This is a genomic window from Syntrophobotulus glycolicus DSM 8271 (assembly GCF_000190635.1).
In the GTDB taxonomy this organism is placed as follows: Bacteria; Bacillota; Desulfitobacteriia; order Desulfitobacteriales; family Syntrophobotulaceae; genus Syntrophobotulus; species Syntrophobotulus glycolicus.
On record NC_015172.1, the window covers coordinates 1,899,963 to 1,954,558 of the forward strand.

69 protein-coding genes (2 of these 69 cut by a window edge) are annotated in these 54,596 nt (G+C 44.2%); 4 read left to right on the forward strand and 65 right to left on the reverse strand.

Annotated features, from left to right (window positions below; all coding sequences use genetic code 11):
• The 6 genes from SGLY_RS09305 to spoIVB all read right to left on the reverse strand — a co-directional run.
• Nucleotides 1-975, reverse strand: partial view of a phosphopentomutase gene (locus tag SGLY_RS09305; RefSeq protein ID WP_013625035.1) — the 5' portion only. 213 nt of this gene lie to the left of the window's left edge; the window shows 975 of its 1,188 coding nt (coding positions 1-975); its start codon is at nt 973-975; its stop codon lies off the left edge, out of view.
• Complete coding sequence (gene xerD / locus SGLY_RS09310) at nt 965-1,912, reverse strand: site-specific tyrosine recombinase XerD (RefSeq protein ID WP_013625036.1); 948 nt, start codon at nt 1,910-1,912, stop codon at nt 965-967. Before xerD ends, SGLY_RS09305 begins: the two co-directional genes overlap by 11 nt.
• 119 nt (nt 1,913-2,031) lie before the next feature.
• Nucleotides 2,032-2,631 carry a stage II sporulation protein M gene (gene spoIIM / locus SGLY_RS09315; protein WP_013625037.1) on the reverse strand — a complete coding sequence of 200 codons (600 nt, stop codon included), beginning with the start codon at nt 2,629-2,631 and terminating at the stop codon, nt 2,032-2,034.
• A 66-nt stretch (nt 2,632-2,697) separates the two neighbouring features.
• On the reverse strand, nt 2,698-3,261 hold the full coding sequence (locus tag SGLY_RS09320; protein ID WP_013625038.1) for an NUDIX domain-containing protein: 564 nt from the start codon (nt 3,259-3,261) through the stop codon (nt 2,698-2,700).
• Nucleotides 3,262-3,521: 260 nt separating this feature from the next.
• Nucleotides 3,522-4,334, reverse strand: a complete 813-nt coding sequence (gene spo0A, locus SGLY_RS09325; protein ID WP_013625039.1) for a sporulation transcription factor Spo0A — start codon at nt 4,332-4,334, stop codon at nt 3,522-3,524.
• A gap of 215 nt (nt 4,335-4,549) precedes the next feature.
• Complete coding sequence (spoIVB, locus tag SGLY_RS09330; protein WP_013625040.1) at nt 4,550-5,791, reverse strand: SpoIVB peptidase; 1,242 nt, start codon at nt 5,789-5,791, stop codon at nt 4,550-4,552.
• A 227-nt stretch (nt 5,792-6,018) separates the two neighbouring features.
• Between spoIVB and SGLY_RS09335 the strand changes: the two genes are divergently transcribed.
• Complete coding sequence (locus SGLY_RS09335) at nt 6,019-6,711, forward strand: hypothetical protein (RefSeq protein ID WP_013625041.1); 693 nt, start codon at nt 6,019-6,021, stop codon at nt 6,709-6,711.
• 11 nt (nt 6,712-6,722) lie between these two features.
• Here the strand turns inward: SGLY_RS09335 and SGLY_RS09340 are convergent, their stop codons facing one another.
• From SGLY_RS09340 to SGLY_RS09415, 16 genes are all read right to left on the reverse strand, one after another.
• Entirely contained in the window at nt 6,723-7,070 is a 348-nt protein-coding gene (locus SGLY_RS09340; protein ID WP_013625042.1) for a membrane protein, read from the reverse strand.
• A 3-nt stretch (nt 7,071-7,073) separates the two neighbouring features.
• Nucleotides 7,074-8,366: a glycosyltransferase family 39 protein gene (locus tag SGLY_RS09345; RefSeq protein ID WP_013625043.1), complete on the reverse strand. Its 1,293-nt coding sequence runs from the start codon at nt 8,364-8,366 to the stop codon at nt 7,074-7,076.
• 35 nt (nt 8,367-8,401) lie between these two features.
• On the reverse strand, nt 8,402-8,770 hold the full coding sequence (locus SGLY_RS09350; RefSeq protein ID WP_013625044.1) for a DUF2304 domain-containing protein: 369 nt from the start codon (nt 8,768-8,770) through the stop codon (nt 8,402-8,404).
• 4 nt (nt 8,771-8,774) lie between these two features.
• The gene (locus tag SGLY_RS09355; protein ID WP_013625045.1) at nt 8,775-9,485 is read right to left on the reverse strand and encodes a glycosyltransferase family 2 protein; all 711 of its coding nucleotides are present in this window, start codon (nt 9,483-9,485) and stop codon (nt 8,775-8,777) included.
• 178 nt (nt 9,486-9,663) lie between these two features.
• The gene (recN, locus tag SGLY_RS09360; RefSeq protein ID WP_013625046.1) at nt 9,664-11,328 is read right to left on the reverse strand and encodes a DNA repair protein RecN; all 1,665 of its coding nucleotides are present in this window, start codon (nt 11,326-11,328) and stop codon (nt 9,664-9,666) included.
• Nucleotides 11,329-11,336: 8 nt separating this feature from the next.
• Nucleotides 11,337-11,789 (reverse strand): arginine repressor, encoded by a 453-nt coding sequence (gene argR, locus SGLY_RS09365; RefSeq protein ID WP_013625047.1) that lies wholly within the window; start codon nt 11,787-11,789, stop codon nt 11,337-11,339.
• The gene (mnmM, locus tag SGLY_RS09370) at nt 11,767-12,369 is read right to left on the reverse strand and encodes a tRNA 5-(aminomethyl)-2-thiouridylate-methyltransferase MnmM (RefSeq protein WP_013625048.1); all 603 of its coding nucleotides are present in this window, start codon (nt 12,367-12,369) and stop codon (nt 11,767-11,769) included. Before mnmM ends, argR begins: the two co-directional genes overlap by 23 nt.
• Nucleotides 12,362-13,177 (reverse strand): NAD(+)/NADH kinase, encoded by an 816-nt coding sequence (locus tag SGLY_RS09375; protein WP_013625049.1) that lies wholly within the window; start codon nt 13,175-13,177, stop codon nt 12,362-12,364. The genes mnmM and SGLY_RS09375 overlap by 8 nt, the downstream gene beginning before the upstream one ends.
• A 6-nt stretch (nt 13,178-13,183) precedes the next feature.
• Nucleotides 13,184-14,002 carry a TlyA family RNA methyltransferase gene (locus SGLY_RS09380; protein WP_013625050.1) on the reverse strand — a complete coding sequence of 273 codons (819 nt, stop codon included), beginning with the start codon at nt 14,000-14,002 and terminating at the stop codon, nt 13,184-13,186.
• 86 nt (nt 14,003-14,088) lie between these two features.
• Nucleotides 14,089-15,987, reverse strand: coding sequence for a 1-deoxy-D-xylulose-5-phosphate synthase (dxs, locus tag SGLY_RS09385; protein WP_013625051.1), 1,899 nt, complete (start codon nt 15,985-15,987; stop codon nt 14,089-14,091).
• Between the two features lie 27 nt (nt 15,988-16,014).
• The gene (locus tag SGLY_RS09390; protein WP_013625052.1) at nt 16,015-16,476 is read right to left on the reverse strand and encodes a divergent PAP2 family protein; all 462 of its coding nucleotides are present in this window, start codon (nt 16,474-16,476) and stop codon (nt 16,015-16,017) included.
• Nucleotides 16,477-16,554: 78 nt separating this feature from the next.
• Nucleotides 16,555-17,424, reverse strand: a complete 870-nt coding sequence (locus SGLY_RS09395; RefSeq protein ID WP_013625053.1) for a polyprenyl synthetase family protein — start codon at nt 17,422-17,424, stop codon at nt 16,555-16,557.
• Nucleotides 17,411-17,668, reverse strand: coding sequence for an exodeoxyribonuclease VII small subunit (xseB, locus tag SGLY_RS09400; protein WP_013625054.1), 258 nt, complete (start codon nt 17,666-17,668; stop codon nt 17,411-17,413). Before xseB ends, SGLY_RS09395 begins: the two co-directional genes overlap by 14 nt.
• Before the next feature lie 160 nt (nt 17,669-17,828).
• Nucleotides 17,829-19,034 (reverse strand): exodeoxyribonuclease VII large subunit, encoded by a 1,206-nt coding sequence (gene xseA, locus SGLY_RS09405; protein WP_013625055.1) that lies wholly within the window; start codon nt 19,032-19,034, stop codon nt 17,829-17,831.
• 261 nt (nt 19,035-19,295) lie between these two features.
• A complete protein-coding gene (locus tag SGLY_RS09410; protein WP_013625056.1) occupies nt 19,296-19,925 on the reverse strand; it encodes a cyclodeaminase/cyclohydrolase family protein in 630 nt (209 codons plus the stop codon).
• Nucleotides 19,922-20,779 carry a bifunctional 5,10-methylenetetrahydrofolate dehydrogenase/5,10-methenyltetrahydrofolate cyclohydrolase gene (locus SGLY_RS09415; protein ID WP_013625057.1) on the reverse strand — a complete coding sequence of 286 codons (858 nt, stop codon included), beginning with the start codon at nt 20,777-20,779 and terminating at the stop codon, nt 19,922-19,924. Before SGLY_RS09415 ends, SGLY_RS09410 begins: the two co-directional genes overlap by 4 nt.
• Nucleotides 20,780-21,136: 357 nt before the next feature.
• On the opposite strand from SGLY_RS09415, the gene SGLY_RS09420 reads away from it, so the two are divergent.
• Together SGLY_RS09420 and SGLY_RS09425 are read left to right on the forward strand one after the other, a co-directional pair.
• Nucleotides 21,137-21,571 carry a pyridoxamine 5'-phosphate oxidase family protein gene (locus tag SGLY_RS09420; RefSeq protein WP_013625058.1) on the forward strand — a complete coding sequence of 145 codons (435 nt, stop codon included), beginning with the start codon at nt 21,137-21,139 and terminating at the stop codon, nt 21,569-21,571.
• A gap of 33 nt (nt 21,572-21,604) precedes the next feature.
• Nucleotides 21,605-22,219, forward strand: a complete 615-nt coding sequence (locus SGLY_RS09425) for a DUF4825 domain-containing protein (RefSeq protein ID WP_013625059.1) — start codon at nt 21,605-21,607, stop codon at nt 22,217-22,219.
• Between the two features lie 25 nt (nt 22,220-22,244).
• Here SGLY_RS09425 and SGLY_RS18430 read toward each other — a convergent pair whose 3' ends face one another.
• The 26 genes from SGLY_RS18430 to SGLY_RS09550 all read right to left on the reverse strand — a co-directional run bounded on the left by SGLY_RS18430 (nt 22,245) and on the right by SGLY_RS09550 (nt 40,378).
• Complete coding sequence (locus SGLY_RS18430) at nt 22,245-22,364, reverse strand: iron-sulfur cluster-binding protein (RefSeq protein ID WP_345786546.1); 120 nt, start codon at nt 22,362-22,364, stop codon at nt 22,245-22,247.
• A gap of 89 nt (nt 22,365-22,453) precedes the next feature.
• The gene (locus SGLY_RS18435; protein ID WP_242823025.1) at nt 22,454-22,618 is read right to left on the reverse strand and encodes an FAD-binding oxidoreductase; all 165 of its coding nucleotides are present in this window, start codon (nt 22,616-22,618) and stop codon (nt 22,454-22,456) included.
• Between the two features lie 185 nt (nt 22,619-22,803).
• Nucleotides 22,804-23,649: an FAD/NAD(P)-binding protein gene (locus SGLY_RS09435; RefSeq protein ID WP_013625060.1), complete on the reverse strand. Its 846-nt coding sequence runs from the start codon at nt 23,647-23,649 to the stop codon at nt 22,804-22,806.
• Nucleotides 23,650-24,642 (reverse strand): 4Fe-4S dicluster domain-containing protein, encoded by a 993-nt coding sequence (locus SGLY_RS09440; RefSeq protein ID WP_013625061.1) that lies wholly within the window; start codon nt 24,640-24,642, stop codon nt 23,650-23,652.
• Nucleotides 24,643-24,654: 12 nt separating this feature from the next.
• Nucleotides 24,655-25,542, reverse strand: coding sequence for a 4Fe-4S binding protein (locus tag SGLY_RS09445; RefSeq protein WP_013625062.1), 888 nt, complete (start codon nt 25,540-25,542; stop codon nt 24,655-24,657).
• Entirely contained in the window at nt 25,530-25,976 is a 447-nt protein-coding gene (locus SGLY_RS09450) for a hydrogenase iron-sulfur subunit (protein ID WP_013625063.1), read from the reverse strand. Before SGLY_RS09450 ends, SGLY_RS09445 begins: the two co-directional genes overlap by 13 nt.
• Nucleotides 25,967-27,949 (reverse strand): CoB--CoM heterodisulfide reductase iron-sulfur subunit A family protein, encoded by a 1,983-nt coding sequence (locus SGLY_RS09455; RefSeq protein WP_013625064.1) that lies wholly within the window; start codon nt 27,947-27,949, stop codon nt 25,967-25,969. The genes SGLY_RS09450 and SGLY_RS09455 overlap by 10 nt, the downstream gene beginning before the upstream one ends.
• A complete protein-coding gene (locus tag SGLY_RS09460) occupies nt 27,946-28,833 on the reverse strand; it encodes a CoB--CoM heterodisulfide reductase iron-sulfur subunit B family protein (protein ID WP_013625065.1) in 888 nt (295 codons plus the stop codon). Before SGLY_RS09460 ends, SGLY_RS09455 begins: the two co-directional genes overlap by 4 nt.
• Entirely contained in the window at nt 28,830-29,399 is a 570-nt protein-coding gene (locus SGLY_RS09465; RefSeq protein WP_013625066.1) for a 4Fe-4S dicluster domain-containing protein, read from the reverse strand. The genes SGLY_RS09460 and SGLY_RS09465 overlap by 4 nt, the downstream gene beginning before the upstream one ends.
• Before the next feature lie 364 nt (nt 29,400-29,763).
• Nucleotides 29,764-30,414, reverse strand: coding sequence for a redox-sensing transcriptional repressor Rex (locus SGLY_RS09470; protein WP_013625067.1), 651 nt, complete (start codon nt 30,412-30,414; stop codon nt 29,764-29,766).
• The gene (locus SGLY_RS09475; RefSeq protein WP_013625068.1) at nt 30,401-31,369 is read right to left on the reverse strand and encodes a Kae1-like domain-containing protein; all 969 of its coding nucleotides are present in this window, start codon (nt 31,367-31,369) and stop codon (nt 30,401-30,403) included. The genes SGLY_RS09470 and SGLY_RS09475 overlap by 14 nt, the downstream gene beginning before the upstream one ends.
• A 10-nt stretch (nt 31,370-31,379) precedes the next feature.
• On the reverse strand, nt 31,380-31,820 hold the full coding sequence (nusB, locus tag SGLY_RS09480; protein WP_013625069.1) for a transcription antitermination factor NusB: 441 nt from the start codon (nt 31,818-31,820) through the stop codon (nt 31,380-31,382).
• A gap of 43 nt (nt 31,821-31,863) precedes the next feature.
• Nucleotides 31,864-32,139 carry a DUF2273 domain-containing protein gene (locus tag SGLY_RS09485; RefSeq protein WP_013625070.1) on the reverse strand — a complete coding sequence of 92 codons (276 nt, stop codon included), beginning with the start codon at nt 32,137-32,139 and terminating at the stop codon, nt 31,864-31,866.
• Nucleotides 32,140-32,164: 25 nt separating this feature from the next.
• Entirely contained in the window at nt 32,165-32,485 is a 321-nt protein-coding gene (locus SGLY_RS09490; RefSeq protein ID WP_013625071.1) for an Asp23/Gls24 family envelope stress response protein, read from the reverse strand.
• A 49-nt stretch (nt 32,486-32,534) separates the two neighbouring features.
• Nucleotides 32,535-32,927 carry an Asp23/Gls24 family envelope stress response protein gene (locus SGLY_RS09495; RefSeq protein ID WP_013625072.1) on the reverse strand — a complete coding sequence of 131 codons (393 nt, stop codon included), beginning with the start codon at nt 32,925-32,927 and terminating at the stop codon, nt 32,535-32,537.
• A 111-nt stretch (nt 32,928-33,038) separates the two neighbouring features.
• The gene (locus SGLY_RS09500; RefSeq protein ID WP_013625074.1) at nt 33,039-33,563 is read right to left on the reverse strand and encodes a SpoIIIAH-like family protein; all 525 of its coding nucleotides are present in this window, start codon (nt 33,561-33,563) and stop codon (nt 33,039-33,041) included.
• The gene (locus tag SGLY_RS09505) at nt 33,553-34,125 is read right to left on the reverse strand and encodes a stage III sporulation protein AG (RefSeq protein WP_013625075.1); all 573 of its coding nucleotides are present in this window, start codon (nt 34,123-34,125) and stop codon (nt 33,553-33,555) included. Before SGLY_RS09505 ends, SGLY_RS09500 begins: the two co-directional genes overlap by 11 nt.
• A 51-nt stretch (nt 34,126-34,176) precedes the next feature.
• On the reverse strand, nt 34,177-34,704 hold the full coding sequence (locus SGLY_RS09510; RefSeq protein WP_013625076.1) for a stage III sporulation protein AF: 528 nt from the start codon (nt 34,702-34,704) through the stop codon (nt 34,177-34,179).
• A 60-nt stretch (nt 34,705-34,764) separates the two neighbouring features.
• The gene (gene spoIIIAE, locus SGLY_RS09515; protein WP_013625077.1) at nt 34,765-35,922 is read right to left on the reverse strand and encodes a stage III sporulation protein AE; all 1,158 of its coding nucleotides are present in this window, start codon (nt 35,920-35,922) and stop codon (nt 34,765-34,767) included.
• A gap of 11 nt (nt 35,923-35,933) precedes the next feature.
• Entirely contained in the window at nt 35,934-36,320 is a 387-nt protein-coding gene (gene spoIIIAD / locus SGLY_RS09520; protein WP_013625078.1) for a stage III sporulation protein AD, read from the reverse strand.
• 11 nt (nt 36,321-36,331) lie between these two features.
• Nucleotides 36,332-36,529: a stage III sporulation protein AC gene (gene spoIIIAC, locus SGLY_RS09525; protein WP_013625079.1), complete on the reverse strand. Its 198-nt coding sequence runs from the start codon at nt 36,527-36,529 to the stop codon at nt 36,332-36,334.
• A gap of 15 nt (nt 36,530-36,544) precedes the next feature.
• Nucleotides 36,545-37,054, reverse strand: a complete 510-nt coding sequence (locus SGLY_RS09530) for a stage III sporulation protein AB (protein ID WP_013625080.1) — start codon at nt 37,052-37,054, stop codon at nt 36,545-36,547.
• Nucleotides 37,045-38,079, reverse strand: coding sequence for a stage III sporulation protein AA (gene spoIIIAA / locus SGLY_RS09535; protein ID WP_013625081.1), 1,035 nt, complete (start codon nt 38,077-38,079; stop codon nt 37,045-37,047). The genes SGLY_RS09530 and spoIIIAA overlap by 10 nt, the downstream gene beginning before the upstream one ends.
• Nucleotides 38,080-38,259: 180 nt before the next feature.
• Nucleotides 38,260-38,817, reverse strand: coding sequence for an elongation factor P (gene efp / locus SGLY_RS09540; protein WP_013625082.1), 558 nt, complete (start codon nt 38,815-38,817; stop codon nt 38,260-38,262).
• A 45-nt stretch (nt 38,818-38,862) separates the two neighbouring features.
• The gene (locus SGLY_RS09545) at nt 38,863-39,924 is read right to left on the reverse strand and encodes a M24 family metallopeptidase (RefSeq protein WP_013625083.1); all 1,062 of its coding nucleotides are present in this window, start codon (nt 39,922-39,924) and stop codon (nt 38,863-38,865) included.
• Nucleotides 39,908-40,378 (reverse strand): type II 3-dehydroquinate dehydratase, encoded by a 471-nt coding sequence (locus SGLY_RS09550; RefSeq protein WP_013625084.1) that lies wholly within the window; start codon nt 40,376-40,378, stop codon nt 39,908-39,910. Before SGLY_RS09550 ends, SGLY_RS09545 begins: the two co-directional genes overlap by 17 nt.
• A 187-nt stretch (nt 40,379-40,565) precedes the next feature.
• Here SGLY_RS09550 and SGLY_RS09555 point away from each other — a divergent pair, with 187 nt between their 5' ends.
• Complete coding sequence (locus SGLY_RS09555; RefSeq protein ID WP_013625085.1) at nt 40,566-42,284, forward strand: flavin monoamine oxidase family protein; 1,719 nt, start codon at nt 40,566-40,568, stop codon at nt 42,282-42,284.
• A gap of 21 nt (nt 42,285-42,305) precedes the next feature.
• Here the strand turns inward: SGLY_RS09555 and SGLY_RS09560 are convergent, their stop codons facing one another.
• The 17 genes from SGLY_RS09560 to SGLY_RS09640 form a co-directional block, all read right to left on the reverse strand.
• A complete protein-coding gene (locus SGLY_RS09560) occupies nt 42,306-42,707 on the reverse strand; it encodes a LysM peptidoglycan-binding domain-containing protein (protein ID WP_013625086.1) in 402 nt (133 codons plus the stop codon).
• Nucleotides 42,708-42,742: 35 nt separating this feature from the next.
• On the reverse strand, nt 42,743-43,252 hold the full coding sequence (locus SGLY_RS09565; protein ID WP_013625087.1) for a hypothetical protein: 510 nt from the start codon (nt 43,250-43,252) through the stop codon (nt 42,743-42,745).
• A complete protein-coding gene (pilM, locus tag SGLY_RS09570; RefSeq protein WP_013625088.1) occupies nt 43,230-44,561 on the reverse strand; it encodes a pilus assembly protein PilM in 1,332 nt (443 codons plus the stop codon). Before pilM ends, SGLY_RS09565 begins: the two co-directional genes overlap by 23 nt.
• Before the next feature lie 89 nt (nt 44,562-44,650).
• Complete coding sequence (locus SGLY_RS09575) at nt 44,651-45,436, reverse strand: prepilin peptidase (RefSeq protein ID WP_013625089.1); 786 nt, start codon at nt 45,434-45,436, stop codon at nt 44,651-44,653.
• The gene (locus SGLY_RS09580) at nt 45,418-45,909 is read right to left on the reverse strand and encodes a type II secretion system protein (RefSeq protein ID WP_013625090.1); all 492 of its coding nucleotides are present in this window, start codon (nt 45,907-45,909) and stop codon (nt 45,418-45,420) included. The genes SGLY_RS09575 and SGLY_RS09580 overlap by 19 nt, the downstream gene beginning before the upstream one ends.
• 24 nt (nt 45,910-45,933) lie before the next feature.
• Complete coding sequence (locus SGLY_RS09585) at nt 45,934-47,097, reverse strand: type II secretion system F family protein (RefSeq protein ID WP_013625091.1); 1,164 nt, start codon at nt 47,095-47,097, stop codon at nt 45,934-45,936.
• A 22-nt stretch (nt 47,098-47,119) separates the two neighbouring features.
• Nucleotides 47,120-48,619, reverse strand: coding sequence for a GspE/PulE family protein (locus SGLY_RS09590; RefSeq protein ID WP_013625092.1), 1,500 nt, complete (start codon nt 48,617-48,619; stop codon nt 47,120-47,122).
• A complete protein-coding gene (locus SGLY_RS09595) occupies nt 48,616-49,080 on the reverse strand; it encodes a hypothetical protein (RefSeq protein ID WP_169312023.1) in 465 nt (154 codons plus the stop codon). Before SGLY_RS09595 ends, SGLY_RS09590 begins: the two co-directional genes overlap by 4 nt.
• A complete protein-coding gene (locus SGLY_RS09600) occupies nt 48,996-49,505 on the reverse strand; it encodes a prepilin-type N-terminal cleavage/methylation domain-containing protein (protein WP_013625094.1) in 510 nt (169 codons plus the stop codon). Before SGLY_RS09600 ends, SGLY_RS09595 begins: the two co-directional genes overlap by 85 nt.
• Before the next feature lie 22 nt (nt 49,506-49,527).
• On the reverse strand, nt 49,528-49,929 hold the full coding sequence (locus SGLY_RS09605) for a hypothetical protein (RefSeq protein ID WP_013625095.1): 402 nt from the start codon (nt 49,927-49,929) through the stop codon (nt 49,528-49,530).
• A 125-nt stretch (nt 49,930-50,054) separates the two neighbouring features.
• Nucleotides 50,055-50,567: a shikimate kinase gene (locus SGLY_RS09610; protein ID WP_013625096.1), complete on the reverse strand. Its 513-nt coding sequence runs from the start codon at nt 50,565-50,567 to the stop codon at nt 50,055-50,057.
• A 77-nt stretch (nt 50,568-50,644) separates the two neighbouring features.
• Nucleotides 50,645-51,112, reverse strand: a complete 468-nt coding sequence (locus SGLY_RS09615; RefSeq protein ID WP_013625097.1) for a pilus assembly FimT family protein — start codon at nt 51,110-51,112, stop codon at nt 50,645-50,647.
• Nucleotides 51,063-51,887, reverse strand: coding sequence for a shikimate dehydrogenase (gene aroE, locus SGLY_RS09620; protein ID WP_052298630.1), 825 nt, complete (start codon nt 51,885-51,887; stop codon nt 51,063-51,065). The genes SGLY_RS09615 and aroE overlap by 50 nt, the downstream gene beginning before the upstream one ends.
• A gap of 31 nt (nt 51,888-51,918) precedes the next feature.
• Nucleotides 51,919-52,443, reverse strand: coding sequence for a YqeG family HAD IIIA-type phosphatase (locus SGLY_RS09625; protein ID WP_013625099.1), 525 nt, complete (start codon nt 52,441-52,443; stop codon nt 51,919-51,921).
• A 111-nt stretch (nt 52,444-52,554) separates the two neighbouring features.
• On the reverse strand, nt 52,555-53,301 hold the full coding sequence (gene sigK / locus SGLY_RS09630; RefSeq protein ID WP_013625100.1) for an RNA polymerase sporulation sigma factor SigK: 747 nt from the start codon (nt 53,299-53,301) through the stop codon (nt 52,555-52,557).
• Nucleotides 53,302-53,516: 215 nt separating this feature from the next.
• A complete protein-coding gene (locus SGLY_RS09635) occupies nt 53,517-54,065 on the reverse strand; it encodes a hypothetical protein (protein ID WP_013625101.1) in 549 nt (182 codons plus the stop codon).
• A 19-nt stretch (nt 54,066-54,084) separates the two neighbouring features.
• A protein-coding gene (locus SGLY_RS09640) for a hypothetical protein (protein WP_013625102.1) crosses the window boundary here: on the reverse strand, nt 54,085-54,596 show its 3' portion. The gene runs 31 nt beyond the window's last position; 512 of the gene's 543 nt are visible here — the last part of the coding sequence; its start codon lies off the right edge, out of view — the gene reads right to left on this strand; it ends in the stop codon at nt 54,085-54,087.

Below are 54,596 nucleotides of genomic sequence, written 5' to 3' on the forward strand. Positions count from 1 at the left end.
ATGATCCGCGGTGATCAAGAGCAGGTCCTCTTCTTTCATTGTTTCCAGAATTTCCGGTATTCTTTGATCAAAGTTCGCTAAGGCATCCGCATAACTTTGCACATTGTTGCGGTGACCGTAAAGCATGTCAAAATCAACAAGATTGGTCATGATTAAACCCTTGAAGTCTTTTTTCATATAGGCCAGGGTTTTTTCAACGCCATCCATATTCCCAATTGTGGAGACATGCTCCGTAATCCCGCATCCCGCAAAAATATCATTGATTTTGCCAACGGCTAAAACGGACATGCCGTTCTCTTTAATCTGATCTAAAAGGGTCTTTCCAGTCGGTTTTATGGAAAAGTCATGGCGATTACTCGTCCGGTAATAATCGTCCTCTGTTCCTAAAAAGGGCCTGGCAATTACCCTGGAAACCTGCATTTCCCCAACCAGCATTTCCCGGGCCGTTTGGCAGATGTGCATCAGTTCAGCCAAGGAAATCACTTCCTCATGGGCGGCAATTTGAAAGACAGAATCTGCCGAGGTATAGACAATCGGTCTTCCGGTCCTGACGTGTTCCTTGCCCAGCCTTTGTATGATCTCCGTACCCGAGGCAACTTCATTGCCCAGAACCTTGCGGCCAATTTTCTTTTCAAATTCTTGGATAAAAGGTTCGGGGAATCCCTGAGGGAAAACCGGGAAAGCCCTTTCTGATATGATTCCCGTCATTTCCCAATGACCGGTCGTTGTATCTTTACCTTTGGATTTTTCCGCCATCTTGCCATAGCAACCTAAAGGGTTTTCGGCAGCTTGAGTAAACGGAAGCTCTGCGATATTACCCAAACCAAGTCTCAGCAGGTTGGGGATGTTTAACCCGCCCATTGCCCTGGCGATATTGCCCAGGGTATTGCTGCCCTCATCACCATAATCCCCGGCATCAGGCATGGCACCTATTCCCACACTGTCCAGCACAATGAGAATTGCTCTACGCGTCATTTTTTTGTCCTCCTCGCTTTGCTCTGGGATGGGCTTTTTCGAAGACATCCCGCAGTCTGTTCTTTGTAAGATGGGTATAGATCTGGGTTGTCGATATATCGGCATGGCCCAGCATCTCTTGCACCGAGCGCAGATCTGCGCCGTGATCCAAAAGGTGGGTGGCAAAACAGTGCCTCATCAAGTGCGGATAGATCTTTGCTCCGGCCTTATTCTTTACCGCCCTGTTCTTCAGTATTGTCCAAATTCCCTGCCGGGTAAGCCTGCCTCCTCTTGCATTGAGGAACAGAGAATTGCTTTCAGCTGTTGTTGGTTTGCGGTTTTTTCTCAACAGGTGATTTCTGGCTTCCAGCAGGTACTTCTGGAGGGCAAGCAGGCACGGTTCACTTAAAGGTACGATTCTTTCCTTGTTTCCTTTGCCCCGGCACCTGACATATCCGACTTCCAGGGAAATTTGATTCAGGCTTAGCGTAATCAGTTCCGATACGCGCAGACCGCTTCCATATAATACTTCCAGAATTGCGGTATCTCTGATTTCTAAGAGCATACCGGCCTGGCTTTCTTTATCATCCCTATGATTGATAAGGCTATTGACGGCACTTTCCGAAAGAACATGCGGAAGAGGCTGTTCCAGTTTAGGAACGACGATCAGCTCTGTCGGATCATCCGTTCTTTTTCCTTCATCTGAAAGATAAGAAAAAAAACCCTTAAGAGCCGCTGTATACCGGGCTATACTTCTCGCTGAAATCCCCTGCTCATTAACGGAATAAAGGAAGGAAAAAAGATCAACAGGCTGACATTGAAAAAGATTATTTTGGTTTTCTTCAAGATAAATCAACAGTTTTTTCAGGTCCCGCCGGTAGCTCTGGCAAGTATTTCCCGATAAGCCCCTTTCTATTTTTAGATAGTTAATATAGTCATCCAACACCTGCTCATCCACAAAAAAAGCCCCCTCCTTACATGAGAATCATTTCTACATTCGGGGGGGTTTTTCCTTTATTCTTTATTCTCAGACGTCTCCAGCTGTGTCTCAATATCCAAAAGTTTGATGACCGGGAGTCAGTAACCCAATAGCCTGACGCCGAGAACCGAGAAATATCCTTGCATAACTCCGGCGATTACTGCTCCCAGGGAAACAAGCAAGGATGTCATACAGTAATAAAGGAATTCCCTGCCCATAGAATCCCCTCTGTTTTTCCCTTTGAGCAAGAGAAAGGAAAATATCGTTGCCAGGCCTGCTCCAAGCAGCAGACAGGGAATAGCCAAAACGGAAGGCAAAAAGATGGAAACCAGCGCAAGGCATATTCCGGCAAATTTTTGAGCCTTAATGACGAAAGCAATGGTAAATCCGATAATAAACCCCCGCGTAAAAACAATCAAATAGACTAAAGGTGTCCCGACAATCGTCAGTCCCAATAACCAGATACCGGCCATAATCAGAAAATTGTCTCTGGCCAATTGCTGCAAAAAGGATGTTTCAATCGTTTTAGGCTGTTCTGTCAGAAGCTGATTAAGGAATTCCGTAAGAACAGACACTTTCTCATTGCCCAAAGCCTTTACACCAACTGCACCAAAGATTATTCCTGCTAAAAGCACACTGGTTAATGTAAGATAAATCATCCAATACTGCTTAAGATGACTCAACACTGCTTTTACCATAAAAACACAGCCTTCCCGAAGAACTTGTCCTCAGGAATATATATTAAACAGTGGTTTCTTTAAGACCTATTTTTCCAAATATTCCGCCCCCGCCGGGATAGCAAATAACCGGTTTGCCCAAAGGATGGCCAGTACGGTTTTGGCATCTTTCAGTTCATTGTTCATCACCATGTCTACGGCTTCAGCTAAGGGAACCTTGATGACACCCAAAAATTCATCCTCATCGGAGGAAAGCGGCGACCATTGAAGCTCATCAGCCTGATAAAGATGAATGATCTCATCGGCAAAGCCAGGTGAGGTATGAAAAGTTCCCATATATTTCATCTTCCCCGTATAGCCGATTTCTTCTCTTAACTCTCTGATCGCACAGATTTCCGGATCTTCCCCTCTGTCAATTTTTCCTGCCGGTATTTCCAAGGTTTCCTGCTGCAAAGCATATCTGTATTGTCTGACCAGAAAAATCTGACCATCCTGAACGGCCAGCATCCCGACAGCACCGGGATGCTGGACAACTTCCCTTGTTGTTTCTTTGCCATTGGGAAGCTCCACTAAATCTTCTTTTACCCGTATGATTTTGCCTTCGTAAATCGTCTTCGTTACCAAGCGTTTTTCATCCAGTTTTTCGTTCATCTTTTTTCCTCACTTTAATCCCTTCTTAAAAATTGAAAATAACGGCTGTTCAATGCCTTTGATCTTTTTGCTTAATGATCGCATCTGATAGAATGAAAATGATAAAAGAGCACCTTAAATAAGATGCTGCGATTAATAATATTTATATTTAGTTTATCTCCAAGCATAGAAACGCAGAGGTATTTTGATTTCAATGATAAAATCAAAAAGACTTATCACTCTTTGAAAACTTGTGGATAAATCTTTAAACCAACGCTAATTTAGACCTTTTCTGCAATCCTTAGTTTATCTGCCACCATGGCGATAAATTCGGAATTCGTTGGTTTACCCCTGTCTAGATTAATGGTATAACCAAAAAATTTATTCATGAACTCAATATTCCCTCGATCCCAAGCCAGTTCAATGGCATGCCGTATCGCTCTTTCCACTCTGCTTGGAGTCGTATTGTATTTTCCGGCAATCATCGGGTATAATTCCTTAGTGACGGCACCAAGAAGGGCAACTTCCTTAATCACCGCTACAATGGAATCCCTTAAATATTGGTAACCTTTGACATGGGCCGGGACACCCATTTGTTGAATCATTTTCGTCACTTCAACATCAATATTAACGGCCTTCAGCGGAGTTTGCAAACTTGAATCCGAAGAAAAAACGCTTCTGGTCATTGCAGGAATCGGAGAAGAGAGCGGTACTGTATCATAATAACCAACCAGTTGTCTTATTCTTTTCCCTAAAGTGTCAATATCGAAGGGTTTCAAAATATAATAATCGGCTCCCAGTTGAACTGCGCGATGGGTCATGTTTTCCTGACCAAAAGATGTAAGAATAATTACTCGGGGACGTTTGGGAACAAGATCAAATTTTTCCATGACGCCAAGTCCGTCCAAATGAGGCATAATAATATCTAAAACGACAACATCAGGCTCTTCCGTTCTGATCATTTCCAAAGCATCATTACCGTTATATGCCACACCGGAAAGAATCATATCTTCCTGATTATTTACGTACTCTCTAAGAATTTCAATAAAGTCCCTGTTATCATCAGCCAGTAATACTCGAATAGGTTGCTGCATCAATTAAGTAACCCTCCCTTGTTTCCAGCTAATTCCTTAAAACTTACCATAGTTACCAAACATTAGCATATATTTACAAGTAATATAACTTCGACAATAAAGATTCAATTCCTGCATATATTTTTGGAAAATAAATAAAATTTTATAATGTTAAGTGATAATTAAAAGAGGATTGCCTTCTTCTTTATTGTTTAATCAGGATATGTTTATTTCAATTAACAAAAGTTTATCATATAGGAAGCAAAAAACTTGTCGTATTTTAAATTTTTTGATGATAATTTTTTTGAACAATAAGATAATAAATAATAAAAAGAGCTGCCCGTTTGGGCAGCCGCTGAAGAATTCAAACCAGAATCTTTGATCATATTTTCTATAAAAATTCCATATCCTCTTGTTGAATCATTGACAAAAACGTGAGTGACCGCTCCGATCAGCTTTTGATTCTGAACAATAGGACTTCCGCTCATTCCCTGAACAATTCCGCCGCTTTGATCGAGAAGTTTGGGATCGGTTATTTTAATGATCAAATTTTTATTGTCATTTCTGTTGAGCATGATTTTTTCAATTTCAATATCAAATTCTTCTATTGTATTATTTTTTAAAACCGTATAAATTTTAGCAGGACCCGGGATAATTTCCGATTTCAATCCCAGCAGGATTCCATCCTTATAGAATTTATTCGTAAATTTCCCTTCTAATGTGCCGTAAATTCCGCTTTCTGTATTTTTATTAATTTTACCGGAAAAATTTGAATTGATCATAAAAGTACCGATTTTTTCTCCTGGATCACCATTTTTACCCTTTTCAATGGAACTAATTGATGATTCAATCACCTTACCGTCTTTTAATTCGATTTTTTCATTGGTATCCATGTCAGTAATCACATGACCTAAGGCTCCGAATATTTGTTGTTTTGGCTCAATAAAAGTTAATGTTCCTACCCCTGCTGCCTCATCTCTAATAAATAATCCAATACGGTTTCGATTTGTTTCGGAACAGAAAACCGGAGAAATTTGTTTCTTCAGAATTTGATTTCCTCTTTTAATCGTAAAATTGATTGTCTTATTTTTTTGACATTGCTGATCAATTTCTTCAGAAACCTGTAAATCATTCTGGGCCTTTACCTCATTAATGCTTAAGATCATGTCTCCGATTTTTATCCCTGCGTTTTTTGCCGGAAATTTTTCTTTCCCACTGGAATCAATAATAGGAGCATACCCAACAATTAAAACTCCATTGGTTCTTAAACTGATGCCAATGGATTGTCCTCCTGGTATTACTCGTAAATCAGATTGGATCGGCTGTTGGTTTTCATGGTTAAAAAAATCAAATAAAGAAAAAGAGATGGCAGATTGTGTAGATATTGAAGTCGGAAAACTCATTGAGATTCTGGGAGGCAGTGCTAAACTGGCACATAACAATACAAACAAAATGATTCTTCTTTTATATTTTTTCATTTTGTTTAATCCTCCAGCTTTTTCCCTCCTCATCATAAATATGGTATAATTCTGTAGAAATAAAATTTAGCCTAGATATAAATTCTCCTGAATTCAGTTGTTTCATTCTGTGAAATCATTTCTAACCTTTCTTGATATTAACGGTTCCTTTATTTTACATAAAAATTTTGTTCTTTTTTTCATCAGTCTTTTGGGTTTTAATGCTTTATATTGTGAGGAATAAAAAGTTGAGAAATAAATCTTTAATCATCATTCTTATCGTATTCAATTGCTTTTTATTGGGCTGCGGCAAGGCCGCTGAAAATCAAAAACAGAGCCTTACTCATTCTTTTGAAAAAGATACCGAGGGCTGGTCCGGATATTTTTCCGCGAACTTAACCCTTCCCGTTTCAGCCGAAAATCATTCAAGTCTGGAATTTAAAAATGCGGCAATTCCCCTGCCTGATCAGAAGAAAAAAGCTCTCTTGCTGAGAGCGGACAGTTATCGCAATTCGATTTTTATGTATGTGCTGAAAAAAATTGATTCGTTTAAGCTCGAACCTGATAGTGTATATTCCGTCGCTTTAACTTTTGATCTCGCCACAAGTATGCCTGCAAATCTGCAAGAATACGGAGGGACTCCCGGGCAGACTATTTTTGTCAAAGCTGGTTTTCCCAACGCTAAGCCTGGCATTGTCACAAGTACGCAGCATCCCTTGATCGGTAATCTAAGCAATGAATATATTGAAAATCTGGAAAGCATCGGAAATATCGCCAAAAGTAGTTCTTCGGATATGAGCTTTGAATTAAAACCTTTTCATTACCAGTCAACGGTGAAAACGGACGGTGAAGGGTCCTTCTGGATCATCATTGGCGTTAATTCCCAGTTTGAAGTTCCTTTAGAGCTTTATATCAGCAATATCCGGATTAGTATTGATTAACAGCCGTCGGATTATTTTAAAGAGACTAAATATGCTCCGATCAAGATCACAAAAATACCAACCATTCTGGTCGCAGGCAGGTGTTCCTTAAAGATAAAAAATGCAACCAAAGCTCCGCCGACATAACACAGACTTTGGAGAGGGTAAAGCAAAGAGAATTCCATTTTTGATAATAAGTATAGCCAGATCCCTGTAGCAATGACGTAGAGTACCAGCCCGGAAATAATGTAAGGATTAAAAAAACACTTTACGATAGATTGCAGGCTGAACGTGATCTCTTCTGATCTTAGTCCCAATTTCCATAAGGTTTGACCGCTGACCAGCAATATGATATTCAGGAGAATGAGTAAAAACTTCATGATTTAACCTCTTGTGATATGATGATAATCAATTTTATTTTTAAACTTTGGTACGAATTGCCTGAAGAATAGATAAAATTCAAAAAGCTGAAAGGCAGCAAAAGCGATAACCAATCCCATAATCGGATACATATAGCGCGGGAAAGCAAAGTAAATTAAGTGAATGGTATTAAAGTATAAAATGATCAGGAACATCATCAGAGGATAAAAGTTCGTTTTGTTTTTCACAAGAGCACTAATCACGCCCAGCAGTCCCAAAAGAACAATGATTCGGTGGTATTGACTGACCGCTTTATGGGAAACATTCAGTATCGGCCTGTCATAATAAGGATAATTCCAATTGCGATAGGTTTTTCCTACAGTATACCAATAGAGATAGTCCTTTTTTTGGTCGGGGAAATACAGTTTTAGTCTCTCAATTCCTGTCGCGAACTCTGTCTCATTCATCTTTATTTCGTTGTTTTCAACCCGATAGCTCATGTAATCCTTTGATTGATCGTAATTGATATATGTCCCTTGTAAAAACGGATTGCCTGATGATTCGGTCAAAGGAATAAAGCGATCAAACTCCAGATAGTTTCTTATCCACCATGGCGCCATGACAGCTGTAATAACTGTTAAAGTGATCAATGTGTATTTGATCATCTCCTGTATACGGTACCGGTAAAGCACCCACATCAATAAAACCAGAACGGGAAAAAGGGCAATTGTCGGTCGAAACAGACACGCTAATCCTAAAATCACCCCTCCCCCCATATAATATTTTGCCTTCTTTTCTTTCACTGCCCATAAAGTGAAATATAAAAGCAAGTAAAGCAAAAACTTAAATATCTCTTCTGTCAGGATTAACCCTGTATTAGAAATATTCGGAATATAGGCTCCTTCTATGACACAAGCCAAAAGTGCGATTTTGCTGTTGTTAAAAACATCCCTGATGAGAAAGAAGAAAATAAACAGACCTAAAAAGTGTAAAACCGCCTGAAATATTCTAAACCCGATAATTCCATGAGAAAATCCCAGCAACTTCATAAAAAAGGCTAAGATATAAGTAATTCCGGGCATAATAAAAACTGTCGGCTGATCAACACGCCCGTAAACAAGCGTCCCTTTCTCCAGAAAGAGTAAAGCACTGCGCAGATATTTGACATCGTCATTATTATCCAATGTATTGATATCACCAAGTAAAAAATAATTGCCGTAACGAAAAATCATAGATAAGGATACAGCAAAAACGATCCCTGCCGTGAAAAGCAGACAAAGCTTTATCCACATTTTTTCATCTTTTAAATTGAACATGTTTACCTCTTGAACATCAATGGAAAAAATTCATGTTAGCGTTTGGAAAATAAACGCGACTGACCGATCTCTTGTTTGATCAAAGCAATCTCCTGAGATAATCTGGTTATTTTCTCCGCTTGTTTGGAAATTAATACGGTCAGATAAAGATTATAAACAATCACAGAAATCAAGCCAAAAAGAAATAAAAAAGATGGAGGGTTTTTAATCCCCAGCCATAATGAGATTTTATTTATGATATTGGGAGTACTTGATAAGATCAGGATCGTTGTGCTCGTGATGATCCATATTAAGGAGTATTTTTCCTGTAATTTTTTTTTATTGACCAGTCTGACGACCAAAACCAGGAAAATTATGCTGAATATGATTGAGATAGTGTAAACATTGATATTCTCAAGAAACATCGCACTAATTTACCTCGACCTTTTCATTCGTTCGGATCAATTCTAAAAATATCGATAGACTTACTTTCAGCATATAATAGATTGACCGGATAGGCGTGATGGAGGATTTGCCGTTTAATCTCTGATTCATTTCCACAGGTACTTCCATCATTCTGAACCTGTTTTTATATAGCTTGATCAAAACATCAACTTCCGGATAGTCGGTTGGATAAGATTCGGAAAAATAATGAATGACTTTTTTATTGACGGCTCTAAATCCTGAAGTCGTATCCGTAATCTTTTGTTTGATCAAGAAACTGACCAGACCTGAAAAAAAGGTGATTCCCATTTTTCGAAATAATGAGGACTTATACTGGGTGCGGTTAACAAATCTTGAACCGATAACCATGTCGGCCCGGCCGGCTGCTATCGGTCCGATAAGTTTCTCCACATATTCGGGATTATGCTGACCATCCCCGTCAATTTGAATAGCGATATCATAATCATGCTGTTTGGCATATAAAAAACCGGTTTGCATTGCTCCTCCAATACCGAGATTAAAAGGCAAATTAATCACTCTTGCTCCGGAAGCGGCCGCTCTTAAATCAGTATTATCCTTAGACCCGTCATTAATCACGATAATTTCACTTTCAGGCAGACATTGAAAAACCCGTTCTAGGACACCGGCTATTGATTTTTCCTCATTATAGGCAGGAATAATGATTAGCGTTCTCAAATTGACACCTCTCCATTTTGTCAGATAAGATCAACTCAGATTCATTTTGGAGGAAATCTGTTCTTTTTTTTCAATGTACAGGGGTTACACATCCAGTGATCATTCTGAAATTCCTGTCATTATTTCTATTTTACTACAAAATAGATAATAAGTGTTAGCATTAATTGAGAAACACCGGCTATAGCTTATTCTGTTTACGCAATTCATCGGCGAGATTTATTGCGATCTCTTCCCCGCCAAGCATTCTGGCAAACTCTTTTACTCTCTGCTCTTCATTGAGCAAGCTCACTTGCGTGACCGTACGTCCATCGAGGACCATTTTACTCAGGGCATATTGTTTTTGGGCCGCACTTGCCAGCAAGGCCGAATGCGTAATACAGATCACCTGTCTGGCTTGGGCGATTGCCGAAAGCTTTTCAGCTACCTTTTGAATTGTTCTGCCTCCTACACCGCTGTCAACTTCATCAAAGATAAACGTGTCAACCGTTTCTACCTTGGACATCAGACTTTTAAAGGCCAGCATCAAACGGGCCATCTCTCCGCCGGAAGCGACTTTAGCCAACTGTTTGGGCGGTTCTCCGTAATTTGCCGAAAAATAAAATTCGATTTCCTCCGCACCCTCTAAAGCAGGTTCGGTTACCGGGGTGAAAATGACTTCTATTCTGGCGTTTTCCATCCCTAGGTCGGCCAGTTCCCTGGCAAGCCCTTTTTCGATTTTATCGGCTTGCATACCCCTGTAAAGAGTTAAGGTTTCGGCCAGATCATTATAATCCTGAAGAGCATCCTTCTTTTCCCGCAGCATATTCTTTTTATCATCCTGGATTTTCATCAGCTCATCCAGTTCTGCTTGCATCTTATCTTTGCTGTCAAGTACGCTCTCAATATCCAAACCATATTTTCTCAGCTTGTGCAGCTCAAAAAGCCTGTCTTCAAGATATTCCAGCTTTCCTTGTTCAAAATCCAGCTGATCCTGATAATTCCTCAGCTGATTGATCAGATCCTCCAGATTATAATAGATGGAATCCAGCTGACCGGAGATTTCCTGACATTGTGGGTCAAGCAAGGACAATTCCTGAAGATTCTTATTCGCTGCCCCCAAAAGGTCAAAGGAGGAGCTGCCATTTTTGGAGCTGTACAGTTTCTCATAGGCTCCAACGGCAAGATTAATGATTTTTTCAGCATTTTGCAGGAATTTTTTTTCCTGTTCCAGTTCCTGATCTTCGCCTGGTTTAGGATCGACCTTGTCGATTTCCTCGATTTGGAAACGCAAAAGTTCCGCCCGCTTTTCCAGATCCCTTTCAGAACGCAGCAGTTCTCTCTCCTGACTAAGAATACTTTTATACTTTTGGGCTGCTTCTTTTACCTTTTTCACTGAAGAAAGATGTTCTTCCCCACCGAATTTGTCCAGCAGCTCCATATGAGAATCATTTCTCAACAAAGACTGATGCTCCATCTGCCCATGGATATCCACCAAGCCCTGACAAAAGGTTTTATAGAGAGTAAGCGGCACGATCCGGCCCTGTACTCTGCACAGATTTCTTCCCTGGTTGCTGATCTCCCGCGCTAAAAACAATAAACCGTCATCAAGCGGGTATCCTTCATCAATCAGCATTTCAGCTGTACTTTCAGGGATATTGCTGAAAATTCCCTCGACACTGGCCTTTTCCAATCCATGCCGTATATAATCCGTGGTTGCCCTTCCCCCTAACAAGACGCCCAGGGCATCCACCAGCATAGATTTTCCGGCTCCTGTTTCTCCCGTGAATGCGGTAAGGCCTGATTCCAGATTCAGGCTGATCTGATCCATCAGTCCAAAATTTTCAATTCTAAATTCAATCAGCATTTTTCCACCTACTTTTGGAGCTTAGTAAGACGGTCCATGATTTCTGTTATGTTCTCTATTGGTTTGACAACCAAAATAATCGTGTCATCCCCGGCTACAGAACCAATGATTTCTTTCCAGTTTACATTATCCAGCAGTAAGGCCAGAGCCTGTGCATTCCCGGGAATCGTCCTGACCACCACCAGGTTTTCACTGAAATCATATGCCGTGACGACTTCCTTGAACATCCTTTTCAAACGGTCATGATAGCTGGTGGGATGAACCTCTCCTGAAACTGAGTAGCGGTAATCTTCATTATTTATCGGTATTTTAACCAGGCCCATCTCCTTGATATCGCGGGAAATCGTTGCCTGTGTAACCTGAAAACCTTCCTGTGTCAGTCTTTCTGCAAGTTCTTCCTGAGTCCTGATCAACTCATTGGTGATTAATTCTTGTATTTTAGCCTGCCGTCTGGTTTTCATCTCTAATCCTCCTGTTTTTCTGAATCATGATCCAGTAAGGCGAATCTGCTTTTTGATTGGTGTGGGTCCCTTGCAAAACACTATAGACTTTCCCCGGAAGGGAAGCGGTAAAAACATTCAAAGCCGCAGCTTCCTCTTCTCCGCCCCTATGCCCCCGGTAGACTGTGATAGAGACTGCTCCTTTAACAGCCAGGAGCTCCAGACAACCTTTGATGGCCTCAATTGTTGATTCAGCATTGGTTACAGTCTGATGGTCGCTTCCGGGTAAGAATCCCAAATTAAATACGGCTGCTTTAATCTCTGTTTTAATCCATTCTCTCAAATCCGCGTGATCAGCCTGCAAAACTTCTACCCGTTTGAGCAGGCCTTCATCCTGAAGGAGTTTCTTGGTCGCCTCAACGGCTTTATCCTGGATATCAAAAGCATAGACTTTGCCCCGGGGACCCACTAACCGGGCCAGAAAAAGTGTATCTCTTCCCAGACCGGCAGTACAATCCAGGACGAGGTCCCCTTCGCTGATCATGCTGCTTAAAAAAATTTTGGGAAGATGCTGAATATTTTCCAGCCCTCGATTACTCATGCCAGCGGTCCCTGAGCTTTTCCCGGACAATCCTGGCAAAGGGACGGCCCCCTAATCTGATTAGCCTGGCTTTAAGAGGGGATGTTGTGATCCCTAACGTTTCTCCCGGGTACATCTGGATAGAATGTTTTCCGTCAAAAGTCAGATGACATTCGTGACCGCTTGTCAGGATAACATCTATTTTTTCATGATGGGAAACAACCATTGGCCTTGAAGACAAGGCGTGGGCAGCCAGTGGAGTGATCAGGATGGCCTCAACCTCCGGACTGACAACCGGCCCCCCCGCAGACAAAGAATAGGCTGTCGAACCTGTTGAGGTTGCGATAATCAGACCGTCAGAAGGAGGACTGGCTATAGGCTCATTGGACAGCTTGACTTGTAAGGTAACCAGCGCATCTCTGTTCTCACGTAAAAATACGACATCATTGAGAACAGTAAATTCCATCTTTTCATCTTTTCTTACCAAAAAGGATGAAAGCATAAGCCGTTCTTCCACAACATATTTTTTGGCCAATACCTTTTGCAAGGATGTGTACAAATCATTCTTTTCTACTTCGCAGAGAAAACCAAGCTTGCCGTAATTGACTCCTAGAACGGGGATTTGATATGGAGCCGCTTCCCGGGCCGATTCCAGAACCGTTCCGTCCCCCCCAAGGGAAACAATGAATTCTACATGCTCATCTTTCTGCTGGTTCCAATCAATTACACATTCCCAATCATGGGCATTAAACCAGTTGATTAACTGAGGAATCAGAATTTCGGCATCCAGTTTGCTCCGATTAATCCATAGCCCCGCTTTTTTGCCCATCCGTTTTCACTCCGTTTCTATCCAGGCCTGATTGACTAATCCTTCGATGGTTTCCAGCCAATTGCCCGGACTATTTTGTTCAAAGGTTCCCCTGGTCAACCAGGCCAAAAATTCAATATTCCCTTCCGGTCCTCTGATCGGGGAATACTCTATTCCCAGCAGATTAAATCCCCTTTGCTCTGCCTCACCAAGGACTTTTTCGATAACTTCCCGCTGAACAACCGGATCCTTTACCACTCCTTTTTTCCCTACCTTTTCCGGTCCGGCCTCAAACTGCGGTTTAATCAGAAGAAGTGCCTGTCCGTTTTCTTTTAAAATTGCCTCAATGGCGGGAAATAACTTTATGACAGAAATAAAAGCGACGTCACAGACCACCCAATCAACCTTTTCCGGAAAATGATCCTGATGGAGATAGCGGGCATTGGTCCTTTCCATACAGACAACCCGGGGGTCACTGCGGAGCTTCCAATCCAACTGGCCATAACCTACATCAATGGCATATACTCTGGCGGCTCCGTTTTGCAGAGCACAATCCGTAAAACCGCCTGTCGAAGCCCCAATATCGGCGACAACCTTATCATTAAAATCCAGTCCGAAAACCTCTACTGCTTTGGCCAGTTTCAAACCGCCGCGCGAAACAAAACCAAGCTTTTCCCCTCTGATCTCAATCAGGATTTCCTCAGGAACGATTGTTCCCGGTTTATCCATTCTCTGAGAACCGCAATATACCTTACCCTCCATAATCAGAGCTTTAGCTTTTTCCCGGCTTTCAACCAGGCCTTTTTTAAAAATCAGGGTATCCAGTCTGCTTTTTTCTTTTGACACAATTTTCCCTTCCAAACTCAGAAAAATATACGCTTTTGCTTCATTCGCCGTTTTCCAGGGATCTCGTTCCCCAGGCAGATAGATTTTCAGTGGATATGTTCCTTGACTATATGTGTTTGATTTTCCGCTTCCTGTTCATGAACCAATGCTGTGGCCCGAACAATGATGTTCTCCATGCTGATCCCATGTTCTTTATGCAATAGTGGGATAGGACCGTGTTCCACATATCCTCTGTAGCCGATCCGGCCTACCCGCACCTCTCCCAGGTTTTCGTCATGAAGCAGCTCCAGAACGGCACTTCCCATGCCACCATTTAAGATATGGTCTTCAACGGTCAAGATCTTACCGGTAAGCTTACCTTGTTCTATGATCAATTCTTTATCCAGAGGGTTAATAAATCTTAAATTGACTACTCCGGCATTAATCCCCATCATTCTCAGCTTATAAGCGGCCTCCAGACACATGTTCACAACATGGCCAAAACCTATGATGGTCAGGTCCTCACCTTTCAGGAGAAGCTCGGCTTTGCCCTTTTCAATAAGGGAAAACTCCTTTTTTATCGGTACCCCGACACCGGATGCTCTCGGATAGCGGATGGCAACAGGATTGTCAAAGGACAGGGCCGTATAGAACATATCCCTGAGTTCCTGCTCATCTTTAGGGGCCATGATGGTAAGATTGGGAATGGCTCTGAGAAAGGAAAGATCAAAAACACCATGATGAGTTGGGCCATCCTCCCCGACAATTCCCGCTCTGTCCACTGCAAAAATAACCTTGGCCTTTTGCAGGCAAACATCATGGATAACCTGGTCATATGCTCTCTGATAGAATGTGGAATACATCGAAACAATCGGTTTTAAGCCGCCGAAAGCTAGGGCTGCCGCAAATGTTACGGCATGCTGCTCAGCAATTCCGACATCAAAATAGCGTTTAGGGAACAACTTTCCGAAATGGCTCAGGCCCGTTCCGCTCCCCATCGCTGCTGTAACGGCAACAATTTTTTCATCTTTGTCTGCCAGTTCACAGACTGTTTTCCCAAAGACCTGGGTATATGTAGGAATATCAGATTTTTTCTTTAATTCCCCATTTTCTTTGTTAAAAGGACCTATGCCATGAAAAATATCCGGGTTTTGTCTGGCCGGCTCATATCCTTTGCCTTTACAGGTCAGGACGTGAACTAAAACCGGCCCCTTCTTTTTTTTCGCTTGTGTCAACACCTTTTCCAGAGAAGCGATATCATGGCCATCAACCGGTCCCAGGTAGGTCAATCCCAGCTCTTCAAAGAGCATACCGGGAACAAGCATATATTTAATCCCGTCTTTCGCCTTCTCCGCCGCTTTGGCTACGGCATTCCCGATCTTGGGAATGTTTTTCAGGAACTTCTGAATATCTTCCTTTTTTCGATCATAAGCAGGCGCTGTTCGGATTCTGTTCAGGTAAGAGGACATTGCCCCGACATTTTGGGAGATAAACATATCATTATCATTTAAGACGACGATCAGATTGGTTTTACAATTACCGGCATGGTTTAGCGCTTCAAAAGCCATACCGCCGCTCATTGCCCCGTCGCCGATAACCGCGACAACACGATATTTTTCATTTTGAATGTCCCTTGCTTTGGCATAGCCGACCGCCGCCGATATTGAGGTGCTGGAATGCCCTGTATCAAAACAGTCGCAGGAGCTTTCGCTTCTTTTGGGAAAACCGGACAGACCTTTATGCTGCCGCAGAGTTTTAAATTCTTCTCTTCTCGAAGTCAGCAGTTTATGAATGTAAGTCTGGTGTCCGACATCCCAGATGATTTTATCTTCAGGTATGGTTAAGACCCGATGCAGGGCAATGGTCAGCTCAACAACACCCAGATTTGAGGCCAGGTGGCCCCCATTTTCTGAAACAACATTGATCATTTCCTGTCTGATTTCTTCAGATAAAATCTTTAATTGTTCAAGACTGAGCTCTTTTATTTGATCAGGTGTATCAAGCATATCAAGAAACCTCACTGTACCTTCCCCCTAGCAAAATAAACTGACAAGAATTCCAACCAAAGCCCCGCCAAACACTTCAAATGGCGTATGCCCAATTAATTCTTTTAACCTCTCCTGTTGAACGTTTTGACCGAAACGATCGAATTTTTGATTCTGGCTGAGTTTTTCCACCAGGTTATTGATGGCCATGGCATGTTTGCCTGCCGCTCTTCGGACTCCGGTTGCATCATACATGACGATTACCGCCAAGACCACCGCAATAGCGAAAGAAGGTGTATCCCATCCATATATTTTCCCGATACTGATTGCCAGAGCACAGACGATAGCCGTATGAGAGCTCGGAAAACCACCTGAGCTGAATATGAGCCTGAAATCAATTTTCCGTTCAATCAAGAAATTCATCATAACTTTAGCCAGCTGAGCAATAAACCAAGCCAGAAGAGAAATCAACATTACTTTATTGGCAAGAAAAGATAAAAAAAACTCCATTTTTTGTCATTACTCCAAATCCTATACGATAACGATCCGTCTTGGAACGATTACAGTCCGCTATTTCGTTCTTCTTTATTAATGATTACGCGTCTCTATATAATCAGCAAAGCATAGAAGGAATTCTGCTTTTTCCTCAAATTTTTCAAGCGCAGTCTTCGCTTCAATGATTTTTTGTTTTAGCTGTATTTTTGCCCCGTCCATCCCCAAAATAGACGGATAAGTTGATTTCTGGAGTTTGAGATCGCTGCCTACCGGCTTGCCTAAAGCATCCTCCGTACCTTCAATATCCAGAATGTCGTCCTTAATTTGAAAGGCAAGGCCCAATGCAGCCGCATAGATGGAAAGCTGTCTGATTTCCTCTTCCAAACCGCCCCCCAGAATTGCGCCTAAACGTACGGAAGCAGTAAGGAGGGCCCCTGTTTTCAGGTGATGAATATTGGTAATTTGAGAGACGCTAAGCTCTCCTTTTTCCCCCAGAGTGTCTAAGACCTGTCCCCTGACCATACCCTGCCAGCCAACGGCTTCAGCGGTTTCCCGTATCACTTTTATCTGCCGTTCAAGCGGGACAGGGACATCTGATGCCAATAATTGAAAACCGTAAGTCAGCAAACCATCCCCGGCCAATAAGGCCGTGGCCTCTCCGAACACTTTGTGGTTTGTGGGCCTTCCCCTGCGGTAGTCGTCATTATCGAGAGCTGGCAGATCATCATGGATTAGGGAATAGGTATGAATCATTTCCAGCCCGCAAGCACAGGGAATGACAACTTCGGGAGCACCCCCGACAATCTCAGCCGCGGCAAGAGCCAAAACGGGCCGGACTCGTTTTCCTCCGGCCATCAGAGTATAAGCCATGCTCTCGGACAAAACATCATTGGCCTTCCATGGAAGCTTTTGCAGAAAATCTTCAATCAGCCCTGTAAAATAGCTGTATTTATTTTGAAACATTAATATCATCCTCAGTCTGATTAAAATCTTCAATGATCATTTGATCCGCACTCTGCAACAAAACCTTCATTTTCTGTTCTGCCTGGTCGAGAAGACCGTTGCAGTGATGAACAAGTCCTATCCCTTCCTGAAATAAGGCTAGAGCCTGGTCCAGAGGAATCTCATTTTTTTCCAGAGCGTTTATAATGATTTCGAGTTTTTCAAGACCGTCTTCATAGGAAATCCCGCGTTTTTGTTTCGCCATAATTCTTTACCTGCATTACCTGTTTTTATCAATTTTAATGAGAGTGATTGAGCTGTAAAAAGTTTATTCAGATCTTTTCAATCTCTTTTACCAATTGTTTTCTGAACTTGTTTTTCCTTTTTAAATTTTATTCTCATGGAATGCTTTGTCCCGCATAGGCTTAATGTCTTTGGATTTTTTTGACTTCACATTCCGCGATTCCGTCAATAAGCCTGACAAACAATTCTTTGGCGGCGGAAATTTGTTCGATTGATTTGACAAGCCCGCCCTGATCATCCTGCGCGATTGCATATCCTCTGGACAGGACAGCCAGAGGACTTAATAGATTTAAGCGTTGGCCGGTAAACTTAAGTATATCATTTTTTTCAGACAGAAATCCAGTAATCCCTTTTTGCAGCCTCTCCGTACGCATATCCAAGTCCTGACGCAGATTATTCATTCTCCAGAAGGGCTGGGCTAAAACCGCTTCGGACTTCAGTTCCCGCAATCGGGTCCGCTTTGTCTCAAGCTGTCTCCCGAATAGTTTTTCCAGCTTGTCTTGATTTAAAGCCAAAGATTTTTTCATTTCCTCATAAAGGGGTACGGCCAGCTCCGCAGCCGCCGAAGGAGTCGGGGCGCGCATATCCGCAACAAAATCAGCAATTGTAAAATCAACCTCATGTCCGACGGCTGAAATGACCGGAATTTTGGAATTGAAAATTGCCCTGGCCACAATTTCCGTATTAAATGCCCAGAGCTCCTCAAGAGAGCCTCCCCCGCGGCCGACGATGATCACATCTGAATCCCCGTGTTGATTGATCCTCCCAATCGCTTGGGCAATTTCCAGGGGAGCCGTTTCTCCCTGAACGGTTGCCGGGGCAAGAAGCAGAGCGATATAAGGGTTTCTTCTTTTTGTGACATTCATCATATCCCTGATCGCGGCACCGGTTGCGCTGGTCACAATAGCGATCCTGGCCGGATATTTTGGAATCGCCCTTTTCCTTGACGCGGCGAAAAAACCTTCAGCTTCCAGCTTTCTCTTTAACTGTTCAAAGGCCAGATACATCGCGCCCAAACCACTGGGCAAAATCTCTTCAACATAGATTTGAATGTTTCCGTCCTTCTCATAGAAACGGACATTCCCTCTCAGCATCACACTCAGGCCGTTTTCCGGGCTGAAGGTCAAAAGACTCGCCGCCGTCCGGAACATTACCGCTCTTAAACTGCATTTTTCATCCTTCACGGAAAAATAACAGTGACCGGAAGGAGAATGCCGCTTAAAATTGGATATTTCACCCTTTACCCAGCAATTCTGCAACAAGTAGTCCCTGCGCAGGACACTGCTGATCTCATTATTTAATTCCGTAACACTAAGTACTTGCGGCATTATCGTCTCCAACCCCAGATTTATTCCCATTATTGATTGTTTATGGTGGTCATTGGCATTTTACGTATTATTTTATCATAAAACAAGAGCTAAACCCACTACTGATACCGGGACATTCTGTTTCGGATAGCGGAGATCCTGTTTTCAAATCCCCTGGAGCCTAGAATACAGGGCTGCATAAAAAAATAAGCCCAGCACCTCGTTTTCTAAAAGTGAGGCTTATTCTTTTGTCCTGTCGGCGGGTGATCGGTTAACCTGTTTTCACAGTCTTTTCTCCACGACAGGAATGGTCTCTTTGCACAATGACCTGGCAGTGAAAAGAATTTGTCTTTTCTCGACATTGATCTGATCCGTATAGGCTTGGTCTTTGATTTGGGGCAGATTGATATCGACACTCAGCAAAGCGGATTGAATTGCGGAGTCCGCCAGATATACAGCAACCCCGATATCACTGATGGCCGTTTTATTGCCGAGAGGGGCCAATCTGGCCGCCAGGTGCATAATTTTCAGAGCCTCCCTGGCTGTCTTCATCGGCACCTCAGTGGCGCTGACCAACACCTCCTGGATTTTGCTGCTCCGGGCCAGCTTTTCCTCATCAGTGTCTTTGGGTAGTTTATAAACAGCCGTAAACTGCCCAAAGACATCCATATCCTCAGCCATGCAGTCTTTCAGAATGGAAAGGCTTTGTTCAGCTTCCTCCAGAATGAGCATTACTTCAGGCTCAAATTCCCTGTATTTTTCTTTGCCTATGGTCAGGTTGGCCACCATAGAGACCATAGAAGCCCCTAAGGCACCCACATAAGCACCGACACTTCCCCCGCCCGGTGTCGGTGCGGAACTTGCCGCTTGCTTCAAAAATTCTTCGATAGTCCAATTCAATGCTGTACTCATTTTCCCTGTTCCTCCTGTTGAATGGCAATTCCCTTCAGCACATTTCTCAACAATAATGCTGTCGTCAAAACGCCTACTCCCCCCGGAACAGGAGAAATCAGGGAAGCAACCTCTTGAACGCCTTCAAAATCCACATCTCCGCGCAGTTTGCCATCAACCTCATTAATTCCGGCATCGATCACCACCGCGCCTTTCTTGACCATATCCGCAGTGATCAGGCCCGCTCTGCCCGCGGCAACGATCAAAATATCCGCCTGTTTAGTATGACTGGCCATATCCTGGGTCTTGGAATGACAGATGGTGACTGTCGCATCATACTTCAGGATCATGAAGACCAATGGTCTTCCGACAGTATCCCCCCTGCCCACGATCACAACATGTTTGCCTCTGATTTCCACCCCGGAGCGCAGGAGCAATTCAAGGCAGCTTTGAGGAGTAGCCGGGAACAGCCCTTGGCCGCCGCTCATGATCAACCCCCGGTTAGTCGGATGCACTCCGTCCACATCTTTGACCGGAGCCACAGACTCCGTAATTTTTCTCGTATCCAGATGTTTGGGCAGAGGAAGCTCCACCATGACACCATGAATACTGCTGTCTTTGTTTAGTTTATTGATGATCTCAAGAATTGAGCTTTCCTTACTATTCTCAGGCAAATGAATCATTTCATGTTCAAAACCAAGGTTTTGACAGGCCTTGCATTTGCTGTTGGCATAATGGACAGAAGCCGGGTCGCTGCCAACCAATAAAATCGCTATTTTAGGAGTTATCCCTTTTTCCTGCCAATCCAGCACTTCTTTTTTAATCTCTTCTCTAATCTCTTCTGCAATTGGTTTCCCATACAGGATCTCAGCCAATTCAAGCACCTCTTTCACCTTATATACGAAAATTTGTTTAAACGTATTATAAAGGATTCTGGTTTGTTTGCCAAAAAATATTATTCTTTCTTGAAAAATCTACTCTCTTTGAATAAAATTCGTTCACTTCGGAGTAAACCGTTTCTTTATCGGGGGTGAATCAACAAAAAAGAGGTAGTTTGTGCTGTCCTGTAGAAATGTTATTTCAAGGTTTAAGTTCAATTCTTCTTTTTTCGATGGTGATATGATGCATGACAATTTAAAGACTGTTCAACAGAGACTAGAAAATCATATTTTGATATGATTAATCAATAACCTTCGTTAAGATAAACGATATATTGTTAAGGAGGAAGCGATATGACCAAGCAGGAAATTTTTAATTTGATGAACAATAACCCGGTTTTCTTTCTTGCAACAACAGATAATGGACAGCCTCGAGTCAGAGGGATGCTCCTGTATAAGGCTGACGAAGAAGGAATTATTTTTCATACTGGAACGATGAAGGACTTATATACCCAAATATCGGCCAGTCCAAAGGCAGAAATGTGCTTTAATGATTTTAAATCAGGCGTTCAGGTTAGAGTAAGAGGTACTCTTGAGGAGAGCAAGGACATCAAACTCAAAGATGAAATTCTTGAACATCCCAGCCGCAAATTTCTCAGAGATTGGAAAGAAAACGGTGATTTGCAGGATTTTTATCATACCTTAGCTGTTTTTCGCATGACAAACGGCGTTGCTGTTACCTGGACAATGACCGATAACTTTGAGCCAAAAACTGATGTTGAGCTTTAAAAAAACCATTGAAAGTTTTCAGGAGGATTTGGTATGAAGATTATTCCGCAGCCCTCTAAAAAACTGGTATTTTGGGTTGTGATCATCACAGCCCTTCTCTGTCTCGGCCTGTTCGTTTTCTGGACAAACCTCAAAGAGCATGGGAATGAAAATGCCACAGACGGTACGACAAACCTGGCCCGGGCATTATATAAAAACAAAACTCAATATGTGGAAAACAACGTCAAAGTAATCACTTTGATTGACCAATTACCCCTGCCTTCGGGAATTACACGGGGAGCTGTAGAATTGAGCACCGCAGAAAAGCCTTACGGTGTCCTTATCCATTACAATGTCGATAATCACTCAATTACGACAGAAGAAAATGATTTTTTTAAGAATTCCGTCCTATTATTTGCCACCATTGATAATGTTGACAAAATTACACATGCCGGACATTGGAAGATCTCCGAACTTTCTTCCTACAGCTTTTATTACACCTTCAGCCGCTCGGATATTGAAAATGCTATGGGGTTTGATGTCCGTGAATACAGTGGGAGTGAGGAAAAGCTGGCCGAGCTGATGGCCAAGATACCTTTAAGGGAAAGAACCACGAATTCCCCCGGATCTTACGATCAGGAATCTATTGGGAAATTATTTTCCTTGTAAAAAGAGCTTTATCCTTCATTCCACCTCACCACTCCGGGGGGAGCTTCTTAATCTGGGCGTAATGAAAAACCGGTCCGTCCACGCAGACGTATGTACTGCCGATATTGCACCTTCCGCATTTTCCTATACCACAGGACATTCTCATTTCTAAAGTTGTGACAATATCGTCATCACGATAACCTTTATTTTCTAAGGCCTTGAATAAGCCCTTGATGACAATTGGCGGCCCGCAGGTTACCCATACGGTCCGCGAATCAACAATTGCTCACCAACAGTTAAATCATGAAGCGCATTGGTTAATCTCCCGACCTTTCTCACGCAAAATTCTAAGAAACCTTTTTTCGTCGGCGAAGATGTGATGGAAATCATGGCTTCCCCTGTTTCCGGCAGGGAAAGCATAGCACATTGACCCGGTTTGTTCCCGAAGCCGTCCTTAAGTTTCTGATTTTCAAAAACCACTTCTGTGCAAAAAAGGGCGCAAACTTTTACTGCGAAAAATTTGCGCCTGGTCAACAATGTTATTCTTATCTCGTCAGGGCTCACCCTGCTGTTTCATTGAACTTCAACTCGTATATGACGACCGTTTAGTACTCAGGCGGCAGATCCTTCAGCTCTGCCAAGGTAAAGACCGGACCATCCAGACAGACATATTTGGACCCGATATTGCAGCGTCCGCATTTGCCGACACCGCATTTCATGCGCATTTCCAGAGTGGTAATAATGTCATGTTCCGGAAAACCGATTTTTTGCAGGGTCGGCAGCGTAAATTTGATCATGATCGGTGGGCCGCAGAGTACGGTAACCTGAGGTTTGAAGGCTAATTCTTCTACATAAGAAGGAACAAAACCAACATGGCCGTCCCAGCCTTCCTCGGCTCTGTCGATGGTCACAAATAAATCCATATTCTCAACTTTAGGCCAATTCTTAAATAAGTCCTCTTTAAAGGTCAAATCATCTTTGGATCTGGCCCCATAGACCACAGTCAGCTTACCGTAATCGGCCCGGTTGCGGATACAATGCATGATCAGGCTGCGCACGGGGGCCAGGCCGATCCCGCCGCCAATAAAGAGGAGGTCCTTGCCTTTACAATGCTCCAGCGGAAAACCGTTGCCGTAGGGCCCTCTGATCCCTACTTCCTGCCCAACCTCAATTTCATGCAGGGCATTGGTCAGTTCGCCAACCGCTTTAATGGCCATTTCAATATGGTTATCCCCTTTGTTGGTAATGGAAAACATTCCTTCCCCCACATTAGGCAAGGAAAGCATACCCAATTGGCCGGGCTGGGGATCGAATGGCTTTTGGTCATCCATGGTACTGATGAAAAAGGTTTTGGTATCAGGAGTTTCCTGAACGATATTGATCACTTTCGCCCTGATCGGGATCAAGGCATTTTCCTGAGCATGATCATGGCTGCAATGACAGTCACCCATTTAGTCGGCCTCCTTTATCTTATTCATAATGGAGGTAATATCCATGTTAATCGGACAAACGTTGAGACATCTTCCGCAGCCGGTACAGAGAAGCATGTTGTACCGTTCCGGAAAATAGCTGAGCTTATGCATAAACCTGTTGCGGACTTTTTCTTTTTTACCGGGACGGGGATTATGGCCGCCGGCCATCTGGGTATACTCCCCGTACATGCAGGAATCCCAGCAGCGGTACTTGATCCCTTCCTCACCCCGAATATTTTGGGAAATATCGAAACAGTGACAGGTCGGGCAAATATAGGTACAGGCCCCGCAATTGAGACATTTTCTGGAGACCTCTTCCCACAGCGGAGATTCGAACATGCCTTTAAGCTTTTCCGGCACTCCTTCAACATCCACTTTCAGTTTGAAATCAAAGGCGTCGGGAATCTTGATCTGTTCTTCGGCAAGCTGGCCTTTAATCAGGTCAAGGACTTTTTGCCCTTTCTCAGTCCGGGGTTCCAGACCAATCGCATCTCCGGAAAGATAAGCCTGAATATCGGCATTCACACCTTTTTGGGGATCAACACTCATTGAGCTGCAAAAACAGGTCTGCCCGGGTTTGACACAATTCAAGGCAATAATTGTGGTATTGTCTCTTTTTTCTTTATAGAATTGGTCCACAAAGCCCTTAGTCAGGAAAACCTGATCAAGACATTCCAGGCTTTTCATATCACAGGATCTTACTCCAAAGAGCAGTTTGGGCTGTTTATCTTCCGGGATATTTTCTATTTCCAGGAACTTATCTTTAGTTTTAAAACAATACATGTTCTCTGTTTGTGGAAAAAAGACGTCCTTTGGGGAAAAACGCACATTCTCGCTTAACAGTATCTCTGTATTTTCCTGCAAGGGTACAAATTTGGATGTCTCTTCTATTTTAGCAGGCACCAGGACCGCGTAATCTTTACTCAAAATATGGAGAACTTCTTTTAACTTCGCTGCTTGAACTGCCAGCATTTTTCCACCTCCCTACATGAATTCTTCAGGATCAGAGTATTCATAGCCACCCAGAGGAAGCTTTTTATCCAGATCGACCCCGGCTTCATAGTCCCCGAACAGGTTATCGATATCCTGAGCCAGCTTCTTATTGACCAGCATGATCGGAACATTGGAAGGACAAACTCTTTCACATTCCCCGCAGTCAATACACCTTCCCGCTACATGCATCGCCCTGGTCAGAGCAAAAAACAGATTCTCGGAAACACTATTGGTTTTGCCCAGCCAGCCCTTTTCACTGTGATCAAAAATACAATCCCGGCAGTTGCAGGCCGGACAGACATTGCGGCAGGCATAACAGCGTACACATTTGGCGTAATTCGCGGTAAATTTTTGATATTTTTCATCCGCTGTCAGGCCTTCCACCGCTTGAACATCAGAATAATCCTTACCTTCAGGGAGTTTTTTATTCTGTTTTTCCCCGATCATCCGGTCATAAATAACCGGATCAGGGAAACGGCAGCTCCGGCATTTCACGGCCTCGGGAATATCTGCTCCTTGTTCGGAACCTTGAGCCAGCTTATCATCCTTCATTCCTGGACAGGATAGGCCTAATAAGACCACTTTGTCTCTGCTTATCTGTTTGTCCTGAATTAAACGGTTGACTCCGCGGGCATCACAACCCTTAACAAAGATGGCAATCTTGCCGTCTGTATCTTTAAAATCCAATAAATATTTGGATAAATTGCTGGCACAATACTCATTCCAGACTAAACGGTCGGTATCTTCCGGCTTATCAATGAAGACAGGCGTTGTGGCATACCAGAAATTGCCCTGTTCCCAACCGATCACCGTGTTCACTTCGCCCTTTTCCAAAAGCTCCCGGGCTATTTTTCTGACCTCCATTGTTAATTGTTCCATTGGTCATCCCTCAACTTCCTGTTTGGACCCAAAGCCTTGATTTGTTCTGTCAGCTCAGTGATTACCTGTTGGAATTTTGGGGCTTCGGCTGCGGAAATCCAACGGTTTTGGAATCTTTCCGGTTCCATACCGACATATTCCATCAGACGTCTCATCAAGAGGAATCTCCTTCTGGTAAAATAATTTCCGGAATGATAATGACAGTCTCCGGGGTGGCAGCCCGCAACCAGGACTCCGTCAACTCCTTTTTGAAAAGCCTTGATGACAAACTGGGGATTAACCCTGCCTGAACAAGGGACTCTGAGGATTCTGATATTCGGAGGATACTGCAATCTGGCCAGACCGGTCAAATCCGCCCCGGCATAGGTACACCAGTTACAGGCAAATACCAGTATTTTAGGTTCCCAATTTTCGCCTTCTTGATTTACAGACACAACGCATTCACCTCCGCCAGAATTTGTTCATCGGTAAAGTGCTTCAGATTGAGCGCCGCCGAACGACAGGCAACCGTACAGGCTCCGCACCCCTGGCATAGACTGCTGTTCACAGCAGCTACTTTGCGTTCAACCATTTTTCCGTGGCAGCGTTCTGAAATTATTTTCATCTCAATTGCTTTATAGGGGCATACAGGCGCACAAAGTTCACAACCGGAGCAGATTCTTTCCTCGACTTCGGAAACAATCGGCTCGGTCGGCATTTCGCTCTTGGACAGCAATCCGCATACTTTAGCCGCAGCGGCACTTCCCTGGGCTACCGATTCCGGGATATCTTTCGGCCCCTGACAGGCTCCCGCCAGATAAACACCTTGGGTGTGGGTTTCTACCGGCGCCAGCTTGGGATGAGCTTCCGTATAAAAATCATCCTTATCATAACCAATACCGATTTTTTGCGCTAATTTGGACGCATCAGGCTGGGCAATCATTGCCGTGGCCAGAACCACCATATCGGCTTCAATCTCGACCGGCCTGGAGATCAGGGTGTCCTCCCCGCGAACAATCAGTTTATCGCCCTGCTGATAGATTTTGGAAACGCGGCCCCGGATATAATTGGCCCGGTATTGCTCCCTGGTCCTGTTGTAGAATTCTTCATAGCCTTTTCCACCGGCCCGCACATCCATGTAAAACACATAGACATTGGCGTCCTTGATTTTTTCACTGACCAGGGTGGCATGCTTGGCTGAGTACATGCAGCAGGCCTTGGAGCAATAGCTTTTGCCTTTTGCCTCATCGCGGGACCCCACACATTTGATGAAGACAACATTCTTAGGCTCCTGATGGTCGGACGGTCTTTTGATTTTGCCCAGGGTTGGCCCTGAAGCATTGATCAATCGTTCAAACTGCATGCCGGAAATCACGTCAGGATATTTGCCATAACCATACTCACCGTAGGCAGACTGGTCAAACAGTTCAAATCCTGTCGCCACAACGATTGCGCCGTAACGACGGGTTTCCAGTTCTTCCTGCTGGGTATAATCAATCGCCCCGGCTGCACAAACTTTGGCGCAAAGTCCGCACTTGCCTGATTTAAAGTAGGTGCAGTTCGCCCGGTCAATAACCGGTTTATTAGGGATGGCTTGCGGAAATGGGGTATAGATCGCTCTTCTTTTGGCCATGCCCAGCTCAAATTCACTGTCAACTTTGCTTGGACATTTTTCCATACACAGACCGCAGCCTGTACAGACATCCATTTTTACGGAACGGGCTTTTTTCTTTATTGTTACATCAAAATTTCCCACAAAACCTTCCACTTTTTCAATTTCGGAAAAAGTGATCAGGTTAATATTGGGATGAGCGGCCGCTTCCACCATTTTAGGGGTCAGAATACAGGCTGAGCAGTCCAAAGTGGGGAAAGTTTTATCAATCTGGGCCATTTTGCCGCCAATTGAAGGCTCCTTTTCCACAATGTCAACAATATGACCGGCATTAGCAATGTCCAAAGCCGCTTGAATACCGGCAATTCCCCCGCCGATCACCAAAGCCCGGTCGGTAACCGGAATGGTGGATCTTTGCAGAGGCTTGTTTCTAATCGCCTTGGCCACAGCCATTTTGATCAGATCAATTGCTTTTTCGGTCGCTTTTTCTTTTTCATTGGCATGCACCCAGGAACAGTGTTCCCTGATATTGGCCATCTCGACAAAATAGGGGTTCAGGCCGGCATTTTCCACACACCGGCGAAAGGTTGCCTCGTGCATTCTCGGTGAACAGGAAGCGACCACAATCCGATCCAGTTTGTACTCTTGAATGGCTTTTTTGATCAGCTCTTGACCCGGCTCGGAACACATATATTTATTATCTGCCGAATAAACGACACCCGGAAATGCTTTAGCCGCTTCAGCTGCTTGGGCACAGTCCACGACTGCCCCAATATTCGTTCCGCAGTGACAGACAAAAACTCCAACGCGCTTCATGCCTTTTCCTCCTTGCTTCCGGCAGTTTTGATTTTTTGGACCAGAGGCATGGCATCAACAAAGTGCTTATCTAGGCCCAGCTTCTGCGGCTGAATTCCCATAGCCAGACCCATCAGTTCGGTAAAATAGAATACCGGCAAGCTATACTGTTTGTGAAAAGCTTTTGCCACCTGATCCTGGCGCATGTCCAGATTGTTCATACACATTGGACAGGCTGTGACCAGACAGTCAGCCCCTGCTTGTTTTGCTGCGCTAAAAATCTTCTCCAGCATCGGCAATCCGACATCTGATTTGGTCGTTAGATGGGAAGCCCCGCAGCATTCTGTTTTGAAGGCCCATTCTACAGTTTCCGCTCCGAGGTCCTGCATCAGCCTGTCCATAGTCCGGGGATCTTCGGGATCATCAAAACCCATCTTGGTTGGACGGACGAGCAGGCAACCATAGTAACAGGCTATTTTTAAACCCTTCAGTTGTTTGCGCACTTTTTCCTTAATCGCCTCTGCGCTAACTTCATTAGCGATGATATCCACCAGAGCCCTGGCCTTGCTTTTTCCCTGATAGGGTCTTTCAATGATTTCTTCTACTTCCTGCCTTGTTTTTGCCGATCCTGCAACTGCTACCTCTACCGCTTTACTGCGGGCGTAACATGCCGCACAGGGAATCGCCACATCCAACCCCGCTTCTTCCGCAATCGCCATATTTCTGGCCGGAAGCGCCAAGGCCAGCCGGTGATCTGTTAAATGGCCGCTGGATGCTCCACAGCAGTTCCAACCGGGGATTTCCCATAATTCAATACCCAGAAGTCTGGCAACTTCTTTGGTAGACAGGTCAAATTCAATACCTGTCGAGCTTAAGGAACAACCGGGAAAATAGGCATATTTCATCCTTTGCCACCCCGTTTCCGTACATTGTCAAATATTTTTTTCACTTCGTCCTGACCATTGCTCTTATGAGGAAGAATAGCCAGCTTGCCTCTGGTCACCATCGGCAGGCCATATTGCGCATCCTTTAAGGGCTGCCCACTTTGGAGATTGAAGCCCAAAATCAGGCCCAGTTCATGAACCCTGCCATTTGCTTCCACAGACTTCAGGAAGATGTCATGGAATAAGTCCATATTCTTTTCGGCAATATAACCTTTTTTCTTGGCCATGATTCTGACGCTTTCCATCACCGCGGCGATATCCACCTCTCTCGGACATCTGACCGAACAGGTCTGGCAGCTTGCACACAGCCAAATCGTATGGGACTTGAGCGCTTCCTCCGCCATGCTCAGCTGAAGCAATCTCATGATCTCCCTGGGGGTCTTATCCATGGCAAAAGCAACCGGACATCCGGCGGTACATTTGCCGCACTGGTAACATTTGTTAAACTCCACACCGCTTTCCCGGGCGATTTCTTCCAGGACGAGTCGGTTTTTTTCTACCAGAGAAGTAAGATTAACACTACTCATTTTGATCCTTCCACCTTCTCTTCAATCATTCTTTATCATAAGGCCTTTAATGAACTCCTGCTAAAGTTTATAATGCTTTGATGGGCAAATCAAGCATAGTTTTTCGGTTAACAAAATTGAATAAGTATTGTTTAAACTTTTTCAAGGATCGTTCTAAACCTGTTAAAAATTTAACAAAATCAGAACTTTTTCTGCCTATTGTTTCATCATTCTGTCAAATCGGCTTTAAGTCAAATCCATTCTCCATAAAAAAAGAAGCGAGCTGAAAGGCACGCTTCTCTCTATGTTATTTTAACCCAGAAAATCGATATCCAGATAAAATATCTCAATCTCAACCGATGATCTCTATTGCTTCAAATTGGATTTAGTTGGGGTTTAACTTTGCCTCCGCTGTTCTCAGATTATAGCCCAGAACCATCAAACTGTCTATCATTTGGATATTTTCCACTACGATATCATCACTGGCAAGCAATTCGATCGGGGAAAAATTCCATAAGGCTTTAATCCCATTGTCCGTAACCAGCTTGGCTACTTCCAAAACACGGATTTCCGGTACGGTTAAAGCCGCAATATCAACATGATTGTCCTGCACATATTCCTGCAGTTTATCTAAATGGATAATTTCGATATCATTGATCCTTTCCCCGATAATTTCAGGCTTGACATCGAAAATAGCCGCTATTTTGTAACCGTTCTTTTCAAAGCCTGAATATTTGGCCAGAGCATGGCCCAGGTTTCCGGCTCCAATAATAATCACTGAAAATAAATCGTCCAGGCCAAAAATATCCCGGATCTCCTGGCGAAGCAAATCGACATCATATCCGTATCCCTGCAGGCCGCTGGCACCAAAACTGAAGAAGTCGTGTCTGACCTGAGAAGCGGTGACCCCCATCCTGTTGCCCAGATCCCTGGAGGAAATTCTGCTGATTCCCATTTGCTGCAGTGTGGTAAGATACCTGTAATACCTCGGCATTCTCTTGATGACCGCACTGGGCAGTTTCTTATGCTCCTTCATCTTTATCCTCCCGAATCTTTCGGCATTTGTTCCTTGTCAGAAAGGCAACACCTATGGCATTATCGGAGCTCCAGGAAAGCTCGGCCCAGAATAATTCAGCTTTGTCTTTCAGTCTCTGCGGTATTTCTGTCCGAAGATACTGGTTACAGCAAACCCCTCCCACCATGAGAATCTTCCTGATTCCTGTTTCGGTTACGGCTTTATCGATGATTCTGGTGACCGTTCTTGCGATACACCCCTCAACAGCTCTTGCCACATCAGCAAAGGGGACATCTTTTCCGATCATTCTTTGAGCGGCACTCTCCACTCCCGAAAAACTGACCTTATAGCCGCTGACTGAAGCCGGAAGCAACGAAGCTGCCTGTTTGGACGCCTGAGCCGCCAGTTTTTCCAGTTCCTTTCCTGCGGGAAAGCCCAGACCAAGGCTCACCCCTACCCGGTCCACAAACTGCCCGGCATGAAGATCTGTCGTTCCCCCCAGGATTTCGATCTCCATTTGCCAAGCATTGAAACGGTTTACTTTAAGGAGTTCTGTCGTTCCTCCGGATAAATGAACGGCCAGGAATTCTTTTTCATCCATTCCGGCTGACTCGATGCCCGCACTGAGATGTCCTTCCTGATGGGTGGTTAGCACCAATTCTTTCTGTAAGCAACCTGCCGCTATTTTGGCTGTTGAGACGCCGGCTGTAAAAACAGGCATATAAGACCCTTGTACCGGACGGGGGGCGGCACTTACGCCGATGCCCGCTATCCCGGCCCAGAAGTCCGCAGGTACCATGCTCATCAGGTCCGGCAGATTCTGAATATGTTGAAAAAAAGCCTCGGACTGAGCCAAGCCTCTTTCACCGTGGATCACCTTGAGAACTTTTCTTTCTTCCCAAAGCAAATTTTTGTTCTTGTCAACAATCGCTGCGGAGGTCGTATAAGCACTTGTATCTATTCCCAGGAACATCATTTTACGGTGTTTACCCTTTCTTTTTCCCCTGCTTGATCCATTCTTTTTCTTCTTGGGTCATTAGGTTATCCAATATTCCGTTGATAAACTTAGCCGAATCATCTCCGCCGAATTTTTTGGCCAGCTCAATCGCTTCGTTTAAGCTTACTCTCTGCGGTGTATTCCGCAAATACAGCATCTCATAAGAGGCCAGTCTCATCAGGTTGCGGTCCACAACGCTCATCCGGTCCAAGGCCCATTCGTGAGCGTTTTGCCCAATCATATGATCGATTTCTTCTTTTTTGCTTAAGGTGCCTTCGATCAGCTGCTTTGTAAAAGGCTGATGTTTCTCAGGCAGGTTAAACTCCCCGGCCCAATACTCTATGTTTTTATCCATTTCACTGATCTCACCGGTCATATCTATTTGGTACAGAACCTTTAAGGCAGTCTCCCGCGCTAGTCGTCTGCTCATTGAATACCTCCGAAACAGGGTAAATTATAGTTTTTGTTATTTGTTATTTATATTTCCTCATTTTTAAGTTTCTAATCTTCTTCAGTAAGGACATCGTCCAATCCGGCAGCCCTTTTCCATCGTCCCAGAACTTGCCGATAGAAAATCCGATTGCCGCCAAGACGATCAGACATATTGTTTGCCAAAAGCCCAGGATAATAATGAACAAGGCCATAAGAATACCAAGCAAGGCTCCGATGAATTTACCCGGATGGTGGTCCAAAGCCCAATTGGTGGCGGCTTCCAGTCTTTCTCCGATTTTTTTTAGTAATTCCTTCATCCTTGATTACCGACCAGATCGTTTGTTACGACCGAATCAGTACATTCACCTCTTTGATCTCTATTCCAACCCATTCCTGGATGTTCCATTTGAGTCTCTTGGGGACGATCTCTGTGATCTCCTGTGCCGGAGCATTATCCTCCAATTGACAAAAAACAGTAATTTCGACAACGTCTTCTACCTGCTTCATTTCCCATTTCAGGCCTTTAAGGCCGGAGATATCCGCAGTACTTTTGTTCATTATATCAGCCAGCGCTTTTTTTGTAATCCTATATTCACCAATATCTTTTTCAACGATAATCAGGATTTCATTGTCAAATAGACAACTCAAGAGCTCCTTGAACATCTGTGCTCCTCTTTCAAAAACCCTCCTGTGGTCAGGAGGGTATGAAGTATCAGGCCATCTTATCTTCTTTCGTTTCATTCTGCTGAGTTTTAAAAACAATTCCCTGTATGTTCACATTGATCTCCAACACACTAAGACCGGTCATTCCTTCAATCGCTTCCTTGACGACCTCCTGGACCTTTTTGGCAACTTCAGGGATGGATACGCCGTATTCAACCGCAATAAACAAGTCAACTGTTGCTTCCTTTTCACCGGCTTCAACTTTAATCCCTTTAGACATGTTTTTACCGCGTCCCAGCATATTGGCAATATCACCAACAAATCCGGCATTCAATTCCGCTACGCCGGGCACCTCCGATGCCGCCATGCCGGCAATAACCTCAACGACCTCATCCGCAATCCGTACTGATCCTTGAGAACTCTCAATATTTGGATTTTCCATAATCTATTTACACCTCATTTCAAACTGATTCAAATTGCTTATCATTGTCTATTATAACAAAATACACCTTCACAGCAAGTATTTCCATGATTAATAGGGATACTATTGCCATTATCCTCCTGAATATTTGACCAAAACCTCAATGATTGCTTCCTGAGCAACGATATCCTTCACGACATTCTTGACGGTATTTATTTCTTCAGTTGTCAGGGAGGGACTGAAGAGGACAACCTTAACTGCCTGCTGGTTGACCTCCGCAACGAGATCTTCAAATCCTTTTAACTTTAATATATTCTCGATCTCTCCTTCCTGCGCCATTTTTTTGCTGAGCTCCAGCCATCTTGTCTGGGCTTCCTCCCTGTTCTTTGCGACATCGGATTGTAAAAGCACCTTGAGCATTTCTTTGCTCTCTTCACGATACTCTTCTCTTTTCAGGCGGTAGTTGACAAAATAATTTCTGCCGTTTTCAGCAGGTTCCCCTAATTCACTTTTAAATATAATTTCTCTGGAGTTTTGTTCTGTCCCTACCTCTGAATAAGAACTTTTGGCATGGAACAGAAATACGGCAGCAAGGATCACAATCAGATAACACGTCACTCCGCCGAAAAAATATGGCCTGTATCTTTTATTGGACATATTGTTCTACCTCCATTGGCGAAACATTAATTTTTTCAGCTTGGATACTTAAAAGAGTTTTTACTGCTGTAAAAATTTCCTCCCTGATTTGCGGATTACTTGCTCCCTGGGCAATAATTAAAACTCCGGCAATTTGGGGACTCTCTTCCATAACAATGACAGGCACCGCATTTGAGGGGACAACGAGCTTATCATTTTCCGTGGTTTCCGTTGTCTCCTGAACACTTCCCTGTTTATCCGTTACTTTGGAATCTCTTTTGGTGACGCTTTCATCTTTGGCATATTCTTTTTTGAGACCTGAACTGAGCGTGACCAGTACTTTGACTTGTCCAACCCCCCTCATCTGTTCCAGAGTAGAGGATATTTTTTCCGCTAAATTTTTTTCCAGGGTTTCAATTTGAGAATTTTCCTGGGAGCTGCCGGTGCTTTGAGCCTCGGTTTTAGGGGCCAAGACCTGTTCGTCCGTTTGTCTGCCAGTAAATATGAATATTGCTGAAACAACGATCAAAAGGATGACCCCATAAACAATTTTTTCCATATTTTCTTCTTTAAAAAACTTCATCTCAATTTGCTCCTCTCTTATATCCAAGATCAAAGAACGCCTTTTTTGCTTCTACATTATCTCGATAATATTTTCAGGAACCTGTAAAAACAGGGCTACTTTTTCTTTAAAATCACTGCCGGTTGCCCTTAAATCATCGACATTCACATTAGACGGATTTTCCAGAGCGATGATGATTTTTTCTACTTTTGGATAGGATGTCCTGTCATAATCCTTTTCCAGTTCAATTTCCACTTTATTGATGAAAACCTCATTTTCTTCGGCCAATGTTTTGACCTGTCCGACAAGAATTTTTTTGTATTGTTCATTTACGGCTGATTCTCCCACGTTCTTGTCTTCTCCTCCGGCAGCGAGAACAGGGAGATCAGAAGCGGACTGATCGGCAAAAGCCGGTATTTGATTGGGCAGCTTGACCTTAATCAAATCGGTCATGGGCGTCAATACCGCTGAGATGACAAACAGGCCCATGATTAACTGCACAAACCCTCTCATTGATTTATTGGGTAAGAGCAGTTCCAGAACAGAAGCCAGTAAAAGAATAAATGTCAGATTTTTTATGAGTAGTTTTAATCCTTCCATATTCCACCTCGCCGGACATCCTGTGAACTGGCGTTTCTTTCAGATGCTGTCTGGTAAGTTTCACCTCAACATGACAGTCAGGTCACCAACTCCGATGATGATCGATAACGTAATAAAAAACATGACGCTTACTGCCGCTACGGTAATACATATTTGCAGCAAACCTTTAGCAATATCCTGGAGACTCTCGGCCAGCTCCTGTTCGCCGAGCGGCTCAACCAGGGCAGCAGAAAGCTTAAATGTGATAATCATGGCAATGATCTGAATGATCGGTGAAAGAGTATAGAGAATAATTGCCAGAAGCGCGATGATCCCCACCGCGCTTTTCAGGATCAGGCCGGAGCTGGCGACCAGTTCTACGGCATCTTTAAAATATTTGCCCACTACCGGAACCAGGTCTGCGGAATATTTCGCCGTCCTTAAGGTTACACTGTCCGCCACTCCTCCTGTCGCGCCTTGGATTGTCATTACCCCCAGAAATACTGTCATAATAAAGCCGATCGCTGTTTTTCCGCCGAATTCCAAAAGTCCTGCCAGTTTGCTCAATTTAAACTGGCCGGAAATATGGTTGAACACTCGAAGCACGGCACTCACTAAAAACAGCGGCAAAACAATGCTTTTCACTATTGTCGCCAAAAAAACCAGACTGCCCATGACCAGAGGCTTAAACAAGGCGCCGCTGGTGATATTTCCCATTGCCAGGAGGATGGTATACATCACCGGCAGCACTGCTTGCATAAACGAAACCATTCGGTCGATGGCGCTGATCCCAATGCTGATCGCGGATTGAAAAGAGACTAAAGCCATCCCCGCTAAAACAAAATAAGTAAGCAGTTTGGAGAGCTTGCTGACCTCACCGGTAAAGGTTGTCTGAAGCTGGTTAATCACTGCGCAAAGGATGGCCAAAACCAAAAGTTTGCTTACCAAAGGGATATTTTTTAAAAATTCCTTGATTGCCGCTGAAAAGATTTGCTGCAGAATATCCTGAACGCTAAGCTCAATGCTGCCACTTTTCAGTCCTTCAAAGATATTGCTCAATGATAAGCTCGGCAGCGTTTGCTGAGTATCCCTGTCAACTTGGTCAAGAAAGCCTTTGAATTGCGATAGGTCAATTTCTTCGGCCAAATCAACGGTTTCCGTAGTTTCGGCCAGCACAGGAATTGCCCAGAAAGCTAAAATGAACATGATTACAATTCCCAGCCAATACTCTTTTTTCATCGAGTGTCTCCTTATACCAAAAGCTGCGAAATTGATTCGATAATAGCCATAATAATCGGAATTGCCATGATGACAACCGTGACTTTAGCTGCGATTTCGACCTTGGTGGCAATCGAAGCTTCCCCTGCATCCCGGCAGATCTGTCCGGCGAATTCAGCCAGATAAGCAATTCCCACGATTTTAAACACAATGAACAAGTAATAGGAACTGACATTGGCCTGCTCAGCCAATTTTTCCATTAGAGCGGCCACAAGCTCAATTTTGTTCATGATAAATAAAAAGATCAGTATTCCGGCCAGGATGCTCATTTGAATAGCGATTTCCGGTCTGAATTGCTTAATCACCGTTCCTAAAATTGCAACAATAAGGGCTAACCCCACAAGCTGTGTAAAATCCACCCTCAGTCCCCCTAATACAGTTTGAATACGCTTTTTACGAGCACCATCAAATCGGATAAGCTCTGGAGGACAATATAGAGAACAACAATTACCCCCGCAATAGTGACTAATTGAGCCTGTTCTTTTTTGTTGTACTGTTCCAGGATGAGCACGAGTATTCCCACAATCAGGCCAACCCCCGCAGCTTTAAAAACTAAATCAAAGTTCATGAGCCAACATCCTTTCTAAATGATGAGAATGACTAATGCGGCTCCTGAAAGAAAACCGAGATACGACCACATTTTTGCTTTCTTTTCCGCATCTTCACCCGCACTCTCTTTGATCGCTTCCAAGTGTTTTTGCGCCAATGCCAGCTGTTTGTGCTGTTCAGCCTTATCTGAGCGTCCCAACCCTTTGCTGATATCCATAATCACTTTCCAATCATCTTCACTCAGGCAAAACCTGCTGCGCAGCTTTTTCGTGGTATCCAGCCAGGCAGTTCTCATATTTTCACCTTTAAGCAATTGTTTTTCCAACTCTGCGAAAAATTGGTTCCAGGGCTCTTCGCTCCGCTCTTTTAAGATGCCGAAGGCCTCCGGAAGGGGGGTAATTCCCCAGACAATTTCCGTATCCAAAAGTGCCATGGCATTGATCACCTCTCTCAGCTCTTTAGGCCTTCTTTTGATTCTTGAAGCCTGAAGAAGCCCGAGACAGCCCAGACCGGCGATTAAACCCAGATAACCGATCACCAGCATTTCTGATCACCTCCGGCTGAATAGATTGCTCTGTTGTCTAGCGGATCAAATACCTTTTCCAAGGTCCCTGGCCCCTTTCTCCGGCTTAATAGAACGATCCTGCGAAAAACCTTTTGCTCCAAAAGTCCATTGATTTGCTTTCTTTCCCGGATCTCTTCAATTGATCCGGCATGGGCTGTGGCTATTATTTTTACACCGCATCTTACAGCATCCTCAAGCGACCGGACATCTTCAGGCGCGCCAAGCTCGTCAACTGCCACCACTGAGGGGGACATGGAACGAATCAGCATGGCAATCCCTAAAGCCTTGGGCGTCCGGTCCAGAATATCTGTCCGGATCCCGAGATCGAAAGCCGGTATTCCCTGCCAGATTCCCGCTATTTCACCCCGTTCATCAACGACTCCTACCGGTTGTCCGGCCAGCTGAATTGCCGGCAGACCATTGCTCAGGGTTTTGATCAGCATGCGTAGGACAGTTGTTTTCCCTGCTCTTGGCGGGGATATGATCAGGGTATTGCAGATGTCTTTTTCTTGATCGAGCAAATATTGAAGAAGCTTTGTTTCCCCCTCAAGCTCGTGTGCTATCCTGATATTTAAAGCCGAAATATGCTTAAGACTGCGAACAGACCCTTTTTCCAGCAGTACCTCGCCTGCCAGGCCTACTCTATGCCCCCCGGGCAGAGTCAGAAAACCCTGCCGCAGCTCCTCCTCAACGGCATACAGAGAACTGAAGGTCATCTTTTCCAAGGTTGTGTCGATATCCTCTTTGGTGATCCTTATGCTTTCCTGCTCGTGACAATCCTCACCCGCCGGGGAAATAAAATACTCTGTTTTTCCTGTCCGCAGGATCAGGGGCTGATTGATCCTGATTCTGATTTCCTCCACCAAGTCCTTTTCCTTCTGGTGATTCTTTAGCGCTTTTTCTATAGCGGCTTGCAGTCTGCCGGCAAACCAAGCGCCCGTAAAGACATCAGATCCCGGATTGTTCCTGGCAGTTTTGATCAAAGGAGTGATACTGAGTTTCATCCTGAACCCTCCTCTGATTAGAAGGTATGTCCAAATCGTGTTTTTTAGAATGAGGAAGACAAAAAAAGCCGCCAACATTTGGCGACTGCAATAAAAATCACCTGGCGGCCCGGGGCTTGACAGGTGATTTTAGCTTGTTTTACTTGAATGGAGATAAGTGGTCCATTTGAGTTTTAGGCCTTAAGCTCTGGAAACATAACTTCCTGTCCGGGTATCAATAACAAGGACATCCTCCTGATTCACAAAGAAAGGAACTTGAACTGTGGCTCCGGTTTCAACAACAGCAGCTTTGGTACCGCCCGTAGCCGTATCCCCCTTAACACCGGGTTCAGTTTCAATGACCCTGAGTTCAACCGTGTTCGGAAGATCAACGCCAATGACCTGATCATTATGGAAAAGAACACCTAAATTCATATTTTCCTTCAGCCATTTGACCTCATCCCCGATCTGAGCGGCAGTCAAGCTGGTTTGTTCAAATGTTTCATTATCCATCACAATAAACTGCTCTTCTTCTTTATAAAGATACTGCACTTCTCTTCTGTCCAGACGGGCCCTGGCGACTTTTTCTCCCGCATTAAATTTTCTTTCCACAACAGAACCGGTTTTGACATTTTTGATCTTGGTTCTGACAAAGGCAGCTCCTTTACCCGGTTTAACATGCTGGAATTCTACAAGCTGATATACATCCCCGTCTACTTCAATTGTTACACCGGTTTTAAAATCATTCGAAGAAATCATTGTCGGTTCCTCCTGTATTGTAAATATAAAAAATATTAAATATACTCAATCACTAATAATGAACTGCTTTGGGGATTGTGTCAAGACTTTGACTCCATTTTTCGTGACCTGAACCATATCCTCAATCCGGATTCCGCCCCAGCCCTGAAGATAGATTCCCGGCTCAACCGTAATGACCATTCCCGGTTCTAGTCTTGTCTCTTCTTTACTGCCAAATCCAGGTTTTTCATGAATGTCAAGACCGACAGAATGTCCCAGATCATGGCCGAAAAATTCGCCGTACCCGGCTTCCGCAATGATTTTTCTGGCAACTGCATCAATCTCTTTGCCCTGAATTCCCGGCTTTATCGCCCGGATTGCGGCTTGCTGCGCCTCAAGAACGATTTGATAAAGGTCCCTGAATTTCTGATCGGGTTCCCCGCAAAAAAATGTTCTGGTCAAATCGGAACAATAGCCCTGATATTTTGCGCCAATATCCAGGAGGACAATCTCTCCCTTGGCTATTTTCTTCTCGGAAGCTCTGCCATGCGGCATGGCGGACCTTGGACCGGAAGCAACAATAAAGTCAAAGGAAGTACCGGAAGCACCGGCTTTACGCATCTCAAACTCCAGATGAACCGCTATTTCCTGTTCTGACACCCCTTCTTTAATCCGAGGTATTGTCTTAAACAGTGCTTGATCGGCAATTTTGACAGCCTCAGTGATGAGGGAGATTTCCTTTTCATCTTTTGTTTGCCTGAGCTCCGCCAGTGAATCTGAGCAGGGAATGAAGCTTTCCTTACTTTTCAATTCAAGCAATTTTTGAAAATAGCTTACTGTCACAAATTGTTCTTCAAAACCGATTTTGTCAGCTCCGGCAAAGTAACCGGCTAAAATATCCAGGCTGTTTTTCCGGACAGGAATCACTTCAAATCCTGCAGCCTCTTCAGAAGCCTGTTCCAAATAGCGAAAATCCGTGAATAAATATGCCGCATCCTGAGTGATATAAAGGGTAGCGGTTGTCCCTGTAAACCCGCTCAGGTAAAATATGTTCACCGGTGAATGAACAATTTGTCCGTCGATCTGGCCTTCAGCCATGATTTTTCGAAGTTCATTTATCCTCTTCATTTTTAATCCCTTCATGATCGCGAAATCTTTGAAATTCTAAGGCATAGGCTAAAGCAAGCAGATAACTGTCCGAGCCTAATCCGCTGATCTGTCCCATACAGGAACCTGCGATCACGGAATGGGCGCGAAAAGTTTCTCTGGCATAAATATTGGAAAGATGTACTTCAAGAGCAGGGACACCTACTCCTTTAATGGCATCAAAAAGCGCGTAACTGGAATGGGTCCACGCCCCCGGATTGATGATTAAAAAATCATCCGGGTTTAACGCTGTTATCCAGTCAACCATTACTCCCTCATGATTGGTTTGACGGCACTCCACTTTCTGGGAATTTTGTTCTGCCATAAACCTGATTTTCTGATTGATTTCTTCTAAAGTCATTTTGCCGTAAATCTCAGGCTCTCTTGTCCCCAGCAAATGAATATTTACACCGTGAAAAACATAAATACTGCCCATTGATTTCCTCCTGTCGGGAATTAATATTCTGACTCTCCTCTATTATTCTATATCATAACTGAATTTACAATCCCCAAGAGATTTCTGGCTTATTGTCTGTTTTCGCTTGAACAGGGCAAGCTTCCTTTCCATATATTAAAAGGGTGGAATATCCTCTCTTTTAAATCTAATAAAGGAAATGAGTGCGATGAATGTAAACAGCCAGTTTTCATTTTTCCCCCCTCAGCCGGATAATCCGAGCGACCGGGATAGGCATCGCTTATTGTATGATGCCCTAAGCCAAAAAGGATGGCCGGAAGATGATCAGCAAATTTTACGGATCATGGCCCCCCCGCAGGAGATCACAAATTATGCTGAGCCCGGAAAATTCAAAGGTCTCCGGGTTGGCGTGATCGGCGGAGGCCTGGCCGGTCTGGCTGCTGCTTTTGAGCTGAGAAAGCTGGGCTTTGACATCACAATCTATGATGCTTTAGCAGATCGCGTCGGCGGCCGGGTTTATACATATTATTTTGATCAGGAAAAAACCTTATATCACGAGTTTGGTCCGATGAGAATCCCGGTTGCACATGAAACTGTGTGGCATTATCTGAATCTTTTCCAGCTGCCGACAAGACCTTTCATTCAGTACAATCCCAATGGTTATGTCTATTTGAGAAAAATACGGGTAAGAAATGACCGGGATGGTTCCCAGGTAAGAAAATACATCTATCCCCGGTACGATCTTCATGCCTGGGAAAGAGAGATGAGCTGGCAGGATCTTTTATACCTCGGCACGGACAGCCATCTGCTCACTGCTTCCCCCGAAGAACGGGCCGAAATATTGCAGGTGAAGCCTTCCTATCTGAGCAAAACACTGCGCTGGAATGCCCGGACCAATCTAAAGATGATGGAATCGGCGGCACTAAGCCAAGAGGCCATAAGCCTTTCTGCAAATTTTGTGCCCTTGCTGTACGGTAACTTATATCATAGTTTTATTGATTTTATCCAAGAAGATTATCCTGCGGATTTGTCTTATTTGTATGAAATTCCCGGGGGGTTTGTTCAGCTCCCCAATGCGTTCTATTCTTCTTTCCTGAGTCCCAATCCTTATGAGCAAACCCAGGGTATTGCCCCGGAATGTTTAGGCAGGGTCATTTATCAGGCAGGGCATTGGGTCAATGGGATCAGTTTTCATGCCTGTGAACATAAAGTTCAGCTTGCGTATCAGGCTCTTGGCTCAGGAGAACAAGGGGAAGAAAAGTTTGATTTCGTGGTTTGTGCCATTCCGTTTTCCACTTTAAGAAACATCAGGATTGATCCTCTCTTCAGTCCGGTCAAAATGCGGGCAATCCGGGAAGTCAACTATACTCCCGCCCAAAAGTCCCTTTTGCTTTGCCAAGAAAGATTCTGGGAGAAAGAAGGCATTGTCGGCGGATCATCTTTCACCGACCTTCCGATCGCTTCCATCTGGTATCCCTCAGACCACGCGCAATATCTTAATCATCCCCGTGAAGCTTTAAGTCAATTAAAAAGTTTGCCCTGGCAGGAGCCTGGGGTGATCATCGGTTCCTTTAATTTCAACCTGGACACGACCCGTTTAACAAATCAGCCTGAAGAAAAGCGGTTTGAAGAAATAAAGAGAGAAATCGAAACGGTGCACGGTCTGCCCCCAGGGTATCTCAATCCTATTGTCACAGGCTATAAAACAGTGAATTGGAATGAAGAGCCGACAATCAGAGGGGCCATCTCCTTCTTCTCAACTGAACAAAAAAGAATTTTTTCCTATGGGATGAAATTACCGGAATATAACGGAAGAATTTTCTTTGCCGGAGAGCATATCTCGGCCGTTCACCGTTGGATGCAGGGGGCATTGCAAAGCGGCATGCAGGCAGCCAATGATTTGGTGCTGTCAGCCAGAAGAGGCTAACGGCAACCGCGTTTAATCTCCTCAGCTCCTATTTTGAGTTTCACTCCGTCTATCCTGGTGATAGGGCGAATTGACAATACTTATATTGCTGATCATAATCCTTGTTTCTATGGTGCCTTTGACCGGACATTCTATTTTATGAACTTCGGTTTGAGGAATGATGACATGGGACTCATGAGGAACTCTGGTTTCCCCCAGTCTCAAAACTCGGATTCTCAAACCTTCAACCTCAATCATGACATCATCACAGCGGGATGGGGAAACACCATTCATTCTATTGTCTTCAGGCACCATGATCTTGGTCCCTACCGTTAAATTACAGGGATTTACGCCCGGATTCAAGTTGACATACTCCTGCCAGCTCCCTCCGTTTTTTTGGGACAAATGATAGAAATTATCTCCGGGTTGAATAACATATTCCACAAGGATCACTCCTTTACATTCCAGATTATGGATGATTATTTCTCTGGTGTCTGTCTTTCATTCACCCGATAAAATATTTCTAAGGATACCTGACTATCCTGTTCACCTAAATCAACTTCTTGAACAACAGCAGGTATCCTTCTTGCGCCGATTGTTTCAAGGGCCTTCATAATCTCCGTCCATGACCCCTGGACGTTCAGACTGGCCTTCGAATACGTCATGCCATCCCCAGTATTTTCAGCGGCAGAAACAAGAGACATGTCTTTAACAAGGACACCCTGAGCTCTCAATATTTCTTTAATTGCCGATACAATACTGGTTATTTCATCATCGGCGCTTTTGTTCTCACCAGCCGGATTGCCTGACTGCGCTTGTTTCAGCAATTTTTCTTTCTCCTGTAACAGCCCTTCTTTTTGCTTGGCCAATGGCTGCAGAATAAACTGAGCCGAACAGATCAGGATTGCCGGAACCAGACACGCCATCAGCAAAAAACAGGTTCGTTTCCCCGGTCTTCGAATCATTTTAGGTTTGGCGATTTTCATCATCCCGGCTGTCCCCCGCTTCTTGAACACTTAGGCAAAACGCTATTCCTTTTCCCTGTTCGTATTGATACTGAACAAGGGTTGGCCTACCCCAGCCCTTCTCGTTAAGGGTATGATTCAATGTGATCAGATCGACATCCGAAGCACTTTTTCCCCAAATCAATAAGGTCCGGTTTTTCAAATTCAGGCGCTGAATTTGAATTCCTTCCGCCTCTATCCCCACCGTCTTCCCTAATAAAACAATTTCCTCCTTTGTCAGATCAGCCGGATCTGAACCGGCAGCAAAAGCATCGTTTTCGTTCTTATCCTCTGCTGTCTGCCGCAGTTCCCCAATCTCTTTTTCTAAACCCTTAAGCTCCTGCTGCTTAGCCAAACCATACATAGATGTGGAAAAAAACGCAAGGATAACAATCAGCAAACCACTTGCATAGGACAACCTTCTGTTTTTTTCCTTTTGCCGGTGCAGTCCGCTCATCTGAGCAGGACTGCTTTCTAAGGCTCCTCTTATACTGAATAGCGAAAAATCTGATTTTCCCATGGCAGTGAGGGGAATTTCCCTGCCGTCAAACAACTCTTGTCCAAACTGCTCTGCTTCCGGGCTGCCGTCCGTAATCATCCTAAGCCCGGAGAGATCATCCCCCTTTAATTGATGATGAAGATATCTTTTGATCATTTCAATGTTTTTTCCGGCAGCATATTTGGCCAGACAAGGCCTGCCGTTTCGATACAGAACCAGATGCCAAAAAGCGCCGTCGGATTTTTCAAGATCAAGGATGTATCTCTCAGGAAATTGCTTGCATAAAGCTCCGCCTCTTGCCGTAACGGCGAGTTCAGCAGCAATTACCTTGATTCCCGCTGCGCTCAGGCAGTTTTCATATTTCTGCATAAGCGTTTTCTTAATTGCCCGCAAGTATACCAATAGGGATTGTTTATCCTCCGGATTTTCAATGTCATAATTGTAGGCCAATTCCTCCAGGGAGACCGGCATTTCCCGGGCAGCCTGATAAATTATCCCCGACTCCCGGTCTTTGGTATTGATCCAAGGGAGAATAAAATCACGCAGAATACAGTCCCCCGCAGGCAAAAGAAGGATTGCCTCCGGAATCCCCTTGCGGAAATATTCTGTACGCCATTTTTTCAAAAGCTCTGCCAGCTTATCTTCGTCCTGCAATTGACCTCGGGAAATCACTCCTTTATCCAGAGAAATATGCAGGACTTTTAGGGCACAGCTTTTATCATCGCTCAGCCCGTTGAAAATTCTAATCTCTGAATCAGTTAACTCTATGATCAGTTTTCTCTTTTGGAAAAACATGGTTAGCCCTCTGAATTCAAAACACAATTGAGAAAATCCGCAACCCCTGAAAAAGCCTAAAAAACTCCATTATCTTTAAACGTAAAAACCTAATAGGATAATTTATCTAAGTAACTCTTCTGAAGAAACATGAGGAAAGCCCCAACAGCCAGAAAAGGTCCGAAGGGAATTGGCTCGTTAAGTCCCTTGCGGCCTGTCACGATCAAGAGCAATGCAATCAATGTTCCGAGCAGGCTTCCGACTAATACCGCAAAGATAATATCGGGAAAACCAAGGAAAAAGCCCAGAGCACCGGCCAGCTTCACATCGCCCAAGCCAATTCCTCCGTTATAGATCAGATGGAGGATCAAGAAACAGCCGGCTGTCCCCACTGCCCCCAATCCCGCTGAGAAGAACCCCGGCTTGGAAAAGACTCCGATTTTGATTGCTCCCAGGAGAAACAACCCTGTAACCAGACTATTGGGAAGCCTCATTGTTTCCATGTCAATAAAAGAAAGCGCGATCAACAGTGAAGCGAAAGCCAGCCCGGTCAAAAGCTCCGGAATGGCAGCCCAGTCCGAATACATCGCAATCAGGATAAAGATTATCCCGGTCAGAATTTCTACGGCCGGATACCTGAGGCTGATCTTTATTCCGCATTTCCGGCATCTGCCCTTTTGGATAAGATAACTGAGTACAGGAACCAATTCCCAGGGCTTAAGGCAGTGCCCACAGTTAGGACAATGTGAACGGGTTACAACGAAAGATTCTCTGCGCGGCACCCGGTAGATGACTGTATTCAAAAAACTGCCGATCAGTAATCCCAAAATAAAAACAAAGACATTTCCGGCAAACATCAGGCTAAATCCTCGGGCAATCATTCCGCCGATGACCATAAAACACTCTCCAGACTCTTATTGTATACTTGTACCTCAGCCATAGTTCCATCCCTGCTCAGATAAATCATTACAATATTTTGCGGTGACGGCAACTCCGCTCCCTTTTCAGTTTGAGCGACCCCAAAGCCTTTTTTGGATTCATCCGCCGACTGTTGGGTAATCTGATCATTCAATTTTTTTATATATTGGGGAATGAACTTGGAACAGGTGATTTCTCCATTTTTAGCGGTCATTTCGTCAAACTTGGGATATTCACCGTTTTCAACCTGATACCTGTCCAAAGCCGCTTTCAGTTCATGACCCGTGGTGATATCAGCCTTTTGCCTGGCTGTCTCCGCACTGGCTGTAAGCCTGGGGACAGCAATCGCCGCCAGCATGGCAATGATCACGATAACCAGCATAATTTCAATTAAAGTAAAACCATCTTCCTTTCCTGTACCGTCTTCTTTGTGAAGGACAATTCCAAACATCTATCTACTCCCCCTGAATAAAAATTATTGTATCTGGCTGCTCAGATCAAAAACCGGCAGCAGTACCCCCAAAGCGACAAAACCGACCAAAAAAGATATGCCCAAAATCATCATTGGTTCAATCAGCTTAACCATTCTTTCCATTTTTGTTCCAAGCTCCTGTTTAAAGATGACAGATATATTAAGCAATGTTTCCGCGAATCTTCCGGATTGCTCGCCTACTGCCAATATTTCTGCCGTTTCGCCGGGGAAATAGTTATTGGCCAGAAAGGCGGAATCTAAGGGCTGACCTTGAAGTAATCTGACCTGAAGATCATCAATAAACCCAAGTAATTTGGGGCCGGTCACCGTCTTTCTCAGCTGCTCCAGAGACTCATTAACGGAGATTCCGGCTTCCAGAAGCCTCCCTAAAATTCCGCAAAAATGAATCAACTGATGATATTTTATGATTTCTCTGATAAGCGGCAGCCGCTCTAACCATGCCTGCTTGTATTTCCAGCCCGCCAAAGCCGTAATAATCGGGATGCTTATCACCAAGTGAGGGACCATCTTTCCCAGAGTAAACACTGTTTTGGTCAGCAGCGGCATTTCTATCTCCAATGCGGCAAAGACCGATTCATACATCGGCAGGACAAGCGTACTTAACATCAGGAGAACAGCCATGGAGACAAGGAAGAGCAGGACAGGATAAAACAAGGCGGTTTTAACTTTCTCCCGATAAAAATATTCTTCTTCAAACTGTCCGGCCATCCGGCCAAAAGCTTCAGCCAAAGTACCGCTTTTTTCACCTGCCTGAATCAAAGCCTGCGCGAAAGAGCCGAAAGCGGGAATATTTTCCTGGACTGCTTGGGAAAGAGTATGTCCAGACTGAACATCCAGACTGACATTTTGCCACTGGATTTTTCTCAAATCGTTTTTTTCTTGCTTGACGATAAAATCCAGGACCTTCAGCAAAGACACTTCTGCCTGAAGCAGATTGGCAAATTTACGGGCAATAAGACTCAACTGATATTTGTTATAAGAGACTTTCCTCAAAGCGGCTATGGGGAAGAATGCTTTGTTGATGGAGACCGGATAAAGCCCCTGCCCCTGCAATTGATGTCGGATGCTCTCCTCACTTTGTCCAAACAATTTGCCCTCTTTTATTTGATTGTCGGCATTCACCGCTTTCCACTTCCAATATGACAATCCAGATATCCTTTCTTCCTTATCATGAAACTCGAAAAACTTCTTCCAGTGAGGTCAAACCAAGCTTTGCTTTAGTCATCCCATCTTCCAGCAAGGTTTTCATCCCTTTCTGCTTTGCTGCCTCCTCTATGAGAAGAGAACTTCTCTTTTCCAAGACCAGTTCTTTAATTTGAGAATCGTATGATAAAAATTCATAGATTCCCGTCCTTCCTTCGTAGCCTGTCCCATTGCAGCGTTCACAGCCGACAGCGCGATAAAATATTTCCTTTCCCCGGCTTTGCTCATCCGAATACGCGGACAAAACCAAATCCTGATCAGGCTTCCTGCAATGCACACAAAGTTTGCGTACCAGTCTTTGGGCCAAAATCCCGCTGACAGCTGAGGCCAGCATATATGGCTCAACATTCATATCCAATAACCTGGCTAAGGTTTCTGCAGCACTGTTGGTATGAATTGTGGAGATCACCAGGTGCCCGGTCAACGCTGCTGCTGTCGCTATCTTGGCTGTCTCATGGTCCCTGATTTCCCCGACCATGATGATATCAGGATCCTGACGGAGAATTGATCTTAAGCCCTGAGCAAAACCCAGTCCGGCTTTCACCTGAACCTGTGCTTGATTGACCCCCTTCAGCCTGTACTCAATGGGATCTTCAATAGAAACAATATTATAAATATCCGAAGGCAATTCCTTGCATAACGCATACAAGGTTGTCGTCTTGCCGCTTCCTGTCGGACCGGAGACCAGGACCAGTCCGTGGGGCTTTTTGAGGAGTTTTTGAATCTCCGTCTTAATCTTTTCCTGCATACCAAGATCGGCCAGTGAACGCTCGGCAAACTCTGAATCCAATATTCTGGTTACGATCTTTTCCCCAAAAACAGTGGGGAAAGTTGAAACCCTGACATCTATGGTTTTGCCTGTGCCGGAAATCACCATCCTGCCGTCCTGAGGCAATCTTCTTTCCGAAACATCAATTCCCGCCATCAGTTTAAGTCTCGCCGCGATGCTCTTGGCCAAGCCTGGGGGCAGTTCGGATTTTTTGGCCAGAAACCCGTCAAGACGGAACCGCACCTGAAAACAGCTCTCCCTCGGTTCCCAGTGGATATCGCTTGCTCCTTCTAAAATTGCTTGTTTGAATAAGGAATCAATCAAGCGGACGGTAGGGCTTTCTTCCGGTTTGTATTCACCGCCTTCTACCTGCCAGACTGCTCTTTTTTCTTTCTCTTCCTCCATATTTTCCGCTTTGCCGACAGTCAGATTTTGTCTGATGGCAATTTGAATTTGTTCACCATCCGCCCAATAAGGTTCTATTTCCAATCCCGTCAAAACACTGATGTCTTCCATGGCCTTCATATCTGCCGGATCAGCCATGGCCAGCTCCAGTACCTTCCCTCTTCTTCGGACCGGAATTAATTGATGCTTTAAGGCAAGGGATTCGGGTATTAATTGGGCGGCTGTTCTTTCAATCTGCCTGTCCTGCAGAGGTAAAAACTGGATCCTGGATTCCCCCGCCATTGGTTTCATTGGTTATGCAGCTCCTCATATCGAGTGATCTCTATATTGCCTTCCCGTTTTTGCAGGGTGACTTGTATTTTCCGACGAGCCAGTCCACTTTCCACTTCCGAAATCACGAGATAATCTTCTTCGTTCTTTTTTACGCTTAACTTTACTTCATCATCAGGATAAGACATTGTTCCGCCGCTCCATTCGGGATTTGTGCTCAACGAAGCTTTTGCCCATTCCAAGCCGCCTTCCGCCAGGTAAATACATTTCATCCTGTCCTCTTCTTCCTTGATATATTGGCCCCTGGACTGAACCAAGAAAAGGCCTTCAACTCCCATATAAGCAAGCAAAGTAATGATCAAAATAATCAGGACAGAAATAAAGCCGGCTTCTTTTTCTAGTCCTGGCCGGTCACTCTTTGCCTGACCATAAACGCTAACTCTTCTGTCTGAGGGTGATTGAGGCTCAGTCTGACTTCCCATAACTCCAAGCCCACCTCTTTACAGGCAATTCTGCCCAGCCCTGTTGCAACAGGGTTGGACACGCCCAAATGCTCTTTATACAAATCTGTTCGGCCATCATGATCTTTATCGTCTATGTAGAACTTGTCCGGAATAACCTGATCTATTGGTATTGACGGATTTTGATCTGCCTGATAAATCTTTAAAACACCACGTTCAGACCACTCGATTTTTTCCGCGGTTCGAATGGATTCTTTGATCACCTGTGCCCCGCGAAAAAGGGCATATTTCTTTTCAAGCCCATTTTTTAATTCAAAAAACGCCTTGTACTTCCCAATATAAATCCCCAGGGCCAGGCTGGCCAGTATTGAAATGATCAGCAGTGAGGTAATCACCTCAATTAATGTCAAGCCTTTATCACTTTGAAAAATTTTCACGGTTTTCACGGTTTTTTCCTTGTTTTTTTTCTTACCTGTTTGTGGCATCAAGGATACTGGAAACCAGAAGATAGTCTCGCATTTCGTCCCTTTCTTTCCACCTGATAACCATTTTGATGTTCAAAAGGTTTTTGCGGCTGTCCTTTTCAAGTGAAATTTTTCTTTCAAAACGCTGTTCAATTCGTTCCGAAAGCTCCCCTTCCAGGTATTTAGGGATTAATTCAGGATTTTCCTTAAAGTCGGCGATCAGTTCCTCCATAGAATCAGAACCGATTTGTATGGCTTTCAAATAATTCTCATTCTCCGCTTCTCTGCGGACGACATCATTGTTGAGCTCAATACAAAGATATATTCCAACCGTCAGGACAATCAAACCAACTAAAATTTCCAAGTATATATATCCTTTCTCATCAATATTTTTCTCTGTTTTCATCGTTTTCCGTCTGATCCTTCTTATTGGGACAAATTTGTACGTCATGTGATAAAAAAATAAATATGCATATATTATATGCATATTTATTACATTTTTGGGGATAAATATTAATATTTTCTTTAATGTTACATATTTTTCTTTTTTTCAAGCATATTTGCTACTTCGTTTACAATATCCGAAGGATTCTTTCCTGTTGTCTCTATCGAAATGGCCGCCTGGTTATAAACAGGCATTCTGCTGTCCAGTAAAGCCCTGACCTGCTCAGGATCTTGCTGAAGCAGGGGCCGTTCCTCGTTCTGTCCGGCCCTGGCTATAATGACATCTGGATCGGCCCAAAGATGCACCATGATCCCGACTTCTTCAAGCAGCTTCCAATGATCAGAAGGAAGGACCAAGCCGCCTCCGGTGGAAATCACCGTACTTTTCATTTTGGTTATCTGCCTGACCAGCCGGGTTTCTTCTTTGCGAAAGCTTTCTTCTCCGTATCTTTTAAAGATTTCGGGAATACTCAGACCCGTAGTCCTTTCAATTTCCTGATCGGTATCCAGAAATGCCCAGCCAAGCCGATGAGCAAGGAGTTTCCCTACCGTAGTCTTCCCGGTAGCCATGAAACCCACCAGAATAATATTTTTAACCATGATCTTCCCACCTTGTACCGGTTTTCTCTTATTTTGTATTGGATCTTTATTTTATCTATTCCTGAGCCGACTATTTTTTATTGTATTATTTCTTCCCGGATTCTCCCCATGACCGGCGCAATGATGACCTTCCTTTTCCGGTGATCTGTCAGGAGGTCCACGGTTGCTCCGGGAACCGGGGAACCTGTAGGCTGGAAAGTGATACTGGGGATTTTGCCGCCAAACCTGACCCCATCCTGAAGCTTGACTGACCGGACAAATGTCCCCTGCCGGAAAATCATATACTCTCCCGTTTCCTGATAAAATTTGATTTGGTACCAGTAATTCCCGGCAATCGCCGCTTGTTGGATTGCCCGCAGATCAGCAATCAAGATGGTTGACGTGCTTTTCAGTCGCTGATCCTCAAAATCATTAGGCAGTTTAACCAAGAACAAAAAACTGGAACCGCTCAGAATCAAAATAGCCAGCAATACTTCCACCAGGGTGAATCCGGCTTCATGATTCCTTTTCCAACGCTGAGTATAGGGCTTTACGCATGTTTTCAACTGGTGCCTTCCTCCCAAACCAGATATCCCAGGCATATGCTCCCTGATAAAGAAGCATCTCTAAACCGTTCATGATCCGACAGCCCAGGTTTTGAGCCTGTTTCAGAAAATTGGTTTGCAACGGCTTATAAATCAGGTCAACCGCTAAGACCTTTTCCTTTATCCCCTCCAGGACTAAAGGGAAAGGTTCGTCTTGCATCCCGATTGGTGTGCCTTGAATAATCAGCCCGGACGAGAGCATCCATTCCCCCTTGTCAAAGGGAACACAGTTAACGGGGCGACCGAACTTATTTTCGATCTGCCTGGCCAGTTCCCCGGCTTTCTGCTGGTTCCTGTTGACAATCGTAATCTCTGCCTCTTCCTTGGCTAGCGCATAGATGACTGCTCTGGCCGCTCCCCCGGCCCCAATGACTGCCACACGGTTACCCGCGGGAACAAACCCGGCATTTTGAACTGCCGCCACAAAACCTGCCCCATCCGTGTTATATCCATACAACTTTCCCCGCTCGTTTTTCACCGTGTTAACCGCCCCAAGAGCCTGTGCTTCCTCAGAGACATCATCCAGATACTTGATCATATCTTCTTTATAAGGATAAGTAATATTCCAGCCATGATACTGTTCGGACAGCATTTGGACGTAAGCATCCAGCTCTCCGGACGGGACGGTAATTGCCTCGTAAGAAGCATCGATACCTGATGCTAAAAAGCCAGCCATATGCATGACTGGTGATAAGGAATGTTTGACCGGATTACCAATAACCGCATATCTCATCATCTCTCACCAGATACTCCGTTTCTTTGAAGATTTATTTTTTTTCAACCCGCACGGATGGTTCTGAAAAAACAGTCCTTCGCCCGACCATCCTTTCCATTAACCGCAGAACCTTAGTCCCGGCAAATTCCCTGTGAAACAAAGGGTTAACCAGGATGCTCTTCAGTCCGACTCTATTGGCCCCCAAAACATCAGTAAACAGTTGATCTCCGATCACCACGATTCTGTCCGGCTCCAGCCCTAAAACCTCTATCCCCATCAAAAAGGCTTTTTTTCGCGGCTTCGCTGCCTTGAATACATAATGGATACCCAGCCTTTCAGCAATCCTGGCCACTCTTTCAGGACTGCTGTTATTGGATATGATACAGGACTTCATTCCCTGCCGACCGGCATGCTCAAACCATTTGACGACATCGTCCGTCAAAGTAGAATCGTTCCAGCGTGCGATCGTATTGTCAAGATCAAGAAGCAAACCTCCAATTCCCATGTCCAAAAGAGTGCTTACCGGAACCTTATAGATTGCTTCAAACTGCAAAGTTGGCTTTAATAATCCAATCATCTGTCAATCCTCAATATGTTTTCCCTATAATTCAATGATTAGATTATATATCAGCAGGAATTTTAAGACAACTGGTCTGGGGATATTGGCCAGGCCTTTTTCTTGCTCATCTCAGTCCAGCCGGTGTTCTTTCATTTCTTCGGTCAGCTTCTGAACAGCTTTTTTCTCGATCCTGGATACATAAGACCTTGATATCCCTAACATCCTGGCTATTTCTCTCTGGGTTTTCTTTGGACTGTTCAACAATCCAAATCTCAATTGAAGGACCATCCTCTCCCGTTTGGTCAGGCATTTTAATTTTTCCAGGACAATACGCTGCTCAAACTCACTCTCGACCTGATCCGAAATGGCATCAGGATCAGTACCCAGGATATCAATCAGATTGATGGAATTGCCTTCTTTGTCCGTTCCGATCGGATCATACATAGAAACCTCACCGCGTGTTTTCTTCAGAGTCCGCAAATACATCAGAATTTCATTTTCGATACAGCGGGCGGCATACGTGGCCAGCCTCGTTCCTTTGTCCGTGTTGAAGGTATTGATTCCCTTAATTAGCCCTATTGTACCTATAGAGATCAGATCATCACTGTCTTCACCAGTCCCATCATATTTTTTGACCAGATGAGCAACCAGTCTCAGATTATGCTCAATCAATTTGTTGCGGGCATTTTCCACTTCAATTTCCGTTGGCTTATTGGCCGGCTCCCCCTTGGATTCCGCCAATATTTTCAGGTTTTGTGCTTCTTCCGCTTCGCTTAGCGGCTGAGGGAAGGCATTGTTGTTAATATATGAGACAAGAAGAGTTATTCCCTTAAGAATTGATAAGGCCGCTCCGACAAAAAATAATTCCGTGATCAAGCCATGCAGCTCCTTTCCAATTTTGCCTTTAATAATAATATGCTTAGAAAGGATTATTACGCATAAAACTGTTGTAGAAATCAGGGAAAACCAACAAAAAATTATAAAAAAAACTGTCCCTTTTCCAGAGACAGTCCCATCACGATTGGATACAAGGTGGTCAGATATCAATTTCCAGGTAAAGACAACTTTCGGCTAAGAGGTTTTCCTGCCCTTTAATCCGGTAGGCGATCAGCCTGAGGAGTAAAGGCATAGGCCGTCATTTTGACTTTTACGGTCACAATATTTTCGGCAAACCCCATAATTGTGCTGTCAATAGTGAACTTATACGCGCTGTCACTGTTCAGCTTCTCCAGAAAAGTCAGAATGCCGTTTTCCGTTCCTTCACACCTTAAGTTTAGGACCAGCGTAAGGACAGAACCCTCATTTTTAGGAGAATCAAAGCTAAGCTCTTTTAAGCTTAAACCATACTTCCGGGTTTGATGATAGAGCAATAAAGCGATTTCCTGTTTATCCAAAGCCTGAGGAAAGTTCTTTTCCAGATTGGCGGCTTTTGTACTGAGAGCCATGGTATCTTCTTTAAGCTGGCCAAAATTGTCCGATTGCTCCCTGGCTTTTTCCAGCATTGCTTCTTTTTGTTTCAGGCCGGCCTGATTATGGACCGTCTCTTGCCATTTGGGCAGGTAAAGATAATGAACGAAAACAGCGGTCACTCCGATCATGATCAAGGAGAAGACAATGAAATAAATCTTTTTCGGTTTCATGGTATTCCTCGCAATCGGTCTATTTTAATTTGAGACTGAAAATCAGGTCTTTTTTTTCTGTGGTTCCCGTAACTGCTACCGTATTTAAGTCAATTTCCTGAAACACCCCTGTTTTGGCCACAGCAGTCCAGACTTTAGCCATGTTTTCAGGGCCGCTGACCCCTACCGTTAATTGAACTGAACCATCTTCCATCTGAGACAGGCTTTTTAACACCACATCTGAAGGAAGAGATTTTTGGAGCGTGTTTAAGGTTCCTCTCGGCTGTTTGGACTTTTCTTCAATGAAGTTCAAAAATTGCTGACTTTGGTCAATCCGGTCATTCAGATTTTCTCTTTTTTGGAGAACGGCATAAATTTCCTGATAAGATTTAATATTATTGTCTGCGACTTTCTGCCCGTAAACAGTTTTAAGATCCCACAGCCAGGGCAGGGAGAGCGCGAGAAGAACAGCCGTCCAGAATGTGTAAACAGCAAACAGCTTCTTATACCTGACCTCACTGTATAGATGCTTCTGGGAAATGGCCTTTCCTT

What these genes read in the sequence shown, in the direction of transcription:
- SGLY_RS09445 (WP_013625062.1), bottom strand. Translation starts at nt 25,542, where the DNA reads ATGGAACAATTAACAATGGAGGTCAGAAAAATAGCCCGGGAGCTTTTG.
- SGLY_RS09440 (WP_013625061.1), bottom strand. Translation starts at nt 24,642, where the DNA reads ATGCTGGCAGTTCAAGCAGCGAAGTTAAAAGAAGTTCTCCATATTTTG.
- spo0A (WP_013625039.1), bottom strand. Translation starts at nt 4,334, where the DNA reads ATGCAGCAACCTATTCGAGTATTACTGGCTGATGATAACAGGGACTTT.
- SGLY_RS09340 (WP_013625042.1), bottom strand. Translation starts at nt 7,070, where the DNA reads ATGAAGTTTTTACTCATTCTCCTGAATATCATATTGCTGGTCAGCGGT.
- SGLY_RS09420 (WP_013625058.1), top strand. Translation starts at nt 21,137, where the DNA reads ATGACCAAGCAGGAAATTTTTAATTTGATGAACAATAACCCGGTTTTC.
- SGLY_RS09595 (WP_169312023.1), bottom strand. Translation starts at nt 49,080, where the DNA reads ATGGGAAGTCAGACTGAGCCTCAATCACCCTCAGACAGAAGAGTTAGC.
- SGLY_RS09555 (WP_013625085.1), top strand. Translation starts at nt 40,566, where the DNA reads ATGAATGTAAACAGCCAGTTTTCATTTTTCCCCCCTCAGCCGGATAAT.
- SGLY_RS09610 (WP_013625096.1), bottom strand. Translation starts at nt 50,567, where the DNA reads ATGGTTAAAAATATTATTCTGGTGGGTTTCATGGCTACCGGGAAGACT.
- SGLY_RS09460 (WP_013625065.1), bottom strand. Translation starts at nt 28,833, where the DNA reads ATGAAATATGCCTATTTTCCCGGTTGTTCCTTAAGCTCGACAGGTATT.
- SGLY_RS09530 (WP_013625080.1), bottom strand. Translation starts at nt 37,054, where the DNA reads ATGCTGGTGATCGGTTATCTGGGTTTAATCGCCGGTCTGGGCTGTCTC.
- argR (WP_013625047.1), bottom strand. Translation starts at nt 11,789, where the DNA reads ATGAAAACCAGACGGCAGGCTAAAATACAAGAATTAATCACCAATGAG.
- SGLY_RS09345 (WP_013625043.1), bottom strand. Translation starts at nt 8,366, where the DNA reads ATGTTCAATTTAAAAGATGAAAAAATGTGGATAAAGCTTTGTCTGCTT.
- SGLY_RS09435 (WP_013625060.1), bottom strand. Translation starts at nt 23,649, where the DNA reads ATGGGTGACTGTCATTGCAGCCATGATCATGCTCAGGAAAATGCCTTG.
- spoIVB (WP_013625040.1), bottom strand. Translation starts at nt 5,791, where the DNA reads ATGAAAAAATATAAAAGAAGAATCATTTTGTTTGTATTGTTATGTGCC.
- spoIIIAA (WP_013625081.1), bottom strand. Translation starts at nt 38,079, where the DNA reads ATGAAACTCAGTATCACTCCTTTGATCAAAACTGCCAGGAACAATCCG.
- xseA (WP_013625055.1), bottom strand. Translation starts at nt 19,034, where the DNA reads ATGCCGCAAGTACTTAGTGTTACGGAATTAAATAATGAGATCAGCAGT.
- SGLY_RS09590 (WP_013625092.1), bottom strand. Translation starts at nt 48,619, where the DNA reads ATGAAACCAATGGCGGGGGAATCCAGGATCCAGTTTTTACCTCTGCAG.
- SGLY_RS09500 (WP_013625074.1), bottom strand. Translation starts at nt 33,563, where the DNA reads ATGTCCAATAAAAGATACAGGCCATATTTTTTCGGCGGAGTGACGTGT.
- SGLY_RS09580 (WP_013625090.1), bottom strand. Translation starts at nt 45,909, where the DNA reads ATGTTTGGAATTGTCCTTCACAAAGAAGACGGTACAGGAAAGGAAGAT.
- SGLY_RS09605 (WP_013625095.1), bottom strand. Translation starts at nt 49,929, where the DNA reads ATGAAAACAGAGAAAAATATTGATGAGAAAGGATATATATACTTGGAA.
- SGLY_RS09625 (WP_013625099.1), bottom strand. Translation starts at nt 52,443, where the DNA reads ATGATTGGATTATTAAAGCCAACTTTGCAGTTTGAAGCAATCTATAAG.
- SGLY_RS09505 (WP_013625075.1), bottom strand. Translation starts at nt 34,125, where the DNA reads ATGAAGTTTTTTAAAGAAGAAAATATGGAAAAAATTGTTTATGGGGTC.
- SGLY_RS09575 (WP_013625089.1), bottom strand. Translation starts at nt 45,436, where the DNA reads ATGGTCATCGGCGGAATGATTGCCCGAGGATTTAGCCTGATGTTTGCC.
- SGLY_RS09470 (WP_013625067.1), bottom strand. Translation starts at nt 30,414, where the DNA reads ATGAAGGAGCATAAGAAACTGCCCAGTGCGGTCATCAAGAGAATGCCG.
- SGLY_RS09485 (WP_013625070.1), bottom strand. Translation starts at nt 32,139, where the DNA reads ATGAAGGAATTACTAAAAAAAATCGGAGAAAGACTGGAAGCCGCCACC.
- spoIIIAE (WP_013625077.1), bottom strand. Translation starts at nt 35,922, where the DNA reads ATGAAAAAAGAGTATTGGCTGGGAATTGTAATCATGTTCATTTTAGCT.
- SGLY_RS09635 (WP_013625101.1), bottom strand. Translation starts at nt 54,065, where the DNA reads ATGAAACCGAAAAAGATTTATTTCATTGTCTTCTCCTTGATCATGATC.
- nusB (WP_013625069.1), bottom strand. Translation starts at nt 31,820, where the DNA reads ATGAGCAGACGACTAGCGCGGGAGACTGCCTTAAAGGTTCTGTACCAA.
- SGLY_RS09495 (WP_013625072.1), bottom strand. Translation starts at nt 32,927, where the DNA reads ATGGAAAATCCAAATATTGAGAGTTCTCAAGGATCAGTACGGATTGCG.
- SGLY_RS09350 (WP_013625044.1), bottom strand. Translation starts at nt 8,770, where the DNA reads ATGTTTCTTGAGAATATCAATGTTTACACTATCTCAATCATATTCAGC.
- SGLY_RS09320 (WP_013625038.1), bottom strand. Translation starts at nt 3,261, where the DNA reads ATGAACGAAAAACTGGATGAAAAACGCTTGGTAACGAAGACGATTTAC.
- SGLY_RS09465 (WP_013625066.1), bottom strand. Translation starts at nt 29,399, where the DNA reads ATGAGTAGTGTTAATCTTACTTCTCTGGTAGAAAAAAACCGACTCGTC.
- SGLY_RS09490 (WP_013625071.1), bottom strand. Translation starts at nt 32,485, where the DNA reads ATGTTCAAGGAGCTCTTGAGTTGTCTATTTGACAATGAAATCCTGATT.
- SGLY_RS09375 (WP_013625049.1), bottom strand. Translation starts at nt 13,177, where the DNA reads ATGGGCAAAAAAGCGGGGCTATGGATTAATCGGAGCAAACTGGATGCC.
- SGLY_RS09545 (WP_013625083.1), bottom strand. Translation starts at nt 39,924, where the DNA reads ATGAAGAGGATAAATGAACTTCGAAAAATCATGGCTGAAGGCCAGATC.
- SGLY_RS09395 (WP_013625053.1), bottom strand. Translation starts at nt 17,424, where the DNA reads ATGTTTCAAAATAAATACAGCTATTTTACAGGGCTGATTGAAGATTTT.
- SGLY_RS09425 (WP_013625059.1), top strand. Translation starts at nt 21,605, where the DNA reads ATGAAGATTATTCCGCAGCCCTCTAAAAAACTGGTATTTTGGGTTGTG.
- SGLY_RS09510 (WP_013625076.1), bottom strand. Translation starts at nt 34,704, where the DNA reads ATGGAAGGATTAAAACTACTCATAAAAAATCTGACATTTATTCTTTTA.
- SGLY_RS09390 (WP_013625052.1), bottom strand. Translation starts at nt 16,476, where the DNA reads ATGGAGTTTTTTTTATCTTTTCTTGCCAATAAAGTAATGTTGATTTCT.
- SGLY_RS09550 (WP_013625084.1), bottom strand. Translation starts at nt 40,378, where the DNA reads ATGGGCAGTATTTATGTTTTTCACGGTGTAAATATTCATTTGCTGGGG.
- spoIIIAC (WP_013625079.1), bottom strand. Translation starts at nt 36,529, where the DNA reads ATGAACTTTGATTTAGTTTTTAAAGCTGCGGGGGTTGGCCTGATTGTG.
- SGLY_RS18430 (WP_345786546.1), bottom strand. Translation starts at nt 22,364, where the DNA reads ATGAGAATGTCCTGTGGTATAGGAAAATGCGGAAGGTGCAATATCGGC.
- SGLY_RS09410 (WP_013625056.1), bottom strand. Translation starts at nt 19,925, where the DNA reads ATGAGTACAGCATTGAATTGGACTATCGAAGAATTTTTGAAGCAAGCG.
- spoIIM (WP_013625037.1), bottom strand. Translation starts at nt 2,631, where the DNA reads ATGGTAAAAGCAGTGTTGAGTCATCTTAAGCAGTATTGGATGATTTAT.
- efp (WP_013625082.1), bottom strand. Translation starts at nt 38,817, where the DNA reads ATGATTTCTTCGAATGATTTTAAAACCGGTGTAACAATTGAAGTAGAC.
- SGLY_RS09475 (WP_013625068.1), bottom strand. Translation starts at nt 31,369, where the DNA reads ATGATGTTCCTGGGAATAGATACAAGTGCTTATACGACCTCCGCAGCG.
- SGLY_RS09455 (WP_013625064.1), bottom strand. Translation starts at nt 27,949, where the DNA reads ATGAAGCGCGTTGGAGTTTTTGTCTGTCACTGCGGAACGAATATTGGG.
- xseB (WP_013625054.1), bottom strand. Translation starts at nt 17,668, where the DNA reads ATGGCGAAACAAAAACGCGGGATTTCCTATGAAGACGGTCTTGAAAAA.
- SGLY_RS18435 (WP_242823025.1), bottom strand. Translation starts at nt 22,618, where the DNA reads ATGCTTTCCCTGCCGGAAACAGGGGAAGCCATGATTTCCATCACATCT.
- dxs (WP_013625051.1), bottom strand. Translation starts at nt 15,987, where the DNA reads ATGCTTGATACACCTGATCAAATAAAAGAGCTCAGTCTTGAACAATTA.
- pilM (WP_013625088.1), bottom strand. Translation starts at nt 44,561, where the DNA reads ATGTTTTTCCAAAAGAGAAAACTGATCATAGAGTTAACTGATTCAGAG.
- mnmM (WP_013625048.1), bottom strand. Translation starts at nt 12,369, where the DNA reads ATGAGTAATCGAGGGCTGGAAAATATTCAGCATCTTCCCAAAATTTTT.
- recN (WP_013625046.1), bottom strand. Translation starts at nt 11,328, where the DNA reads ATGCTGATTGAATTTAGAATTGAAAATTTTGGACTGATGGATCAGATC.
- aroE (WP_052298630.1), bottom strand. Translation starts at nt 51,887, where the DNA reads ATGATGAGATATGCGGTTATTGGTAATCCGGTCAAACATTCCTTATCA.
- SGLY_RS09565 (WP_013625087.1), bottom strand. Translation starts at nt 43,252, where the DNA reads ATGATGAAAATCGCCAAACCTAAAATGATTCGAAGACCGGGGAAACGA.